54 protein-coding genes and 4 pseudogenes are annotated in these 55211 nt (G+C 61.5%); 16 read left to right on the top strand and 42 right to left on the bottom strand.

What is annotated here, in order from left to right:
* Positions 1-49 precede the first annotated feature (49 nt).
* From ACTG4X_RS35685 to ACTG4X_RS35670, 4 genes and pseudogenes are all read left to right on the top strand, one after another.
* Entirely contained in the window at positions 50-1240 is a 1191-nt protein-coding gene (locus ACTG4X_RS35685; RefSeq protein WP_097201126.1) for an LPD7 domain-containing protein, read from the top strand.
* 120 nt (positions 1241-1360) lie between these two features.
* The gene (locus ACTG4X_RS35680) at positions 1361-2053 is read left to right on the top strand and encodes a TraX family protein (protein WP_257015143.1); all 693 of its coding nucleotides are present in this window, start codon (positions 1361-1363) and stop codon (positions 2051-2053) included.
* A gap of 246 nt (positions 2054-2299) precedes the next feature.
* Positions 2300-3076, top strand: a complete 777-nt coding sequence (locus ACTG4X_RS35675) for a YihY family inner membrane protein (RefSeq protein ID WP_440534488.1) — start codon at positions 2300-2302, stop codon at positions 3074-3076.
* A 216-nt stretch (positions 3077-3292) separates the two neighbouring features.
* Positions 3293-3523, top strand: a pseudogene (locus ACTG4X_RS35670) (integrase core domain-containing protein); the annotation flags it as partial.
* A 198-nt stretch (positions 3524-3721) separates the two neighbouring features.
* On the opposite strand, the gene ACTG4X_RS35665 reads toward ACTG4X_RS35670, so the two are convergent.
* Together ACTG4X_RS35665 and ACTG4X_RS35660 are read right to left on the bottom strand one after the other, a co-directional pair.
* A complete protein-coding gene (locus ACTG4X_RS35665; RefSeq protein WP_097201244.1) occupies positions 3722-4144 on the bottom strand; it encodes a hypothetical protein in 423 nt (140 codons plus the stop codon).
* Positions 4145-5084: 940 nt separating this feature from the next.
* The gene (locus tag ACTG4X_RS35660; protein WP_143696856.1) at positions 5085-5636 is read right to left on the bottom strand and encodes a hypothetical protein; all 552 of its coding nucleotides are present in this window, start codon (positions 5634-5636) and stop codon (positions 5085-5087) included.
* 240 nt (positions 5637-5876) lie between these two features.
* On the opposite strand from ACTG4X_RS35660, the gene ACTG4X_RS35655 reads away from it, so the two are divergent.
* The gene (locus tag ACTG4X_RS35655) at positions 5877-7322 is read left to right on the top strand and encodes an IS1182 family transposase (protein WP_097201122.1); all 1446 of its coding nucleotides are present in this window, start codon (positions 5877-5879) and stop codon (positions 7320-7322) included.
* Positions 7323-8214: 892 nt separating this feature from the next.
* Here ACTG4X_RS35655 and ACTG4X_RS35650 read toward each other — a convergent pair.
* From ACTG4X_RS35650 to ACTG4X_RS35600, 11 genes and pseudogenes are all read right to left on the bottom strand, one after another.
* Positions 8215-8487, bottom strand: a complete 273-nt coding sequence (locus ACTG4X_RS35650; protein WP_097201121.1) for a hypothetical protein — start codon at positions 8485-8487, stop codon at positions 8215-8217.
* Positions 8488-8539: 52 nt separating this feature from the next.
* Complete coding sequence (locus tag ACTG4X_RS35645; RefSeq protein ID WP_097201120.1) at positions 8540-8956, bottom strand: DUF4259 domain-containing protein; 417 nt, start codon at positions 8954-8956, stop codon at positions 8540-8542.
* 193 nt (positions 8957-9149) lie between these two features.
* Positions 9150-9833 carry a hypothetical protein gene (locus tag ACTG4X_RS35640; protein ID WP_097201119.1) on the bottom strand — a complete coding sequence of 228 codons (684 nt, stop codon included), beginning with the start codon at positions 9831-9833 and terminating at the stop codon, positions 9150-9152.
* Between the two features lie 760 nt (positions 9834-10593).
* The gene (locus tag ACTG4X_RS35635; protein WP_257015140.1) at positions 10594-11505 is read right to left on the bottom strand and encodes a hypothetical protein; all 912 of its coding nucleotides are present in this window, start codon (positions 11503-11505) and stop codon (positions 10594-10596) included.
* Positions 11506-11719: 214 nt separating this feature from the next.
* Positions 11720-11818: pseudogene (locus tag ACTG4X_RS35630) on the bottom strand (hypothetical protein); the annotation flags it as partial.
* Between the two features lie 128 nt (positions 11819-11946).
* Complete coding sequence (locus ACTG4X_RS35625; RefSeq protein ID WP_179830562.1) at positions 11947-13053, bottom strand: relaxase/mobilization nuclease domain-containing protein; 1107 nt, start codon at positions 13051-13053, stop codon at positions 11947-11949.
* On the bottom strand, positions 13046-13597 hold the full coding sequence (locus ACTG4X_RS35620) for a hypothetical protein (protein ID WP_257015138.1): 552 nt from the start codon (positions 13595-13597) through the stop codon (positions 13046-13048). The genes ACTG4X_RS35625 and ACTG4X_RS35620 overlap by 8 nt, the downstream gene beginning before the upstream one ends.
* A 384-nt stretch (positions 13598-13981) precedes the next feature.
* The gene (locus tag ACTG4X_RS35615; protein WP_097201116.1) at positions 13982-15262 is read right to left on the bottom strand and encodes a type II toxin-antitoxin system HipA family toxin; all 1281 of its coding nucleotides are present in this window, start codon (positions 15260-15262) and stop codon (positions 13982-13984) included.
* A 15-nt stretch (positions 15263-15277) separates the two neighbouring features.
* Positions 15278-15598 carry a helix-turn-helix domain-containing protein gene (locus tag ACTG4X_RS35610; RefSeq protein ID WP_097201115.1) on the bottom strand — a complete coding sequence of 107 codons (321 nt, stop codon included), beginning with the start codon at positions 15596-15598 and terminating at the stop codon, positions 15278-15280.
* Between the two features lie 345 nt (positions 15599-15943).
* Positions 15944-16897: an ArdC family protein gene (locus ACTG4X_RS35605; protein WP_097201114.1), complete on the bottom strand. Its 954-nt coding sequence runs from the start codon at positions 16895-16897 to the stop codon at positions 15944-15946.
* An 832-nt stretch (positions 16898-17729) separates the two neighbouring features.
* Positions 17730-18063: pseudogene (locus tag ACTG4X_RS35600) on the bottom strand (DUF2958 domain-containing protein).
* A 434-nt stretch (positions 18064-18497) separates the two neighbouring features.
* Between ACTG4X_RS35600 and ACTG4X_RS35595 the strand changes: the two are divergent.
* Both ACTG4X_RS35595 and ACTG4X_RS35590 read left to right on the top strand, forming a co-directional pair.
* A complete protein-coding gene (locus ACTG4X_RS35595; protein WP_179830561.1) occupies positions 18498-18995 on the top strand; it encodes a DUF1016 N-terminal domain-containing protein in 498 nt (165 codons plus the stop codon).
* Positions 18992-20074: a PDDEXK nuclease domain-containing protein gene (locus ACTG4X_RS35590; RefSeq protein ID WP_097201112.1), complete on the top strand. Its 1083-nt coding sequence runs from the start codon at positions 18992-18994 to the stop codon at positions 20072-20074. Before ACTG4X_RS35595 ends, ACTG4X_RS35590 begins: the two co-directional genes overlap by 4 nt.
* 172 nt (positions 20075-20246) lie before the next feature.
* On the opposite strand, the gene ACTG4X_RS35585 is transcribed toward ACTG4X_RS35590, so the two are convergent.
* Complete coding sequence (locus ACTG4X_RS35585) at positions 20247-20768, bottom strand: helix-turn-helix domain-containing protein (RefSeq protein WP_440534687.1); 522 nt, start codon at positions 20766-20768, stop codon at positions 20247-20249.
* Positions 20769-21013: 245 nt separating this feature from the next.
* Between ACTG4X_RS35585 and ACTG4X_RS35580 the strand changes: the two genes are divergently transcribed.
* Complete coding sequence (locus ACTG4X_RS35580) at positions 21014-21250, top strand: helix-turn-helix domain-containing protein (protein WP_097201110.1); 237 nt, start codon at positions 21014-21016, stop codon at positions 21248-21250.
* 62 nt (positions 21251-21312) lie between these two features.
* Here ACTG4X_RS35580 and ACTG4X_RS35575 read toward each other — a convergent pair whose 3' ends face one another.
* On the bottom strand, positions 21313-21654 hold the full coding sequence (locus tag ACTG4X_RS35575; RefSeq protein ID WP_179830560.1) for a hypothetical protein: 342 nt from the start codon (positions 21652-21654) through the stop codon (positions 21313-21315).
* Positions 21655-21678: 24 nt separating this feature from the next.
* Here ACTG4X_RS35575 and ACTG4X_RS35570 point away from each other — a divergent pair, with 24 nt between their 5' ends.
* Positions 21679-21969 carry a hypothetical protein gene (locus ACTG4X_RS35570; RefSeq protein WP_179830559.1) on the top strand — a complete coding sequence of 97 codons (291 nt, stop codon included), beginning with the start codon at positions 21679-21681 and terminating at the stop codon, positions 21967-21969.
* A 244-nt stretch (positions 21970-22213) separates the two neighbouring features.
* On the opposite strand, the gene ACTG4X_RS35565 is transcribed toward ACTG4X_RS35570, so the two are convergent.
* Positions 22214-22624: a hypothetical protein gene (locus ACTG4X_RS35565; protein WP_257015137.1), complete on the bottom strand. Its 411-nt coding sequence runs from the start codon at positions 22622-22624 to the stop codon at positions 22214-22216.
* Between the two features lie 176 nt (positions 22625-22800).
* Between ACTG4X_RS35565 and ACTG4X_RS35560 the strand changes: the two genes are divergently transcribed.
* Positions 22801-23274, top strand: coding sequence for a MarR family winged helix-turn-helix transcriptional regulator (locus ACTG4X_RS35560; protein WP_179830577.1), 474 nt, complete (start codon positions 22801-22803; stop codon positions 23272-23274).
* 80 nt (positions 23275-23354) lie between these two features.
* Here the strand turns inward: ACTG4X_RS35560 and ACTG4X_RS35555 are convergent, their stop codons facing one another.
* The 4 genes from ACTG4X_RS35555 to ACTG4X_RS35540 form a co-directional block, all read right to left on the bottom strand.
* Positions 23355-23702, bottom strand: a complete 348-nt coding sequence (locus ACTG4X_RS35555; protein ID WP_097201108.1) for an antibiotic biosynthesis monooxygenase family protein — start codon at positions 23700-23702, stop codon at positions 23355-23357.
* A 490-nt stretch (positions 23703-24192) separates the two neighbouring features.
* Positions 24193-24522: a hypothetical protein gene (locus tag ACTG4X_RS35550; RefSeq protein ID WP_097201107.1), complete on the bottom strand. Its 330-nt coding sequence runs from the start codon at positions 24520-24522 to the stop codon at positions 24193-24195.
* A 353-nt stretch (positions 24523-24875) separates the two neighbouring features.
* Positions 24876-25196: a hypothetical protein gene (locus tag ACTG4X_RS35545; protein WP_097201106.1), complete on the bottom strand. Its 321-nt coding sequence runs from the start codon at positions 25194-25196 to the stop codon at positions 24876-24878.
* Positions 25197-25249: 53 nt separating this feature from the next.
* On the bottom strand, positions 25250-25618 hold the full coding sequence (locus tag ACTG4X_RS35540; protein ID WP_097201105.1) for an antibiotic biosynthesis monooxygenase family protein: 369 nt from the start codon (positions 25616-25618) through the stop codon (positions 25250-25252).
* Between the two features lie 92 nt (positions 25619-25710).
* On the opposite strand from ACTG4X_RS35540, the gene ACTG4X_RS35535 reads away from it, so the two are divergent.
* The gene (locus ACTG4X_RS35535) at positions 25711-26169 is read left to right on the top strand and encodes a MarR family winged helix-turn-helix transcriptional regulator (protein WP_097201104.1); all 459 of its coding nucleotides are present in this window, start codon (positions 25711-25713) and stop codon (positions 26167-26169) included.
* 373 nt (positions 26170-26542) lie between these two features.
* Here the strand turns inward: ACTG4X_RS35535 and ACTG4X_RS35530 are convergent, their stop codons facing one another.
* The 5 genes from ACTG4X_RS35530 to ACTG4X_RS35510 all read right to left on the bottom strand — a co-directional run bounded on the left by ACTG4X_RS35530 (position 26543) and on the right by ACTG4X_RS35510 (position 31933).
* Positions 26543-27268, bottom strand: a complete 726-nt coding sequence (locus tag ACTG4X_RS35530; protein WP_097201103.1) for a class II aldolase/adducin family protein — start codon at positions 27266-27268, stop codon at positions 26543-26545.
* A 157-nt stretch (positions 27269-27425) separates the two neighbouring features.
* Entirely contained in the window at positions 27426-28385 is a 960-nt protein-coding gene (locus ACTG4X_RS35525; protein WP_179830558.1) for a Bug family tripartite tricarboxylate transporter substrate binding protein, read from the bottom strand.
* 236 nt (positions 28386-28621) lie between these two features.
* Positions 28622-29647 carry a cupin domain-containing protein gene (locus ACTG4X_RS35520; RefSeq protein ID WP_373559420.1) on the bottom strand — a complete coding sequence of 342 codons (1026 nt, stop codon included), beginning with the start codon at positions 29645-29647 and terminating at the stop codon, positions 28622-28624.
* A gap of 33 nt (positions 29648-29680) precedes the next feature.
* Positions 29681-30883 carry a 3-hydroxybenzoate 6-monooxygenase gene (locus ACTG4X_RS35515; RefSeq protein ID WP_097201101.1) on the bottom strand — a complete coding sequence of 401 codons (1203 nt, stop codon included), beginning with the start codon at positions 30881-30883 and terminating at the stop codon, positions 29681-29683.
* 183 nt (positions 30884-31066) lie between these two features.
* Positions 31067-31933: a fumarylacetoacetate hydrolase family protein gene (locus ACTG4X_RS35510; protein WP_097201100.1), complete on the bottom strand. Its 867-nt coding sequence runs from the start codon at positions 31931-31933 to the stop codon at positions 31067-31069.
* Positions 31934-32045: 112 nt separating this feature from the next.
* On the opposite strand from ACTG4X_RS35510, the gene ACTG4X_RS35505 reads away from it, so the two are divergent.
* Together ACTG4X_RS35505 and ACTG4X_RS35500 are read left to right on the top strand one after the other, a co-directional pair.
* Positions 32046-32963, top strand: coding sequence for a LysR family transcriptional regulator (locus ACTG4X_RS35505; RefSeq protein ID WP_097201099.1), 918 nt, complete (start codon positions 32046-32048; stop codon positions 32961-32963).
* Positions 32964-33046: 83 nt separating this feature from the next.
* The gene (locus ACTG4X_RS35500) at positions 33047-33286 is read left to right on the top strand and encodes a hypothetical protein (RefSeq protein ID WP_440534487.1); all 240 of its coding nucleotides are present in this window, start codon (positions 33047-33049) and stop codon (positions 33284-33286) included.
* 198 nt (positions 33287-33484) lie between these two features.
* On the opposite strand, the gene ACTG4X_RS35495 is transcribed toward ACTG4X_RS35500, so the two are convergent.
* The 9 genes from ACTG4X_RS35495 to ACTG4X_RS35455 all read right to left on the bottom strand — a co-directional run bounded on the left by ACTG4X_RS35495 (position 33485) and on the right by ACTG4X_RS35455 (position 42454).
* The gene (locus ACTG4X_RS35495) at positions 33485-33958 is read right to left on the bottom strand and encodes a flavodoxin domain-containing protein (protein WP_257015135.1); all 474 of its coding nucleotides are present in this window, start codon (positions 33956-33958) and stop codon (positions 33485-33487) included.
* Positions 33959-33976: 18 nt separating this feature from the next.
* Entirely contained in the window at positions 33977-35188 is a 1212-nt protein-coding gene (locus ACTG4X_RS35490; RefSeq protein ID WP_097201097.1) for a M24 family metallopeptidase, read from the bottom strand.
* Between the two features lie 102 nt (positions 35189-35290).
* Positions 35291-35449 (bottom strand): hypothetical protein, encoded by a 159-nt coding sequence (locus ACTG4X_RS35485; RefSeq protein ID WP_179830557.1) that lies wholly within the window; start codon positions 35447-35449, stop codon positions 35291-35293.
* A gap of 69 nt (positions 35450-35518) precedes the next feature.
* Positions 35519-37972 carry an efflux RND transporter permease subunit gene (locus ACTG4X_RS35480; RefSeq protein ID WP_097201096.1) on the bottom strand — a complete coding sequence of 818 codons (2454 nt, stop codon included), beginning with the start codon at positions 37970-37972 and terminating at the stop codon, positions 35519-35521.
* A 4-nt stretch (positions 37973-37976) separates the two neighbouring features.
* Entirely contained in the window at positions 37977-38888 is a 912-nt protein-coding gene (locus tag ACTG4X_RS35475) for a WD40/YVTN/BNR-like repeat-containing protein (RefSeq protein ID WP_440534486.1), read from the bottom strand.
* 303 nt (positions 38889-39191) lie between these two features.
* Positions 39192-39746: a hypothetical protein gene (locus ACTG4X_RS35470; protein WP_440534485.1), complete on the bottom strand. Its 555-nt coding sequence runs from the start codon at positions 39744-39746 to the stop codon at positions 39192-39194.
* Positions 39743-40408, bottom strand: coding sequence for a hypothetical protein (locus tag ACTG4X_RS35465; protein WP_143696854.1), 666 nt, complete (start codon positions 40406-40408; stop codon positions 39743-39745). The genes ACTG4X_RS35470 and ACTG4X_RS35465 overlap by 4 nt, the downstream gene beginning before the upstream one ends.
* A gap of 51 nt (positions 40409-40459) precedes the next feature.
* Entirely contained in the window at positions 40460-41152 is a 693-nt protein-coding gene (locus ACTG4X_RS35460) for a dienelactone hydrolase family protein (protein WP_097201092.1), read from the bottom strand.
* 33 nt (positions 41153-41185) lie between these two features.
* Positions 41186-42454, bottom strand: a complete 1269-nt coding sequence (locus tag ACTG4X_RS35455; protein WP_440534686.1) for an NAD(P)/FAD-dependent oxidoreductase — start codon at positions 42452-42454, stop codon at positions 41186-41188.
* A 633-nt stretch (positions 42455-43087) separates the two neighbouring features.
* Here ACTG4X_RS35455 and ACTG4X_RS35450 point away from each other — a divergent pair.
* Positions 43088-43846, top strand: coding sequence for a class II aldolase/adducin family protein (locus ACTG4X_RS35450; protein WP_097201240.1), 759 nt, complete (start codon positions 43088-43090; stop codon positions 43844-43846).
* 597 nt (positions 43847-44443) lie between these two features.
* Positions 44444-44980, top strand: a complete 537-nt coding sequence (locus ACTG4X_RS35445; protein WP_440534484.1) for a MarR family winged helix-turn-helix transcriptional regulator — start codon at positions 44444-44446, stop codon at positions 44978-44980.
* Between the two features lie 6 nt (positions 44981-44986).
* On the opposite strand, the pseudogene ACTG4X_RS35440 reads toward ACTG4X_RS35445, so the two are convergent.
* The 8 genes and pseudogenes from ACTG4X_RS35440 to ACTG4X_RS35405 form a co-directional block, all read right to left on the bottom strand.
* Positions 44987-45750: pseudogene (locus tag ACTG4X_RS35440) on the bottom strand (IS5 family transposase).
* A gap of 277 nt (positions 45751-46027) precedes the next feature.
* Positions 46028-46267 (bottom strand): hypothetical protein, encoded by a 240-nt coding sequence (locus ACTG4X_RS35435; protein ID WP_143696852.1) that lies wholly within the window; start codon positions 46265-46267, stop codon positions 46028-46030.
* Between the two features lie 85 nt (positions 46268-46352).
* Entirely contained in the window at positions 46353-47714 is a 1362-nt protein-coding gene (locus ACTG4X_RS35430) for a DUF1329 domain-containing protein (RefSeq protein WP_440534483.1), read from the bottom strand.
* Between the two features lie 12 nt (positions 47715-47726).
* On the bottom strand, positions 47727-49391 hold the full coding sequence (locus tag ACTG4X_RS35425; protein ID WP_440534482.1) for a DUF1302 domain-containing protein: 1665 nt from the start codon (positions 49389-49391) through the stop codon (positions 47727-47729).
* 195 nt (positions 49392-49586) lie between these two features.
* Complete coding sequence (locus ACTG4X_RS35420) at positions 49587-49964, bottom strand: antibiotic biosynthesis monooxygenase family protein (protein WP_440534481.1); 378 nt, start codon at positions 49962-49964, stop codon at positions 49587-49589.
* Between the two features lie 429 nt (positions 49965-50393).
* Complete coding sequence (locus ACTG4X_RS35415; protein ID WP_440534480.1) at positions 50394-51323, bottom strand: VOC family protein; 930 nt, start codon at positions 51321-51323, stop codon at positions 50394-50396.
* 122 nt (positions 51324-51445) lie between these two features.
* A complete protein-coding gene (gene mhpA, locus ACTG4X_RS35410) occupies positions 51446-53056 on the bottom strand; it encodes a bifunctional 3-(3-hydroxy-phenyl)propionate/3-hydroxycinnamic acid hydroxylase MhpA (protein ID WP_440534479.1) in 1611 nt (536 codons plus the stop codon).
* Between the two features lie 248 nt (positions 53057-53304).
* Entirely contained in the window at positions 53305-54141 is an 837-nt protein-coding gene (locus tag ACTG4X_RS35405; RefSeq protein WP_097201076.1) for a fumarylacetoacetate hydrolase family protein, read from the bottom strand.
* 168 nt (positions 54142-54309) lie between these two features.
* Here ACTG4X_RS35405 and ACTG4X_RS35400 point away from each other — a divergent pair, with 168 nt between their 5' ends.
* Positions 54310-55062 carry a TetR/AcrR family transcriptional regulator gene (locus tag ACTG4X_RS35400; protein WP_097201238.1) on the top strand — a complete coding sequence of 251 codons (753 nt, stop codon included), beginning with the start codon at positions 54310-54312 and terminating at the stop codon, positions 55060-55062.
* Positions 55063-55211 lie beyond the last annotated feature (149 nt).

The following is a 55211-nucleotide window of genomic DNA, read 5'->3' as shown; positions in this document are numbered from 1 at the left end:
AGCCCCAGCGCCCAGCACGACAAACAACACGCACGAGAAAGGAGCCGCGATGTCCACAGACCGTTCCCCCGATGGCCCTCCATCGGGCACCGCCCCCCGGAACTTCGTCGGCTCCGTCCAGGGAGAGGCACCTGCTGCGGGCCGCGGCCATGCCCGAGTACCCGATGCCATCGAGCGCCGCTACCTGCGCATCGACGATCGCTACTTCTTCCCGGATCGCACGCTCGCGTTCATCGACGACGGCGACCGCATCCGCGTGCGAACCGAGAACCGCGAGGTACTGCACAGCGTCGTGGCGATCGCGCAAATGCGCGGCTGGCGGGTCATCGAGCTCAAGGGCACCGAGGCCTTCCGCCAGGGCATGTGGCGCGAAGCTGCGTTGCGCGGCATCGAGGTGCGAGGCTACGAACCGACCCCGGCTGAAACCCTCCAGATGCAGCGTGCGCCGAAGAAATGGCAGCCCTCGCACGAGACGGGCCAGGGTTTGGGGTCGGCACCACTGGACCGCGAAGCAGCGAGCACACCCGAAGGATCCATGCCTGCCGAACCCGGCCACGATTCCAGTCGTCACCCGCCCAATGCACCGCGGGACGGTCGATCGCTTCGCGACGGTCCCAGACCACCCGTCAGGGGCATGCTCGTGGCGGCGGCCGCCGCGCCATACCAGTTCGATCCGGTGCAACGCATGTCTTTCTACATGACGGTGCGCACGGAGACCGGCGATCGCACCATCTGGGGGTCGGACCTCGAGCGCGCCCTCGCCGAATCGGCCTCGCAGCCACGCATCGGCGACCAGGTGGTGCTCACGCAGCACGGGACCCGTCCGGTCAGCGTCCGCGCGGCCGTCCGCAATGCGGAAGGTGAGCTGGTCGGCGAGAAGAAGATCGTCGCGCAACGCGCCCGGTGGAGCGTCGAGACACCGGACCACCTCCACACGCTGGAGCACCGCGCCGAGCGCGTGCGCACTGGAGAACTTCTGTCCGATGCGACCCTGGGCCAGCACCCGGATCTGGTCGTGGCGGCGGCGGGCCTCAAGCTGGCCGAGCAGTACGCCCGGCGTGTGACCGGCGATCACGCCTCCCAGCAGCGCCTGGTGCAACTGATTCGCGAACGGATGGCCGATGCGCTGGCGCAGGGCCGTTCGATCCACCTGCCGGACCGCCGTCCACACCCTACGCCCATACGGACACGGCAGCGTGTTGCCCGAGGCCAGGAGGAGTTGAGCCATGAGCGCTTGTAGGCAGTGTCGGAGACCCGGGCTGAATGGCGACGGCTTGGGGGAGGAAGGCACCGCACTGTCTCCGGTGTACCGACGCACGAAGCGTCCCCCGATCCCACCCCCACGTCCCGAAGACTCCAGATGCTCGCCCGAGAGAAGCCCCGAACGTCGATGAACGCGTGGCGGGTCTCGAACGGCTCGCTCGAAGCGCTCAAATGGGTTGGCCTCCTGCTGATGACGGAAGACCACGTCAACAAGTACCTGCTGCATGAGGCAAGCCCGGCCCTCTATGCGCTGGGACGCATGGTGATGCCGCTCTTCGGCTTCGTGCTCATGATCCACCTGACGCGTCCCGGGGCGCTCGAGGCTGGCGTGCATCTGCGCGTCATGAAGCGCCTGGCGATCTTTGCCCTGCTCGCGACGCCGGCCTTCGTTCACCTGGTCGGCTGGTGGCCACTGAACATCCTGGCCACCCTCTGGCTGGCAACGCTGATCGTCTGGCTGCTCGAACGGGGCGGCAGGGCCAACCGCTGCGCGGCGCTGATCGCCTTCCTCCTCGGTGGCTCCATGGTGGAGTTCTGGTGGCCAGCACTGCTCTGCGGCCTGAGTGCCTGGGCGTTCCTGCGCAGACCCAGCGGACGACGACTGCTGCTGTTGGGCTTGGCGACGGCTTCGCTCGCCGTCATCAACGGCAACTTCGCTGCCTTGGCTGCCCTTCCCTTGATCTGGGGAGCGGGTCGGGTCGAAATTCCGATGCCGCGCAGCCGCTGGGTCTTCTACGCCTTCTATCCGGCGCACCTCTCGCTGCTTGCCCTCGTGCAGCAGTGGATGTGAACGGCCGAGATGACAAGAGCGACAGACCGCTGGCAGCCTGTTCCTTCGCAGCAGCCCTCCAGCTGACACGCTCGACATCGGATCGCCGATTCGATCTGGGGGGCGGCGTCGCCGAAAAATGCGAACATGCCAACCCGCTGGCATTGCAGCGGTCCTTGTGCCCGCGAAGCCGATCGACCCCTCCTTCCTCAGCGATACATGTTTGCCCTGACCCGCTTGACCATCGACCGTGCCAGAAAAGAGCGCTTGCCCCAAGTCGCCGGGAGCCTGACGTTCACGACCTTGCTGTCCATCGTGCCCTTGCTGGCAGTGAGTTTCGCCCTGTTCACGCGATTCCCGATCTTCAGGCGGCTCAAGGATGCACTCCAGGAGTTCTTGTTGAGCAGGCTGCTTCCCGCAGACATCGCACGCACAGTGCTGAAGTACCTGAACCAGTTCGCCGCCAACGCCAGCGGCTTGACCTGGGTCGGTTCGCTTTTTTTGCTGGGCACGGCCATTGCGATGCTGCTCACCGTGGAGAACGCGCTGAACCAGATGTGGAAGATCAGGAAGAATCGGCCGTTCCTCAGGAGGGTAGGCCTGTACCTGTTGATGTTGGCCGTTGGCCCACCCGTTCTGGGCCTGAGTCTGTGGGCAACGTCGTATCTGCTGGGCATTTCCATGGGGCTGATCGGTGCGCTGCCACCATCGCTCACATTCGTGCTCGACCTCGGGCCGCTCATGCTCGGCGTGGCTGTACTGACGAGCATGTTCTACCTCGTTCCGAACACCAAGGTACGGCTGCGCGACGCCTTCGCGGGTGGCTTGGTCGCCAGTGCGGCTTTCGAACTCGGCAAGCGCGGCTTCACGGCCTACCTCGTCAAGGTGCCAACGTACAAGGCGCTGTACGGGGCGTTCGCGGCGCTCCCCATGTTCTTGCTGTGGGTGTACTTCTCGTGGTTGGTCACACTGGTCGCGGCCATGATGACGGCCAACCTGGCGCTCACCCGACGGCGACCGGCAGGCAAGCCCGCTCGGGCCTAGCAGCCAGGCCTTGGCTGGTGGGCCGGTCGCCAGCGGGTAATCTCCGTTTCAATGAACCCACCGGGAACATGCCGCCGCACTGCCCAGGTCCTGAAGGCACCTGGCAGCCACGCGCCAGCGACGGGGCCAACGCGCACAACACCGACGCCGCCAGCGAACACGCGCCGACAGGCGATCCTGGAGTGGATCGCGCACGCCGGCATCGCCACCGTGCTCAACGATCCCGGCAAGCCCTGGCAGAACGGCACCGACGAGAGCTTCAACGGCAAGTTCCGCGACGAGTGCCTGTCCATCGAGTGGTTTCGCTCGCGCCGCGAAGCCGCTGTCCTGATCGAAGCCTGGCGCAATCTCTACAACGAGGTACGTCCCCATAGCAGCCTGCAATACTTGACCCCGGCGGAGTTCAAACAGGAACTCCGCCTAGAACTACAACCCGCCGTCTTCTAGGAAAAACTGTCTCGACTAAACCGAGCAGGTCACGGGCAAGGTCAACGGCTTCGGACGCAAAGGGAAGCATTGCTGGCGCGTCGAAAACCTCGCTCAGCTTGACTTCGGCACGCTTCGCGAGTTCTACAAGTTGGTCGGATGGTTTCAAGAAATCCTCTGAATCCTGACGTGGGCTCGAGTGTCCGCCGCCGACTACGGTCACCATTGCCCAGACTCTGGGCGCTGGAGCCTCGTCTTTAGGAACTCAAAATACTTAGGGTCGTCTTTTGAGAATATCTCCGCTCCTGCACCCATGTAAGCTCGTGACAGCTCGTCTGCCGCCCGCTCGAGAGCGCCGAGTTCGAACTGGCATTGCCCAAGTCTGAGATGCAGGAACGGATTGCCAATCGCATCGGGGTAGTGCATTGCGCTGGTCAGGTTGTCGCGACCCGCTTCGAAGTCGCCGCCTAAGAAATTGGCGTCGCCGATGGCCGCCAAGACCCAAGTACCGGCTACCCAATCCGTCTTTGGCTCGGGCAACAGATCGAACGCCCGCCAGTACAGCGTCAGTGCCGCCGCAAACTGCTTGACGTTCGCTTGCTTGTCACCTTCTGCGCAGAACCGCTTAATCTCTCCGTGCATCTCGTCGGAGAGCTCTGTGCTCGAACTCGCCGGCGCGGCTAATTTGGCCGCGGGCTTATTGCCTTTCCTGAACCAGTCGAAAACCATCCTCTCCTCCTTGTGCTGTCGCAAGGCGACCTTCTACTCAGATTTGGCACGCCCGTTGCGCGCCGCGAACGTCAGCTATCCGGCGAATTCTGCGGCGCAGCCGGCCGGCCGCTTCTGGCCGCACTCTGTCGTCGTTGGTCACACAGCATCACAACTTTCGCGGGTCGTTGCTGGGTCGCACTTGAAGCTCTTGTTCGGCCGGAATGGTTCGGAGACCGTCTTGCAAGTCTTCATAGGCGGGGCAGTCGCTTGCGCGCACGGCGCCGCGCCGGAAGTCACATGTCAATGTCGCCCCATTCCTCGGACGAGCATGCTCTTCGTATGTCAGCGGAGAGCCGCGCTGAAACCGAATCACCAGGACGCGCTCGCCCATCTCGTTCCACATCGTTTGACAGCCGGTGTATCCGGCTCTCACCTTGCGAGGGAAAACAAAGAAATAGTTTCCATGACTGGCGTTCACACCGGCAGCGCGAGGAGGCTTCTTCAACGCACAGGTTCTTTCGGCCCACGCTGAAGCCATCAGCGCCAGCGCTCCAAAGGCGACTGTAGCCAGCCGTACGAACCTTTGGGGAACGCCATTAGTCATAGGCAACGAAGTTGAAGTGTCGAAGGTCTGCTTCTCTGATCGGGCCATGTTGTCAAGCGCAGAGTATCTCGGTATTCGGTTTCGTCGAACAAAACGTCTCGGTGCAGTTCACGCCTCTTTACACAGTCGGCCCCGGCTCAAAGGCCGGCGCTGTACGCATCGGTCGGATGGAGCGGAGAGCCACGCTTTGGAACGATCGTGCCGTCTTCAACGGCCATTGGTGGTCCATCGAAATGAGCAGCGGGTCGAATCGCATGTCCGCACGAGTCAGTTGCGCGCGCGAACAAGCTGAGGATAGTCAACTCCTTCGACGGGCTGCAGCAACATCAGCTTGCCGTCGTTCATGTGCACCATGTAGGTGACGATTCCAGCGCCAACCCCTGCACCAACTCCAGCGGTAAGGGGGCCAGCAGCGGGTGAGGCGGCTTGGGAAATCCCCAGAGCGGTTGCTGTTGAATCGACCACTGCCGTTGATGTCTTGTAGTAATACAGGCGATATTTCGCCGGTCCCGGGGGCTTGGTGATGTAGATGCCACCAGGGTACGTTTCTTTTAGAAACCTGAAGCTCTTGCCAGGCCCGCGATAAAAGACGCCAGAGGAATCTTCGAGTTCCGCCTTGTACTCGCCAGCCGCCAGTACGATCTGACCTTCGTACAGCGAGATCGGGCTTACATCGAGCGTTGCGCTTTCTCTGGCCTTGGCGAGCTTGGCGGCATCCAGGGAGTCAGGGCCAGCGCAAGCGGAGAGCGCAATCGCTATAAGAACGATCGCTATGCATTTCATGTGTGGAAGCAGGTGAGTGGCGCGATTCTCGTGCATTGAGTGTCTGGTGATGGCATCAAGTACTGTATTCATCGCACCACGCGAGCGGCACGGGGCGGCAAAGGCCGATCACCGAAATCTCGCATGGTGGGCGTGGAAAAGCGTGTCAGCGACAGCTTTCGGAACTGCACCGGAACACGAGGCGAGCGGCAGCTCTTGGCCGAGGTTGTGTGAAAACACTTCGTTGAACGCTGCGCTCCAAATAAAATCTGCCAACCCGTCAGAGCGAGGTGGCGCATGAAGCGATTCATCGAAGGCGAAGACCGACGGCAGGTCGCGTTGTTGCCGGAGTGTCTTGATGACTATATCGGCGAAGACAACCCGGTGCGCGTTGTCGACGTCTTTGTCGAGGAACTGGATCTTCAGGCACTCGGCTTCAAAGGCGCAGACCCCGCTGCCACCGGTCGGCCTGCGTACCACCCGGCGGTGCTTCTGAAGCTCTACATCTACGGCTACCTGAACCGCATCCAGTCCAGCCGGCGTCTGGAGCGCGAGGCCCAGCGCAACGTCGAACTAATGTGGCTCACTGGCCGGCTTTCCCCGGACTTCAAGACCATTGCCGACTTCCGTCACGACAACGGGGCGGGCATCCGCAACGTCTGCAAGCGCTTCGTGGGCATGTGCCGGCAGCTCAAGCTGTTCACGCAGGCCATCGTGACCATCGATGGCAGCAAATTCAAGGCGGTCAACAGCCGGGACCGCAACGTCACGCCAGCCAAGATCGATGCGCGCCAGCGGCAGATCGAGCAGAGCATCCAGCGCTACCTGGACGCGCTGGAGACCGCCGACCGCACGCAGCCCACGGAGGTCGAGGCCAAGACCGAGCGGCTGCAGGACAAGATCAAGAGATTGCGCGAGCAGATGCGCCAGCTCGAAGAGACCAAGGAACAGCTGAAGCACGAACCCGATGGCCAGCGCTCCACCACCGATCCCGATTCACGCTCGATGAACTCGCAGGCCAAGGGCTCGGGCCTGGTGGGCTACAACGTGCAAGCGGCAGTTGATGCCAAGCACCATCTGATCATTGCCCACGAGGTAACGAACATCGGCAATGACCGAGCCCAGCTAAGCAAGATGGCGCAGGCCGCGCGCGAGGCGATGGGTAAAAGCAGGGTGCGCGTCTTCGCTGACCGCGGGTACTTCAACGGCACTGAGCTCAAGGCCTGTGAAGACGTTGGCATCACAACCTTCGTGCCCAAGCCGATGACCTCGGGCGCCAAGGCCCAGGGGCGCTTCGACAAGAGCGACTTCATCTATATCGCGAAAGATGACGAGTATCAGTGTCCTGCAGGACAACGACTGCGGTGGCATCAGACCACCACGGAACGGGAGATGAACCTGCGGGCTTACTGGACGTCGGTCTGCCCGCAGTGCCCCCTCAAGGCGCAATGCACCACTGGCAAAGAACGACGCGTGAAGCGTTGGGGGCACGAAGCGGTGCTGGAGCGCGTTCAGCAACGGCTTGATCGCAAGCCCGATGCCATGACGCTGCGAAGAAGTACCGTGGAGCATGTGTTCGGTACGCTGAAGCACTGGATGGGATCGACCCACTTCCTCACCAAGACATTGGCGCATGTGAGCACCGAAATGAGCCTGCACGTGCTGGCCTACAACCTCAAGCGAGTGATGAACATACTGGGGATCGCGAGAACAATGAGGGCGATGCAGTTGGCAAGGGCGTGAGCCCTTTTAGTCGCGCTCGCGGCGCAGCGCGGCCAGTGCCTGCATCACTGACTTCGCCGCCGAGTTCCGCGTCTGCAGCGCGCCAGCTTGCATCTGAGTTCGGCATACTCGCACGTCGAGTGCGTTTCCACACAACCTCGGCCGACTTTAGTCGAAGCACCGCTGGAGGCAAGGGACTCTGTATCGTGGACTTAATCTCAAGCACTTCCGGGTTCTGTTCGCATGGATTGCGAGTATGTGGTCGGAGTTACTTCCCAAGTATCCGAGTCGCGTGATCGCCACGTTAGTAAACCCATCAAGTCGCCTTCCCCGCTGTAAACGCGAACGTTCGCAGGGCTGAGAACGCCTGAAGTACGGTAGGTCTCGCCTCCAATAAAGTATTGCGATTGCGGCTCGACCACCCCAAAGTCACACTCTGTATGCTTGAGCAGCGGCTGTGCGACGTCCAGAAACTGGTAACTTGTTCCCCCACAGCAGAGCGCTCGTGCAGGATGGCGACGCTCAAGCCGCCACCGTAAATACGCCGCCAGTTTCTCCTGAGCCTGCTGTAGATCGAGATTTTCTGTCTGCAAGGGGTATTCCACCGGTCGACCCGCGCGGACTACGCCGTAAGCATCCTCGAACACTCGCGTTACTGCAATGTCTTCGACTATGCAAACCGTGGCGCAGTCCTTGCACCAACCAGGTCGTACAGGGATGGTGTACAGATCTGCGACCGGCACTTGAGCGCCAGGTGGCACGTGGTCGAAGTTGAGGTAGTAGTAGCCTTCGGTATGCGCAAACCCGAATCGCTCACGGCAACTTGTGCATTGATAGTAGCTTGGAAGCATTTTCAGTTCGGGACGGTGACTGGCGTTTGTACGTCCGATGTTGGCCGCTTGCCATCCGCTGCTCATTGCGCGCCTTCAAGGGCCGCGATGTATGGCAAGACTTGCGGATGGGCCTGAACCCACTGCTCGCCCAAAAACGTCGATACGGAGCCCGAGCCGGTGACGCTCGCGATTGACCCGAACTTCGAAGCGGCCTGCAGCAATTCGTGCGCTGCATGCATCACGTTCTCGCTTGCGGCCGACCCCGGCTCGCCAGCCTCGATGCCCCACTCCTTTTGAATCGCTGCGACGAGCTTGCCGGCGGCGGCCTCGAGAGGTGTTCGCGAACGTGTCATAGGCGTAAATCTAACCTGCCGACGAAGGTCCGGTTCTAGCCGGCTGCTATCGTTACCGTTCGAGCCTCGTCGCAAGCTGGCTGATTCCGGCAGCCCATCGGTTTGATTTGCCTGCTGACCATAGTTGAGCGAGTTCGGAAGATCTGGCGTCCGAAACCCGAGTGATGGCTTGTCGTGCACGGGGCGCCAAGGCGCGCACCTCGGGCGCGCGCGTCTTTGCGAGACATGGCGCGGCGTCTGCGCTTGTCGTGGCAGGCCCCTTTCCGTCCGCACTGGCGATAACTTCGGCGGCGGCAACGGCAACAGAACCCGCATCGGCCTCAAGATAGCCAGGACGCAATGCTGCATCGATCGCTGCGGCTATCGTGCCCGCCCCCGCAGACCTCGAGCATTCAATCAGCCAGTCTTGTGCATCGTCGTTGTCAAAGGGGCCTTCACCCCATGCTCCTGCACTGGCCGAGAAACTCATGACTAGCGCGAATGCCGCCACACTCACGTGCTTCAGGTTTTTCACTCGACTTCTCCGTGCGTTTCATTCGGCCGAGCAGCTCGTGCCATGTGGCTGCGCGCATCAGGATTCTGGTTCCGCGCCACACGCAGATGCGATGGGCCTCACACGGGATCAGACGCCGTGGCTGAAACGCGTGAACTGGCGCTGCACTTCAATAGATGATCGAACAGCAAAGCACTCTGTTCTGAAAATAGAAGCGCATCTTGGACCCGGCCACCGCCCTGGGACGCGGCGGAGGAAGGTCGGAACCCGACATCATGTAGCGGCTTCCCACCGGCAAGACCTGATTGGGCTGAATGATTCGACGACTTGCCGCAAACTGCATGAGCTCATGAGTGCCTTCATCGATCACCCCGATCTTCTGCGTGTAGGCATGGACCTCCACGGCGTACCAATCGATCTCGATCAGGCGGCTCGCGAAATTGTGGCCCGTCGAATAGCCGATGTCGTTCTCCATGACATTGCCGGGGCTTGAACCCCTTGCGGCATTGCACACGATCAGGACGAACCGCGATGGCTCATGGAGCCCGGCTGCGACCAGGATGTCGATCAGATGAGAAGTCGGCAGCAATCGATCGCCCAGCGCCACGCCTCTGCGCGTGGGCATGCCCAGGTCCAGCGCATGGTGGCCCACGATGAACACCTTGTCGTAGACCACGGAACCCAGGGCCTGGGGTTGTGGTGCCGGGCCGTTGTCGGGATGCCATCGGACACGCCCGTCGGCCGGATCGATGGCGATGCAGTGAACACCGTAGCCCTTGAAGACCAAGCGGGTTTTCAATGCAGCTGAGCTGTCGTCGCCCGAGATGTAAACGATGAGCGCAGATTTCGGCATGTTGCAACCTCCGTGATGACCGTTGACTTCCCTTGGTTCCCAGGAACGGGGCGGGCACGACCTGACGAAACCTCATCCGACGACATCAACGCCCGCGCGCGAGCAGGCGCTGAGCGGAATAATTTCCAACACACCGAGACCGCCCCTTGCTTGAATGCCCGGCTGGACAGATGCGCGGCCCGCCGCCAGCCTTGCAGAGGATGCCCAGAGCCCGCAGGCGCCCTCCTCCAACGCAAACGGTACCGGCACTGTGGCGCTTCCTCACGCGCCAATCCATTTCACCCCATTACAGACAGACAGGACCGATGCCGCCTCGGCTGGTGCTACGCCAGGAGTTCAGGCCTCGATAGCCTTCACGGAAGCTGGCAAGACCAGATCGGATTGCCACGCCGGGAGGCATTCGCCAGCGGAAAGTTGTTCCATCCGTCTGTGGAAATCTTTGCGCATAACCCAGGGACAACGTCGGCGTTGCCAGCATTCATGCGGGTCCTCGCCAGAGTGCCTGCATTCGAGGCAGACGCCCCTTGACTTTTCGTTCGACAGTCGTGCGATCGTTTCGTGACTTTGGATATCTGGATGCCGGTGGCTGACGGCCGAGCCTGCACGCGCGGTCTTCAGATCTCGGCCATTGTGCCGCGGCATCGGGCCCGAGAGAGACGTTGAGCTGATCAACCTAGAAGGAAAAAAGCAGACCTTCATGTTTGGAGCGCGCCGCTACCTGCAGCTCGTCCCGCCCAGGACGTTGCTCTCAGTTCAGGCATCAAACTAGAAAATTGGGTGATGCCAGCTTTTCAGCCATGAAAGAAGCGAGCTGCGCCTTGTAGGCCTGCTGGTCAAGTTGATCCGGGCCAGAAAAGTAGCGGTCATTGATGTTCAGAATTTCACCTGACGAACTGAAGTTTTCGAACTCTTTTGAATATCGCCTGTTTGCGAGTCTGATCAGGTAGGCCAGCTGCGTATTCTCCATCTTCGTGTTTTCATCGTAAGCTTGGCTGTGCCAGGTGAAACGAACCTCAAAAGGCATCGTTTCCACAGCAGTCAGCAATATGCGAAAAATGAGAGAACTTCTTTGCGACTTGGCAGCATTCTGATCGCCTGATTCGATTGCATTCACTAGCGTCCGAACGTGTTCAACACCGATCTCTGCTAGTTCTTCGGCGCAATGCTCTGTTGAGCGTTGGAGCTCAAGAAGACTCGTGCCTGTGATGGCTGAGTACAGGCGCTGAAGATGTGGGTGGCCTTCGAGGAGATTTTCTATATCTTCTGAATTGAGGCGTTTTCCCTCTTCTTGAAGTTCCTTGTAGCGTTTGATTGCACCAATCTCCGCTTCGTCGAGTTGAGGTTCAAGCATCAGACGATCGGCACCCCATTCATCAACTATTTGGGGCCAGATAGCGATCCTCATAAAGTCGAATAGTCCATTGAGTTTCGCCCCAGCGATACGGGGAGCTCCGGGCTCCGAATACGGTCGAAACCAAAAAATGATGCCGGCCTCAGACACCGTCACGACGTTCTCGTCCGGTGCACACTCGTGTTCCTCGATCACGCTCTTTCCAACTACGATCCGGATGGCACGAGACCTTTGTCTCGGGTGTCTCGAATTGCAGCGCTCGACAATCCACCTGAGTGCTGTCGGAATGTCCTGATGATCTGACTTGTCGTCGACGAGCATGAATTCCCCTGAACATTGAATAGACCATGCCGCCCGTTGCGACGGCGGTGGCTCTAGTGCCGGTTTCAGCAACAAGGTCGAGGACCTGCAACAGCGAAGTGACCGATGGTACTTTGATCGAAACGTCTCCCAGCCATGGATGAAAGCCTTCAAGCCATATGGCGCCCATGCCCGCGGACAGAGCACCAGCAACGTCGTTGATCGGGTGGTCGCCAACATAGACGCACTCGTCGTTGGCAATACCGAGTTCACGGGCCGCAGCTTCAAAAATGGCAGCGTCCGGTTTTCGAACACCGCCCCTTTCCGAGCTCAAAACAGATGAGATGCGATCCTGAAAGGAAAGTCGTTCAGCTGTTGCCAGGGGGGCACTTCTGGATGGTAATCAACAGGCCGGGGTCTTCTTGTCCGTGTGATCCTCTTTGGCGTCGGCGAACTCGATGGTCACCGGACATGCGGCTGGGGCGATTTCGCATCCACGCGCTCCAGCGTGCGACGTCTCTCCGCCTCCCTCCAACGATCGGCCATGCGCTGTGCGTCGGTCAGTACGTCTGGCATGCGCGCGACGAAACGATCCACCTGGGCGGCGAGATCACCTTCGCCCTGCCTTCGAAGTGCATCCGCCGTTGCACGCCAGTCCGCCGCCACCTCCTGCCGAGTACCTTGCATCACCTCTTGACCGGCATCCAAGACGCGCCGCCTCGAGTGGAGGACCTGGAGCACGCTCTCCAGCTTGGCGCGAACGAAGGTTGAAGTCTTCGGCATCTTCCGCTCGGTCCGCTCGCCGATCGGCAGTTGCCAGAACGCCCGAAGCGCACGGAGCCGATGATGGATCGCGTCCTTGTACGGCTTGCGGATCTGCCCTCGCACCTGACGCGGCGTCGCATTGGCCGCCACGCCCTGCTCGCGCATCAGCGCGGCGAACTGTTCGCGCCATTGCCGCAGCGTGTCTTTGCGGATGTAGAGGCGCTGGCCGGGCTCGAACTCGTGCTCGCACTTGACCACCAGGTGCACGTGCGGGTGCGGCTGGTCGGTGTGCAGCACCAAGGCGTAGCGATACCGCAGCGCGAAGTTCTCGCGCGCGAACAAGCGTGCCGCGGCCAGCACCTTCTGCGCCGGCGTGCCGGCCGGCATCGACAGCACGATGTTGTGCACGAGCTTCGCCCGGGTGTCCTTCTGACCCTCGGCCGGCTTGGGCTTGCAGTGGCTCCTGCAAAGGTCCAGCTGCCAGTCGGTCGTGATCTCTTTCGCAGCACCCCGGCCCTGCAGCATGAGCCCGTCGTCGGTTTCCACTGACAGTTTGCCGTGCCGGCCGATGTAGCGCAGGTGTGCCTCGACCCCGCCCACATCCCGCCCACCGCCGGAGACCTTCACGATCACCTCGGGCGTGCGACCCACCGTGCGCTGGATCTGTGCGATCTGGTCGGCGCCCAAGCGCAGGGTGCCGCTGGGTCCTCGCCGGCCATAGCTCACGATGTCCAAGGCCATGTCGCGCGATGCACCAGCCGAGCCGCGGCTGCTTCGGCCCAAGCGCACAGTCTGCTTAGGCATGGCCCGTCTCTCTGCCGGTCTCCCAGCTGATGAGGTTCCGGCGCACGACGGCCGCTGTGGCTTCGCGTGCCACCTCGACTTCCCGCCGTGCCAGCGCGATCGCATCGCCCAGGTTCGATGCCACTGGCTCCGCCAAAGTGTTCGGCATGCCGAACCTTCGAAGCTGCCGCCCGAGCGCGGCCAGCTGCGCGCAGGTCACTCGGAGCTGGTCCAGCTCTTTCGGAGGCAGCACCGCCGAGCGCCGAACATGGTTGTGGATCAACAGGGCCAGGTAGCTGCCGGTCTTCATCTCACGGGCACGGGCCCACTCTGCCGCCAACCTTCGATCGCCGCTACGAAGCCGCAGCGTGATGCGATCCGATGCAGCGCCGTCGGCCGTCGAATCACGCGCCCCCGCGCTGTTGGACTTCAGCACTTCGTTGACCATTTTGGCGAGCAGCCCCGACTCGCTCAGTTCATGGCGCGCGGCCAGCGCGGCAAACTGCGCCCTCGTTTCGGGCGGCACCCGGGTCCCAATCACGCTCGACAGAGAGGTCTTGGTCATCGCAACGCCATGGCTGTTAACAATGTCTGACGTCAGTCTATCCTGCCCTCAACACCGCACAAGGACTTGGGCATCCGCACACCGCACCGTCGACCCGCATGCCACCGTCCGATCGAGACAAGCCAGCCATCGGCGATAGTGGGCCGGTCCCGTGTCCGCGCACTGCCGCCCAGCGCGCATGCACCCCTCAAGTTCGGCATGCCGAACTTGAGGGAGCACGCAAGGCGACTACGCTTCAGCCGCTCCTCGGCACGTCGCCGCTGCGCGCGCAGCGGTGCGGGCAGCCAGCGCGAGCCTTCCAGCTTGGGCATCGCTGGTGCTGTCGACAGCAAAAAAGCTGATCTTCGCGCCGATGTGCGCGGCTTCCCGAAGCCTAGAAGAGCATCAGACGGCAAACACGTTGGCCATCATCTGTACTTCACCACCAGGGAGGTCAAGCTTTGTGGCCAGGTCCCTCCACGTGGCCACGACTGCAGAGATCTCGTCGACGATAACCTGTGCGACAGCTGCGTCGAGGCGGTAGTGCCCCGCCGTATCCACCAAGGTCTGCAGGACAGGCGCTGCAGACTTGCCGTCCCATGTCAATGAATGGTCGCTTTTCGCGGGATTGGGGTTCAGGTCAAAAGCAGGGGAAAGCCGCCAGCCCGTAGGCTGCAAGATAAACCCATGGTTGCGCAGATGGTCGTCCCTGTTCCCTACCAACAGATTGAAGACGGCGCGCCGGAAAAGCTGGTGCATGTCATCGGTCAAGCCCACACCACCGCATGATTCGAGGGCCTCGATGAGGTGCAGGTAGCTCCCTCCTTCCTGGCCATCGCGCCGCTCGAGCAGTGTCATGGCCGATGCATACATCCGGCGGGCCTGCGCGGCGCCTGCTGCAGCAGCCTGGCGATCGAATCGACTCACGCAGTAGGTGTGGTACCGGTCGCTCAGGAGGACTCGCTGGGCCTCAGGCATCACGATCCCGGCATCGCCAGCCAGGAGGTAGATCAGGTACTCCCAGCTTCCCCAGTCGTACTGGTCGTTGTGTCCCGGGAATTTGGCCAGCCAGAGCGTGCCATCCTCCATGGTGAAGGTGGCCTTGGGTCGTGCGCCGCCCAGCGATGAGCCTGGTGCGATGAGCATGGAGAGCCACTTCTCGTACTCTGGCAGTGCCTCTGGGCGCGGGCCGTCGAGCCTCCTGGCGACCTCGGCCAGTTCGCGCAAGTCGGTCGCAGGGGGCGCGGGCAGTGGGCTGTCGTCAAGAAACGGCGCGCTGGGGCCGCGTCGGAATCGAAGTGCGCCGGCTCGAGTGAAGTCGTTCACGCCGAGCATGTAGAACAGGTCGTTCGTTCGCGCCATGGGCCTCTTTTCATTTGCGGCCGCATTGGCTTCTCGTCGCTCCATGAGCACACGCCCCCACCTGTCCGGTGCGCAGTCCGAAAAGATACCGAACCCCCGACCTTCAGGGGAGTGCTGCTCGCCGGCGTACAGGGGCAGCTGCGGGTCTATCTGCACGGCCATCGGCGCATCCAGCCACGCCTTGGTGTACTCGAAGGAGGGCGCCAGGTCGACGCGTTCGGTTCCCGGGAACAGGTTCCCGATGTGCATGGCTGGGCCGAGCTCCGGCGCGTCCAGGTGGACCTCCAGCAGGGGGCGGCCCGCGCGGGCGCTCTTCGTGGCCATGGGTTTCCTTCCGGGTCAATTGTGAGGACCGTTCACGCGTCCCCGGCTGCGCAGGGAAGCAGAGTCCTGCAGCTTCCTGCCCAGCACGTCATCCTCCGCCACCGCGTCGACGTCACCCTCCAGGCCCAGCACGCGCAGCGCCTTCAGATAGGTCCCGAGCGACACCGCAGGGTCACCCGACTCCAGCCGAGCCAGTGTGTTGCGGGAGATGCCCACGCGCTCGGCAAACAGCGTCGCCGATAGGTCGCGCCGGCAACGGGCCAGTTCGATGCGATGGCCCAGACCGGCGGCGAGCTTCGTCAAGGGCATGGAAAGCGGGTATTGCGTGCGGGCCATGGCTGTTCCATATCTAGAACAAAGTGTGTTGTTTTTGCTCATTTTATAGAGCATGCCAAATGACCTACCCTACTGCGTGGGGCTATATTTTAATCAATTCTCCATTAATTTGCTCAAGATATGGCGCACACACCTCTCCCCCTACAAGCCCGCTGCAAGTAGCAAGGCGCCTGAGGGGGTCGAGGGCCGCGTCCCGACGAGTCGATGCCCTCATGCGCCAGGGGCATGGCATCTGCGCGGTGACAAATCCATGTGTGCCGAGCGCTGGGTGCGAGATTGGCAAGGCTTGGCCGCCAGCGCCGGCACGCGCCCGAGATCGTTGCGTCTGGCCGGACTGCGATGGCCTCAGTCAGAAGCGGCCGCCACAGACCCTTCAGGTCCTTCGACCTCGGGCATCTGCCGTGCCACGATGAACGCGAACGCCTCCTGCGCGAGGCGCGCTGCCGTGAAGATCGCCGTGCGGTCGCCGCGCAGCACCCGCAGCCAGGCGTCGATGTACGCCGCATGCCCTTCGACCGTGGCATCGACCAGGCCGCAGTGCCCCATGACGAACGCGCTGCCGAGCTCGGCCACCAGTTCCTCGAACGCATAGGCGGCATCTCCGAAACGCCGGCCGAACGCCCGGTTCAGCCGCTTGGGATGGCCGGTCCAGTGCACCAGCTCGTGCAGCGCCGTCGCGCATTGCGCCTGCGGACTGGTGAACTGCCGCGGCCAGGGCAACCGGATTTCGTCGAGCGCCGGCAGGTACGCTGCCTGGTCGAAGCCATGCCGGATCACCGCGTTGCACCCTCCCAGCAGCCGCATCGCCCGCTCCACGGGGCCCTGCAAGCCCGCCGGGGGAGCGATGCCCAGGTCCACGACCTCCAGCGGCAACCCGTCGATCTGCGCCGCGTTGAACAGCCAGAACGGCAGGCACAGCAGCACGCCGGCGCGGGCACCGGATGGCGCAGTGACGGCGCCCTCATCGGTCCCGCCTTCCGGGAGGACGTCATCGGCATCCTCGCGACGCTCGCGCGCCTTGCGCTCGAAGTGTGCGCACATCACTGCGCGCTCGCCCTTGCGCACCTGGGCACCGAGACTTTGCGCCTGCTTGTAGGTCAGCCACACGTTGGACGCATAGCCTTCTTCGATCGCCGCCTCCCAGAGCAGCAGCACATTCGCCCCGTGGTACGGCGCCCCGGTCTTGCCATTGCAGGGTATCCCGCGCGCCGCCGCCCGTGTCCAGCGTTCGCGCAGCACGTTGCCGCCCTTCTCCAGCATCGCGATGATCCGGTCCGTCACGACCTGCCGCACATCCATGCGGCCCGCACCCCGCGCAGCTTGGCCGGAAAAATCCGTCCCCCCACCTGCTTTGGGTGAGTCCTCGGGGGGTACGGGGGGAACGCCCGTGGCCTTTCGGGGGGCCAGACTGCCCGCATCGCGCGGGCTGGAAATCGAGTTTGCGTGCATGGCTGGGCCTTTCTGCGGTGTGTGCCGCGGTGGTTGAACATCTGCTTTCGGAGCCGCCTCGACGCATGAAAAGCGCGCGAAAAGGGCCGATGTCCAGGGACCGCCCGCAAGCCGCAGCCGAGCACGGCGAGGACCGGGTGAGGTCGGTGGCGAAGCCCGCAGCCCTGGACAGCGGTCCGTGCGCGCTATGCGTCGGCCAAGAGGCGGCTTCGAAGGCAGATGCGAAGCGGCACACCCCGCACCCCGGCGCACGCAACCGAACCCGCGCCGCACCACCGAAGGCGGCGCACCACCCATGCCGCTGCGAAGCACCCGCATCCACCTACCTGCACGTCGAGAACCGCCGAGCGCAAGGCGGGCGGCCTGGCCGGTTGCTGCCGTGCATGCACGGCCACTTGATGCACCCATCGGTCCGCGCGCTCGATCGACCCGCCCCTTCACCAACCATCGAGAGCATCGGAATCCAGGCACCGCTTTGGCCTGCGCGTCGCGAGCGGAACAACGGTCGGGGATCGACGAACGTTGGGGCGATTCGGCGACCACGCCAACTGTTCGATGCCAGAGTTGACAGCAGCCCTGGACTTCACCTTGCGTGCGCGCACGGCTGACCCGCCGCGCGAGAGCGACAGGAAGGCAAAGAGAAAGGAGAAAACGAGAACGGGGAAAAAGCAAAAACCGCCGGTCAAGCCTGAATGCGTCCCGCCATGCGCGCCTCCTTCTCGCAGACGCTCAGGCGCTTGCCGGCCCGGAAATGCAGGTCCTGCGCGATCGACAGCCCGAGCATGCCGCGCACCTCGGCCAGTCACTCAGGCTCGCGAATCCCAGCTCGGGAAACCCGAGCCCGAGATCGCACAGGCCGAAGGCGATGTCATGATCCTCGGGGTCGATCTCGCTCAGCAGCCAGGTGGCGCCAGCGTCGGGCGTGAACAGTTTGACCAGCAGCGGATCGAAGTCCGCCTGCGCCCGGGACTGCACGCCGTTAGCCAGAGCAACATGTCGAACTGCGCATCGGTGATGAAGGGAAAGCTGAAAAGCAGCCATGTCGTTCTCCTTGAACGGTTGCGGGCGGGATTGCCCGGGACCGTTGCCGGCACACCGCAGCGCAGCAGTCAGGGTTCGGAGACGACCGCAGGCCGCCAGCGCGCCACCCTGGCACGCGCAGACCTTGACGGCGAGAACGGTGTGCCACCCTCCAGACCGCAGCAAGCCAGCCTACCCCTCCCTCACCCGTTCCCCTCTCTTCCGGCCGGCACGAGGCGGGGCGGGGCCGGCGATCTTGAGGGCGCGCCCGCGACCGTCCACATGCCTGAAGGAGGATCCACCACACTCGGTGCCGGGCTTGCGCGCCCCCGCCTGCCATGCAGCGGAAGCCGCCACTTCGACGGATCAGGCAGAACTCCGGTACCTCGCATCGGCGCACCGGACACGCGCGAGGCACTATATTTCCCGAGTGTCTGTCACCGCGCCCACCCTGTTCGACGACGCTCGCTTCGTCGAGGATCTGAAATGCTGCATCGACGGTGCGCGGCGGTCGGCCGCGCGCGCCGTCAACCGCGAGCTGATGGCCCTGTACCGGGACATCGGGCAAGCCGTCCGCGAACAACGGGCACGCTGGAAATGGGGCGACGCGGCGATCGATCGGCTGGCGCGCGACCTCAAGGCGTCCTTCCCCGGGACCAGCTGCTTTTCGGCGGCGCGCCTGTGGTGCATGCGCCAGTTCGACGAGACCTGCGCCGCGCCGAAGTTTCTCTCACGGCTTGTGCGAGTAAGCGAGCGCGATGCCGGACGCACCCGACGTCCCAAGGCGCTGACGGCCTTCGACAGCGGGCGCTTCGACCGGCCCAACCCGCGGCCATCGCCTGCGGAAGCAGGCGCCGATATGCCCGCCAGCGAGAAAGAAACCGGCAGCGCGCCCGACGTCATCCGGGTGGATGGAGCCAAGGCATGAGCAAGCCCGGCCAACCGCAGCGCCGCGCGCTGACAACGACCGCAGAGGCGGCCTTCGGCGAAGTGCTCCAGCTGATCCAGGGTGCACGGCGGCGCGTGGCCAGGGCGGCCAATGCCGAAGTGATCCAGCTGTACTGGCACATTGGCCAGTACCTTCATCAGCGCATCGAAGCCGACGGCTGGGCCAAGGGAACCGTGGAGCAACTGGCCGCCTACATCGCCCTGCGCGAACCGGGCCGACGCGGCTTCTCGGCCCAGAACCTGTGGCGCATGCGGCAGTTTTTCCAGGCCTATCCGCCAGGCTCAAAACTCTCAACACTGTTGAGAGAAATTCCCTGGTCCTCGCACCTGCACATCCTCAGTCGCGCCAAGCGCGAGGAGGAGCGCGAGTTCTACCTGCGCATGACGGCGCAGCAGGGCTGGCAGGTCCGCGAGGTGGCGCGCCAGATCGACAGCGGTCTCTTCGAGCGCGCCCTGCTCCACCCACCCAAGGTCTCAACAGCGTTGAGAGAAATGCAGCCGCAGGCCGCGCAGCATTTCAAGGACGCCTACCTGCTGGACTTCCTGGCCTTGCCCGAACCGCACTCCGAGGCCGAACTGCACCGCAGCCTGCTGATGAACCTGGGCCGTTTCCTCACCGAGCTGGGACGGGACTTCTGCTACATCGGCAGCGAATATCCGGTGCAGGTGGGCAGCCAGGACTTCGCGCTGGACCTGTTGTTCTTCCACCGTGGCCTGAACTGCCTGGTGGCCATCGAGCTGAAGGTCACAGCCTTCGAGCCCGAGCACCTGGGCAAGCTGAACTTCTACCTGGAGGCGCTGGACCGGGACGTGAAGAAGTCGCATGAGAACCCGGCCATCGGTCTGCTGCTGTGCGCCAGCAAGGATAGCGAGGTGGTGGAGTACGCGCTGAGCCGCACGCTCTCGCCCGCGCTGGTAGCGCAGTACCAGATGCAGTTGCCGGACAAGCGGATGCTGGCAGCAAAACTGCATGAGTTCTACGCCCTGAACGCGCCGCAGGACGTGGCAGCAGAGCCAGCCGTGCCGCGCGTGGCCAAACGCACGAAGCGCCCATCCTGACCTGACGCCTGGACCGGAACGCTGCATCAGCGCGACCCAACAAAAGGTGCCGTCTCCGGCCAAGATCTTCGAGGTCACAAGCGGCTACCAAGATAGCTCAGTGCGCGAACGCGCAAGCGGACGGAGTCGATAAGGTGCCGCCGGCGAGCCCGCAGGTCGGCACGCACCAGCGCTATTCGCGCAGAGTGAACACCACGGACAGATACGAGACCGGCGGGGCCTGAATCGCCTCGATCCCGTGCAGCGCCGTCGCATCGAACAGCAGCGAGTCCCCTGCCCTCACCTCGACCACCTTGGCGCCGTAGCGGTAGCGGACCTCCCCGGAGAGGAAATACAGGAACTTCAGACCCGGATGCTGGAAGGTGACATAGGGATCGGCGCCTGGCAGCAGTGTGACCAGGTAGGGCTCGACGAACAGGTTGCCCGACAGCAGGTGGCCCAGTAGTTCGTAGCGGTAGTCCGCCACGGCGCCGATGCGGTCGACAAGGACACCACGGCCAGCTCGCACATGGCAGAAATCCGTGCGGCGCGCCTGGTCGCTGAAAAAGCGCGACACCGGCACGTGCAGGCCCTGCGCGAGGCGCTCCAGGGTCTCCACCGAAGGCGAGACCAGACCGCGCTCGATGCGCGAGAGCATCGAGGAGGAAATCCCCGAGGCCTGCGCCAGCGCACCGCCAGACATCTCCGCCGCCATGCGAAGCGCCCTCACCTGCGCGCCGATGCGCGCCGCGGACAGGCTGCGCACGACAAGTGCGGGCTGCCGCGGCCGGACACGCGTCACCGAGCCCGGCAGCCGCAGCGGACGGGCACTTGGGAGAGGGGATGCAATCACTCGATTGGACACGTTGAACCGCTCGCTAGGCGATGATGAGGTTTCAGTCAGATCGAGCAATCTTAGTCTGTTTACGACTATTCCGAAAGGGACTTAACGATTCATGGATGTCTGTTTCGCTCTACGACGCCAAATATGAAGAACTCCGCTCTCTGCTGCGCAGCCTGCGGTTGGAAGCGGGACTCACACAAACTCAGTTGGCAAGTTCACTCCGCGTCGGACAGTCATACGTTTCAAAAATCGAACGAGGCGAAAATTTTCTGGATGTCTTGCTCTTTGCACGATGGTGTTCTGCCTGCGGCGTGAAGGCCGGGAGTACCTTGGATAAATTTTTGGGCGCTTAGATTCGCCACATCACCACCTCAAAGCGCGCTGGGTCTCCCCGAGAGCGAAGCGCAACGCTCGCTTATCGCAGCTCAGGCGAAGCGAGCCACCTTCGTGCTTCCTTGTGCATGTTGGCCGGTGTGGCACCAAGGACACGTGTGACCATCGCCGCCAAAAAGCGGCCGGGCGCCAGTTGCTCTGGAATCTCTTCTTTGAGGACCGTCACCTTCGGGAGCTGAGCGATGTCGCGATCGATCACGGAATCGGCGGCAGGTGCCGGCGCATCCTCGTCTTCCGATTCGTGCCCAGGCTCCGGCAAAGTCGTGACTGGGGGCTCTTCCAGTCTCAGGTAGCTCTGCGCGTACGCAGCAAGCGAGGCTGCTGCGGAAAGGATCAGGACGAGCGCGGCGCGGCGGTGGTTCATGACGATTGGCAAGAAGTGAAGTGGATGAAGGGGATCAGCCACCCGGTTGGCGCCGGCGTGCAGCTTGTCGATGTCCAGCGGATAGTTGAGCACCTTCACGAGGCGAGCACCCGCGGCGTTCATCACCTCGCCGCCGCCCGTGGAAAGCCGCTGCGCGATCTTTCCCTGCGAGGCTTCATCTTCCGGGACCTATTGACGCGCCTTGTCGTACTTGCCCGCGATGTAGACCAAGATGGCCTGGGCATCTCGCAGGCGAAATTCACCATCCTCGAAGATCAGGATGTAAGCAACGCCGGCAAATGCGAATACCTCTAGATCTGCTGTCAATAAATGCGAGTCTGCTGGTGACGCTACGGCTTCACGATAGCCCGGCTCCGAGAGGCCGAGCCTCGCGCTCCGCGGCACAGGGGGATGATCCTTTCGCCGAAGCCGCCTGTGGTTCGAGGGATCAGCGTCAAGTCGCCGTGTGGAAGCAACGCACTGCTTCGCGAGATCGGTCGACCCCGTTCGATGAAGCCGCTAAAGTCTCTCACCTTCGGAAAGTGCGCGGCTCAGCTTGTCAGGCACCGGGCCTCTGCAGACGGCCCCCAAGACGCAATCCGGCGCGGAAACTTTTCCCCATTAGGGTGAGCTGGACGAGGCCGACAACCAGCTCCAGCGTCTGGACGACGTAAAACCACACGTCGAACACTCCAGACTCTGCTTTCTGATGCAGGAAGATGGCCGCTGGAATCATGATCAAGATGCCGTTGGCACCGATGAATGGCATCCGCTTCTTCTTCTCTTCGATCAGACGACCCTTGCGCCCATTGGCTAACACGAATCCCGAACCTCCCGTCATGGCCATTAAAACCACTAGGCAGGCGAGTCCGTACACCGCGATGTAGCGCTTGACGGTCGCAACGACGCTGGCGTCGAGGAAAAGCTCAGACACCACGGTGGACGTCCAGAATGTGACGATCAGCAGCATGGCCAAGGTTCCTGCTGCTGCATGAAGAGGGGCTTTGCTCATGGTTTTTTTCTAACTGAGAGGTTGAGACTCGGCTGAGTACGGAGGACGTCCTCATTGAGACAATATTATGTCAATTTGACAATCTAATGTCAATAATGCATGATTATTCAGATCATGCAAGCGAATATGGATACGTGAAAGCTCAGGAACGAACACCCGCCGGCACAGCACTAGGCACCTCGGCGCTACACCTGTTTAAGGTGGCAAGCGGCATGCTCACCGAAGGAGACCGCCTCGTGGCAAACCTGGGGCTGAGCAGTTCACGCTGGCAGGTGCTTGGCACCATCGCGGCGGCGCAGAGACCGCAGCCTGTTGCATGGCTGGCTCGAGACATGAGTGCGAACCGCCAGAATGTTCAGCGCATCGTCAACGACCTGGCCAAAGAGGGATTCGTGGAGTTCGCGCACAACCCCCATCATCGACGTGCACCGCTGGTCGTGATGACGAGCAGCGGCCAAGATGTCTATGACAAGGCCGTGAGGCTCGGAACTCCGTGGATAAACGACTTGGCCAAGGGAATTCCTCTCGCGGACCTTGAAGCCATGCAACGGGTCCTGACAGTCCTTCAAGCCAAGCTCCGCGAGGAGTTTCCGAGCTTCTCGACCTGATAGCGCACTTCGTCGGCTCCTCGTGGCCCTCTTGGGTCAACGAGGAACCAGGGGCCCCGACCTACCCCGAACGCCCCTTCTTAGTTGCGGATCACTTGATAGAGCGCAGGGTTGGACTTCACACCTTCGGGCGGCGGCTCTCTGCGCTCGCCCTGCATTGCCCTAGTGGCCATCTCGAAGGCCTCCATGCTGTCCCACTCGGCCACGTTGATGAAGGTGAAGCGCGCATTCGACAACAGCGCTCGATGCAGTCGAGTGCTGCGATAGCCGGGCTGCTTGGCCAAGAATTCCGCCGACTGCTCCCAAGCGCGCAAGGCGACTTCTTCTTGACCCGGAGACACCTCAAAGGGATTGATAAGAACAACAGGCTGTGCCCTCGCACCGCCAGCGAGCGCGAGGGTTACAGCAGCTATCAGGGGCTTGAACATGGTGACTGCTCCGTCAGTTCTCGAAAATCTCATGATACCATTTTGACAACATAGTGTCATATCGCCACGGAAGCCCTACGCCTTTGAAGGTGGTCGGATACCGCTTGATTGAATGCCGCAGCCCCCCACCCTGCGCATCCATCCCCACAGACTGCGCGTTGGCTGGACGATACGGAGCTCCCTGGGCACCCGCGCGCCGGCACGGAGGCGATAGAGCGGATCCGGAGTCTGCGCGCGTCCAGCATCCTCCAGTCCATCCGGATGGCGTCTTGAAAGCCTGCCTAGCACCAAAATTGACTAATGGCGGGGTGCCCCGTGCTCCCGATCAAAAGCGCCGGCTAGACTGATCAAGAATTTCGATGGAGCAGGCTCCTCTTGCCCCCACCGCCGGCGAACCCTATGCCTAAGAGCATGCTCGCTCCCAGCACGAAGAGGATGGACGCAGCATCCGCTCAGAGCATCGCCATCACAGTTGCCACCAATGCAGCAGCTACCCCAGGACAATCAACGCGCGGAGCGGACTCACGAAAGAAACGTCTCTCAACGAAGAGGCGGCCAGTTTTCGGCCAGTCAGCATCGGTCGCACCAAGTTGTCCTTGAAAACCAACCAATGGAGCACCACCGCAAGAAGGTGCATCACGATCAGCCCTAGCAGGAGGATGCTTCCCCACCTGCGCCAATCGTAGGATTGCGACAAAGCGGCCGCGGTGAGCAGGTGCGCCAGTGGAGCCTTGATCATCAAATCGCGCGTGGCCAACAAGCCTGAGAGGGTCTGAACCAATAGCGTGCCCAGCAGGGCAAGAGCCATCAAGCCGCTCATGGAGTGTGGCCCAGCGTGTCGGAACGATATGACTTCAAGTAGCGCAGCAGTGCGGCAGGGCCGGCCAGGAAGTCAGAGAAGCGCGCCGTCCGACTTCCTACCACTCCCCATACCAAGCGAAGAGGACGAGCGTCAGTGTGATTTTTCCAATGAGGAAATGCACATGCATCTGACCGGTGTAGCCGGTCGCGAACAGTGCTATCACCGCGAAGAACAAGATCCAGTGGAATAGTCGTGTCGGCAAGTCCCAAACACGGACCTCCCGCAGTTCAGGATCCGCGCCCAGCAGTTCCCCCTCTTGCAGGGCTCATGACACGCCATGCAAGTGGCGGTGAGTCTGTGATAGGAGCCGACTAGATGGCATCCTTGGCTCCGGAAAAGACCCCACCCTTGCTGTCAGGCAGGAACAACTCGGGAAGACGCACCGCAAACTCTGCCGTTTCCTGCGCGGAAATCGCCACGACCCGAGAGTCGCCACTTTCAATCGCGTCCTTGATCTTTGTGCTTGCCCGCTTGGATGCCAGGGACGGCTCCAGCGGTTTCGCGTGCACCAGTGCTGCGGCACCCCGGCCACAGATGATGACCCGGCTCCCGCGCCCTGCGAGTCGCCGTGCAAGCATCAGGCCGATGTCACTGGAGCCGCTCGTGATGAGGACCGCGCCATCTATCGTCATTTCTTATTCCTTGCGCGATCAGGTCTCGTGCCGGTATGCGGCGCATCTGCCTGCTATGCGACGCAAATGCCTTCCACTGCGACCTTCTGAAACAGATGGGGCGAGGCGACTGCGGAGGCGGGGTAGCTCGCGAGCTTTGCGCGAAACTCCGGATGCACGAACGCCGCCCGGAAATGCACATTCGATTCCCAGACTGCATAGTTGAGGTATGCCGGGCTATCCCCAATCGCGCGATGCAACTGGGTAGAGATGAACCCTGGCTGCCGCTTCATGAAGCCCGCGTCGTCCTGCCAAGCACGAAGAAAGGCCTCCTCGTCGGCCTTGTCCAAAAGGAAGAGATTGACCAGCACGACGGGCGAAACATCCAGTTCGACCTGGCGCTGAATGGGGAAGTCGGGGTCCATGGGGCGCATGGCTTGCATAAGTTTCTCCGAAACTGAAAAGGATGAAAGATGCGTATGATTGGATTGAACCATTATGACATCACAATGTCAATATCAAAACATGTTGACGAATGAAAACCACTAAACACACAACTGCAGGTTCTGCCCTTGGCAGCCTCGTTCTTGATCTGTTTCGACTCCACAGTCAGTTGCTCACCGCGGGCGACAGACTGGTAGGCGAGCTGGGTCTGACCAGTGCCCGCTGGCAGATTCTCGGAATCATCATCGCCGCGGGCCGACCACAGCCAGTGGCCTGGCTCGCCCGCGACATGGGAGCCAACCGTCAGAACGTTCAGCGCATCGCCAACGACTTGGAGAAAGAAGGCTTAGTCGCTTTCGAGTCGAATCCACACCACAAGCGGGCGCAGCTCGTCGTCATGACCAGTAAAGGAGAGGAAGCCTATGAGGCGGCCATGCAATTGCAGACGCCCTGGATCAATGCGCTGGCGAAAGGGCTGGCCGTCGAAGACATCAAGACGATGCATGAGGTCATATCGGCGTTGCGCTTGAGACTTGAAGGCGAAGGCTGACAGAGCTTGACCAATACCCTCGTGACGCGCCAGTGAGCGGAGGACTCTGAGGCCCCCGAAGAGGCGGGCGACTGAACCAGCCTCCGCTGCCGCTCTGTGCCTATCGCCCACGCCGCAAACGGCATGGGTGAAGGTAGGGGCACTCGTCCGCCCTACGCAAGAAGCCTAGGCATACGCGAAACGGCTGTTCGGCTTGGCAGCGATGCAGCCGGGGTCACTGCAACCACCATTCAGGCGCGCCGACGATTGCGCCTAAGCACGCCAAACGAAGAGACAGCGTGTGAATCAAAATGCAGCGCCATCACTTGGCTCGCCGCAAACTCGCGCGAGCGCTCGAGGTTGGTCGACCAATGAAGTCCCGCAGGTCAGAAGATCAGGGAATTGATTGCGCGGCTGCCTTCCACAGAGCCCAAGGCCGCTCCACCTGCTCCTCGCAGCTGACCATGGAGGCCTGAGCCTCTTCTTCGGTGAGGTACTCAGGATCGCCCAGCTGCAATGCCTGCGTCTGTAGTCGCGCATTGACCTCCGCATAGACTGCCCTGTACACGACGAGCTTCAGCGACGAAGCCACCGTCGTGGACCCGTGCCCCCGCATGAGTACAAGGGCGGCCCCGCCAAGCGAGGCGGCAAGCGCCGAGCCCAGCTTGTCATCGCGGACCAGCAGGTCCGTTGCATCGCCGGCGGTATCCCGGATTTCAAAAAGTGGTACGCCTCCTCCGAGGAATCCGCTCATGTGACAGATCGGCCGCAAGCGCGTGCGACGCGACACCGAGAAAGGCACCACGGATGGTGAATGGCTGTGCACGACAGCCATGACGTCCGGCCGCGCACGGTAGATCGCGCCATGAATGAATCGCTCCAGGTAGACCCGGCGATCGCCCGCATCGACAGGCGTACCGTCCAAGGAGAACTGCAAGATGTCCTCCGGCCCAACCTGCCCCGGAGCCATGTTGCGCGCCAGCAGAAAACGGTCTGAGCGACTGTCGTGACGCACACTGACATGGCCGAATGCGTCGAGGACGCCTTGGTGAAACAGAATACGGTTGGCGTCTGCGAGATCTTGAACCAACACCGGGGATGCTGCACGCTCTGAATACATGATGCTTTCTATAGTTGAAAAATTCGAAACGGGTACTCCCGCCTGCCTGCGCAATGTGTGCGTCCTGATCGCACCCTGAGTGCGACCGAGTCGGACCTTGGTCACTCGACCCAAGGTATTTGTCTCGCAAACGCCCTGACCCCGGTGTCGGATACCCTCAATCAAGCTTGATTTTCAGCGTGTCGGACTCACGCTTCCAAGCGGCGAGGTCTCGAGCCACCTGCGCCTCGTACTGGGCGCTGCCCAATATACGTACCGAGATGTAGCGATCGGAGAGCTCCTTCTCGATGTCCTTGTCGTGCACCACCGCCAAGATGCCCTGCTCCAGCCGCTTAGCAACAGGTGCAGGTAAACGAGCCGGACCGATGAACCCAAACCACACTTCGGCGTCGAAGCCCGAAAAACCTTTCGCTTCGGCCACGGTCGGTAAGTCGGGCTTGAACGCGAGGCGCTGCAGCGAGGCGATCGCGATGTAACGCAGCTTTCCGGCCTTCACATGCGGCTCCAGATTCGGCACCGTGTTGAACATGAGGGGAACGACACCGCCAATGCCATCCATGATCGCCGGAGCGCAGCCCTTGTACGGAACGTGCACCATCTCTACCTTCGCGATCTGAATGAAACGCACGCCGGCGAAATGCTGAGGCGAGCCGTTGCCGCAGGACGAGAAACTCAGACCGGGATGCTGGCGCGCGTAGGCGACCAGTTCTTCCACGGTTCTTGCAGGCAGGGAGGGGTGGGCGGCAATCGCAATGGGTGTCGAGGCCACTGCCGCGATGTACTTCAAGTCCTTCTGCACATTGAAGGATTGCGGCATGCCCAGGGCCGCATTCAGCACCAGCGTACTGTTATTGACCAGGATGGTGTGGCCGTCCGGCTGCGAACGCACCACGTAGCCGGTGGCGATATTGCCAGCGGCACCCGGTTTGTTGTCGATCACCACTGGCTGACCCAGTTGCTGTGACAACTTGGGTGCCATCAGGCGCACGACGACGTCACCGCCGCCGCCCGGTGGATGAGCCGAGATGATCGTCAAGGGCTTGGCTTGCGCGAACGCGGCGACACCGGTGAGCGCCGTTGCCGCCAGCATGACCACGAAGCGTGGGATGAATGCCATGGGACCTATCTCCTGATCAATGCCAAGCCTCGGCCTGGCGTGAGCTTGGTGTGGGGGCGATACAGCGTTCCTCAAAGCACACCTCGCAGTCAATATCGGCGCTTTGGACACCGTGGTGCGGGCCGTGGCACGGCGACTCGACGGAAGCCTGCCGGCAGGATCTCCAGGTACTTGTCGGGCTCGAATCACGTTGGCCACGGTTCTCGTAGACCCCGAGCTTGCGGTGCAGCGGGCTTTCATCGGCTAGGAAGATGAAACTGGGCTGGTTCCGGTCCTGGTTCTGCAACCGGACCTCCGTGTAACCCGGAGCGCAGCAGGTGTCTGCCTCCTTCAGCTCGAACAGTGTGCCGCCGATCTCGACGTCGACAACGCCTTCGATGAGATGGAAGACGCAGGCGGGCGAACGCGCAGGCAGGCGAACGCGCTGGCAGGCGCAACTCCTGGCCTGGACGCAGCATCAGGGCATGAAAGCCGAGATTGTTCTCCGGATCGTGCCCCGTCTCCGGGTTCACATACGTGACCTGCACGGGCTCATCCTGTGAACGGTCCGCCGCCAGGCTCAAGAGCGCGTAGCGCACATCTGTCCACGGATAGCGCACCAGCGGATAAGGCCGATCACTGCGTTCGAAACCGGGGCTGGGCACAACACCGCCGCGAGCGTAAGCCCGTTCCCCGTGTCCGCCTTGGACCTCCTGACTGGAGCCCTCGACAACATAGGACACTTCGGCGTAGTAGATCAGGGGCAGGTCCAGCACGTCGAGCCAGATCACGGGTACGTCGCCTTCGTGTGCGTGCTCGTGCCACATGCCGGTGGGCGTGTGAATCAGATCACCGCGCTCCATGGAGCACTTCTCACCGTTCACCGTGGTGCACGCCCCCTTCCCCTCCACAACCATGCGAACGGCATTGGGCGTGTGCCGGTGGGTCGGCGCCTTCTCGCCAGGCAGCAATAACTGCATGCCCAGATACATCGCGGGACTCACTTTCATGTTCTCCAACCTGTGACCTGGGTTGGCTAGCACCAGTACGCGACGCTCCGCCTTCTCAATCGGCGTCAACTCGCCCGCTTGCATCAGCAAAGGGCGTAGGCCTGCGTATGACCAGTGAGTCAGCTGCGTGTTGTGGCTCGGCACGCCGGGCGGCAACACAGAGCGCAAGCTCGGCCAAAATGGCATCAGGTTGCATCGCCGAAGCTCGTCCCGATACTCCTGCGGAAGGTCTTCCAAGCGCCCGAGGGCATCGAGGCGGCCATGATCTTGCATTCTTGCCTCCTGATCGCTAGCTCTAGGTATGCGTCAGCCCTGCGCCAAGGCGTTGGACTCTTTCCAGCTGTACAGCCATTCGAGCGCGTCGTAGAAGCGCTCCTGCGAACGGCCTTTCCATAGGCTGTTGCGCACCAAGCGCTCTACGCTCTCGACATGGAAAAGCCGGCCCATCTCCCGGGCTGACAGAACGATGCGCGCAGTGCGCGCTGCGCGATTCTTCTGGTACAGCACCATGGCGGCGTCCCAGTCGTTGCCACTCACTCGAAGCGCCTCGCCCAAGGTCACCGCATCCTCCATCGCCATGCAGCCGCCCTGGGCCATGTACTGCGTTGTGGGATGCGCCGCATCGCCGAGGATCGTCGCACGCCCGAACACCCAGGTTCCGATCGGATCCTTGTCCGCAGTGGCCCAGCGTCGCCAGCTCTTTGGCAAGTCGATCAGCCGGCGGGCCTTCTCCGAGATGCCCTCGAAATAACTCTCGACTTCCTCCTTGCTGCCATCGGTCACGCCCCACTGCTCATGCTGACGGCTATGGAAGGTGACAACCAGGTTGTATTGCTTGCCGGCGCGCAAGGGGTAGTGCACGAGGTGGCACCGCGGGCCCACCCAGATGCTGGCCGCGTTCCACTTGAGGTCCTGCGGGAAGTCGGCTTCATCCACGACAGCGCGATACACGACGTGTCCGGTCACCTTGACAGGGTCGTTGACGTACTGAGAGCGCACGACCGACCTAACGCCATCGGCACCGACCAAGGCTTGGCCGGTCCAGTGCCTGCCGTTCTGGTCGATGACAGTCACGGTGCGCTCGCGATCATCCTGTTGCACACGTTCCACGCGAGTGCTGGTGAAGAATTCGACACGCCCCGTCTCAGCTGCCCCTTCCATCAGTGCGCGGTGAATGTCCACCCGATGAATCACGGCGTAGGGATTGCCGAAACGCTTTAGGAAAGCATCCCCGGTTTCGATTCGAGCCACCAGGCTCTGGTCCACTGCATCATGCATGACTAGGTAGTCGGTATAAACGGCGCGGGCGCGCAGCTTTTCACCGATGCCCAACGCGTCGCAGGCAGCGAAGGCGTTGGGGCCCAGTTGGATGCCCGCACCGATCTCGCCGATTTCCGCTGCCTGTTCAAACACCTGCACACGGAAACCGCGGCGCACCAGAGCCAAGGCGGCCGCTAAGCCCCCGATGCCGCCGCCGGCAACCAGCACCGGCAAGGATTGATTGCACATCTGGAAATTCTCCGTTCACTCGAGTTGGATGTTCAAGGTAGGGACGGCACGACAAAGCGCACGGGCCCGGCATGCCACTTGGGCGGCTGCACCTGGGCTGAGGCGCCGAGCAGAAGGGAGTCGGCTGCAAGGATGATGACGCGACGTGAACGCCTGAATGCCACGCCCATGTCTTGCCTCCTTCTATGCCTTGGCGATTTCCACCTCGATGCATCCCAGCCCGGTGATCTGCGCCGTCATGTGATCGCCCGGGAAGACCTGAGACACACCTTCCGGCGTGCCTGTCATCAGCACATCGCCCGGGTACAAGGTGTAGAAGGAAGACGCAAGGGCGATCAACTGAGCCACGTCCAGCACCAGGTTGCGGGTATTCGCACGCTGGCGCACCTCGCCATTCACCTGCATCAATAGTTCCAGTTCATGAACGTTGCCGATCTCGTCAGCCGTGGTGAGCCAAGGCCCCAGGATGGTGTAACCATCCGGGGATTTGCGCAGACTGCGCTCCTCGGGGCCGCGCACCGTCATATCCAGACCAACGCAGTAGCCCGCAACGTAGTCCAAGGCGTCGTCCCTGGCGATGTGGCGTCCCATCCGGCCGATCACAGCAACCAATTCGATCTCGTGATCATTGCGACGGTTCGGACACGCGATTTCCAGGGCGACCGAGGGGCCTTCCACCGAACTGGCGGCTTTGAGGAACAGGCCCACGCGCTGAATCTCGTCGATCTGATTCTGATGGTGAATTCCCTTATCCTCCCGCACCTCCTGCAGATGCTTGGAGTAGTTCACGGGTGCGGCGATGACCTTGCCGGGGCTGGCCACCGGGCTCAGTAGCCGCACATCGACAACATCGTGACGGACCAGGCGGTTACCCTCGACTGCCAACCTTTCGACTTCGGCGCGCACGGCCGGCAGATGAGCTATCAGTGGGTCGTGCCGCGGCAGCGGGTAGGTGGAAGCCGGGAGCAGTCGCAAAGCGCTGCTCACGTCGAGGACTTCCTCGCCTTGGAGGATGCCCAGTCGGTTGTCATTGAATCGACAGAGTCGCATGGAGTGGTTCAGGAGGTGGAGCTTTCAATTTCCCACTGTGCCAATGGATGCCTCTGGCACCAATGGAAAATAGCCCATTCATCCAATCGAAAAACTTGATGAATACCTGTTGATGAGCGAACTAGACCTCCGCCATTTGCGCATCTTCCTGGCCGTGTATGCGGCCGGCAACGTCACGCGTGCGGCGGACACCGTGGGCCTGAGCCAGTCGTCAGTCAGCGTGGTGCTCGCCCAGTTGCGCGCACATTACGGCGACCCACTGTTCGTGCGTACTTCGGATGGCATGAAACCCACACCGCGCGCTGAACTGCTAGTGCCTTTGGCGCGGCAGGCTCTACAACTGCTGGAACAGAGTTTGGTGCGATCGGCGGCATTCAACCCTGCGGAGATCACTCGCACTTTCCGCATCTGCATGACCGATGTCGGCCAGATGACTCTGCTGCCCCGCCTACTACCGCGTGTGCTGGAGTTCGCGCCGAACGTTCGCATTGAGGCCGGGAACCTCAGTCGCGACACCGGCAGACAGTTGGAGTCGGGTGAAGCCGACTTGGCACTGGGCTTCACCGAGCACCTGCAGGCGGGCTTCTACCGCCAAAAGCTTTTCGACGAAGGTTTTGCGTGCATCGTCGCGCGCCGCCATCCGCGTATCACCGATCACGTCACACTGACACAACTGAAGCAAGAAAGACATGTCAAGGTGCTGCTGTCGGCCACAGCACATTCGATCGTCGACCGCATCTTGGAACGACAGCGTATCCGTCGTTCGTTTGCCGCGACCGTGCCCAGCTTCCTCGGGCTGGGAAAGATAGTTGCCAGCTCCGAGTTGATCGCTATCGTGCCGCTGCGCCTGGCCTTGATCTTTGCGGCCGAAAGCCATGTGAAGATTGTCACGCTGCCACTGAGGCTTCCTCCCTACGCTGTCCACCAGTTCTGGCATGACCGATACCACCGCGACGCAGGAAATGCTTGGCTGCGTTCTGTGACCACAGAGATCGCGATGGCGCTGCCTCTGGCGCAGGCAAACCCCTGAGCGACAAAGCGGCGGGCACGAATGTAAATACCTGCCGGATCGACAGAGGGAACTCCTGCTCAATTCATGAGCACACGAACCCGATGGGAGTCCTGCGCATAGTGCAACTCCGCGTATTCGCCTTATGGCGCAGATGCGCTGGCAACGACGATGCAGCGCTTGGCATTCGCTATGAACTGGGAAACTGGTCGGAGAACAATGCGATCAAGCTTTACCCAGAGTGGCTGGTGCCCGCATGCACGACCACGCATCTTGGCACCCACCAGATCGGGCAAGCCTGCGACCTCGGCGGCAGCTCCATCACGATGGCCCGATCAACTTGACTCCGCGCTATGGAAATTCCCTGATGCAGGGAGCTCTAGTGATCTGACTGGGCGTTCGAGGCTTTTGCGCACATACGCTAGCGATCTGCAGCGGTGGCCAGACACAGTTCATTGGCTACAGCGATAACGTGGCGCAGCAGGATGAGGTCCAGGGCCCACAAGTGCATACACTGGACTAGTAAGCCCCTCTTTTAACCGTCAGCCGCCGCGATCAAGCAGTTCGATCAGCAGTTTCGCCCAGCCGTCCGCCCATTCTGCAGCAACCTCCTCCGGCCGGAGAGCGGAGCGACTGTCATGGTCTACACGCTCCCCCAGCCGGACGGCGCCGAGTTCGCCAAGCAGTTTGTCGAATCGCTTGCCACCGAAGCAGAACGTTTCAGGATAGATGCTATCGCCCAGGCCGACCACCCCATAGACAACGCCGCCCAAGTCGGGCCGCTCCGTCTGCAAGGCCTCGTACAAGGCCTTTGCGTTGTCTGGAACCTCTCCTACGCCGTAGGTTGACGTGCAGATGACATAGGCCCCAGGCTGGATTTCGGACAACTTGATCTCATCCAGTCCAACGACGTTGGCCGAAATTCCCGCCTCCCTCAGCGTGGTTTCAACCTCATCGGCCGCCATTTCTGCCGTGCCACTCATGCTTCCTACCAGAATCTTCACTGCGTTGCTCACCGTAATACCCTCCAAGCTTCAAGCAGGTTCGCCTGTTTCGATCAACTGCGCCTTCCGCTTGCCAAGCCGTCTTGCTCCGCGACTTGTGACCGCCACTGTGTCTCCCCAATAGATCCGCTTGGACTCGTCCGGCGTCCGGATCATTGGCTTGCAGATGAACGTCGCGTTTTCTTCCAAGACCCAGTTCTTCATCAATTCGTCACGCGGAGAGTGGATGCAGATCGGAGAGTCGTCCCCCAAGCCTCTCGCATGCATGAGAAGACTGCAGTGGTAGTCGTCTCGGGACATCGCTGCAGCCGCCGCAGCGACATCGCCCACCGTATTGCCGGGTCGCAGGACGTCGTAGCAGCGCGCAACGGCTTCCTGTTGCAGCGCGAACATGTGCTTGTACTCTTCGGGTGCCTTGCCAACGAACAGCGGCTGCGTGTTCTGAGCGATATAGCCGCCCCAACGGGCCTCGGCCTCCGTAGAGATTGCATCGCCGAGCGCCAGTTTGCGACGTGACGGCATGTATTGGTTCGATGGCGGCTGTGGCCAGCCCGCTGACCAGAGGATCATGCTCGGAGTCTCCCCTCCAGACTCCAGCATGCTGTTGAGCATGTGGGCGTAGACGATGTTCTCCGGAACACCGGGGAGCGCCTCTCTGGCGAGCAACTCGATCGCGTCCTCGACGAGTTCGTCCGCCTTGGCGATGAACGCAAGTTCCTCATCGCTCTTCGAAAAGCGGACATGCTCCAAAAGAAGATTGGCATTGATGATCTCGGCATCCGGAAACGCCTCGCGCAGTCGCTGCAGCATGCCGTGGGGCGTGATACCTTCAGGGAAACGCGTGTTTCCGCTCAGCCCGGTGACGCCGATGCGCCCCTTCTCCAAGCCAAGTTCTCGCAAGCGCTCGATGCTTCGGTCGGTGTAGCCCCAGCCAAAGCCGATGTTCCGGATGTCTGAAACCCAGTCTTGCCGCGCAAGCCAGAAGTCCTTGTGCACGTCGGGACTCGTGACCGCGGTCACCTCGCCCTCCAGTGGGAACACAGCGGCCGCCTGGCAGCAGTTTCCGCCGATGCCAGTCAGGTAGCGCACATTGGCCTGGAATTGGTCCCAGAGACCCGTGTTCGGTGGCACGAAGATCGCATCAACGCCTTCGCGTCGCATCGCGTCGCGAACACGACCCCAGCGGCGTTCTCGCTCGACCAGTGAGAATCTTGGAACCTCGGCGACCAAGGTATTTTGCATGTCAGTACTCTTTAACGTTATATGAGGGAATGAAGCTCTGCAGGCATCAACTTGTGGGGAGGAGCACGCAGCGACGCAGGAGAGCGGCTGAGCACCGCGGGGTCACCACCACGGTGTCACGTACCAAGGCGTCATGCGCACGATCAGGGCCCAGATGGCAATCGCCCCGCTAAGACCCGAGATAACCAGAAGAGCCGAGCAACACCGGTCGCCGAGATCCTCCAGCCATTCACTTCGCCGCTGCGTATCCGTCTTTTCCATCTGGTTGTCTCCATCTACTTTTTTCGTTGCACGCGGCAAAGGCCAGGCCCCCGCACGTGCGTTCGCTCGTCAAGCAGGCGAAACGAACGGAACCGCGCGACGATGACCATCACCGTCGCCGGTCGTATCCGCCAAATTCGACGGCATTGCTTGCATGGCACGAGGCGCACGCAAAAGGAAACGCGCCAAGGCCGGCAGCAGGACAAGGGCGCCCACCATGTTCCACAGGAACATGAACGCCAGCAGAGCTCCCATGTCTGCCTGGAACTTGATCGGCGAAAGCAGCCATGTAGCCACACCACCGGCCAAGGTGAAGCCAGTCAAAAGGACGACCTTGCCGGTGAAATGCATCGCCATGGCATAGGCGTCAGTCAGGGATTTACCCCGCCGCATCTCGGCCAGCATGACACTCATGACATAGAGCGAGTAGTCCACCCCAATGCCCACGCCCAGTGCGACCACCGGCAATGTGGCGACCTTCAGGCCGATGTTCAGCCCCACCATCAGGGCCTCACACAGCACCGACGTCAACATCAAAGGCAGCACCGCACAGAGCACGGCTCGCCAGGAGCGGAAAGTAACCAGGCAGAGCAAAACAACGGCGCCGTACACCATGTAGAGCATCTGGCGATTGGCCACGCTGACGACGGCATTGGTGGCCGCCTCAATGCCCGAATTGCCCGCAGCCAGCACGAAGGTCGCGTCGGGTGTCTGGTTCGCATCCGCGAAGGCTTGCGCCTTGCGCGCGACGCTGTCCAGCGAGTCGGCCTTGTGATCCTTGAGATAAGCAATCACTGGCAGCAGGCTGCAGCCCTGATTGAAGTACTCTGGCGGCACCTGCATCAGTACCGAGTTGAGCATGCTTTGATTGGGAAGCAACTCGTACCACTTGCCGTTGCCCTCGTTCAGGCCGAGTAGCATGCGCCGAGAAAGGCTCGCGAGTGATGCGGTGCTGACTACCTCCGGCATCTGGCGGAACTGCCACTCGAGCGCGTCGACGCGCATCAGCGTCTCGTACTGCGCACATTGGGCATCAGCAGTCTTCACCATGACGACGAAGGCATCGCTGCTAGCACCGTAGTGGCTCCCCACGTAGCGGTTATCCGTGTTGTAGCGCGAATCCACCCGCAGCTCTGGTGCCCCTGGGTCGAGGTCACCGACCTTTAGATGAGTGGCCACCGACAGGCCACCCGCGCAGAGTACGGCGCCGCCGATGACGATGATGAGTGCGCCACGAGTCGAAGTCAGCGCGCGCGCGAAGCGGTTCACGCCCGAGCTGGCATCGTCCAGACGACGCCCAGCCTGCAGGCTGCGCTGGGCTGCGCGCCTGCCTACGCCGATGTAGCTCAACAGCACTGGCAACAGGATGAGGTTGGTAAGGATCAAGACCGCGACGCCGATGCTTGCGATCCAGGCCAGCTGACGAATCGACTCGATCTTGATGATGCCCAGTACTGCAAAGCCAACCGCATCGCACAGCAGTGCGGTCAAGCCTGCCAGGAAGAGGCGCCGAAACGTGAACCGGGCCGCGACCAGGCGATCCACTCCGCGGCCGATGTCCTGAATGATCCCGTTCATCTTCTGCGCGCCATGGCTCATGCCAATGGCCAGTACCAAAAAGGGCACTAGAACTGAGTAGGGATCGAGTTCGAAGCCGAACAACGGCAGCAGGCCCAGTTGCCAGACCACGGCCGCCGTCGAACAGATCAGGACCACCGCGGTACTTCGGATGCAGCGGGTGTACCAGTACAACAGAACCGCCGCGATGGCGAGCGCCGCGCCGAAGAACGCGATTACCTGGCTCAACCCGTCGATGAGGTCACCCACCACCTTGGCAAACCCAACGATGTGGATCTTGGTACCCGCCGTTTCGAACTTGGTACGTATCTGCTCCAGCCGCTGCGAAAGCTGGTGATAGTCCAGCGGCTGCTGCGTCTCGGTGTCGAGGGACAAGAGCGGAACCAGCACAGCGCTGGACTTGAAGTCCGAGGCGACGAGCTGGCCTATCTCGCCGGACCTCAGCACATTCGTCCGCACGGCATCCAGGCTGGTCGGCGTACCATCGTACTCATCTGGAATGACACGCCCGCCGTCAAGCCCGTCAGCCGTCACCGATACCCAGCGCGTGTTCGCTGTCCATAAGGACTTCATGCGCGGGCGATCCACTCCGGGCAACAAGAAGAGCTCGTCGTTGATTTTTTGCAGTCGGTCGAGGTACTGGGCGTCGTAGATGGTATTGGGGGCCTCGACGATGATGCGCAGCGTATTGCCAGCCCCCGTGAGTTCGCTTCGATACTTCAGGAAATTCTGGATATAGGGGTGATTCGTGGGCAGCATGTCCTCGTAGTTCGAGTTCAGCCGTAGCCGCGTCGCGGAGAACGCGAGCAACACCGTCAGCAGAACACACAATCCAACTACCCAGGCACGGCCGTTGAAGATCAGACGTTCGATGCGAGACCCGGACCTCGGATCGAATGGGGCCCCGACTGCCGAAGCGGCGACATCTTGCGGATCGGTTGTCATTTCCTCAGTTCACCTTCGTTGGCTGTGATTCCGTCTCAGAAATCGGCAAGGCAATGGCGCCGCGGAAACCAACCGTGAGCACCTGCCCTCCCGCCGATCGCGTGAATGCGTGCAGGGTCCGGGCAGGCGATACGCCCAAGGTACTGAGCCGATCGCTCTGCTCCAGATCGACCTTCATCACCTCTCCCCCCTGCCCGCCCACCAGCAACTGCCGTCCTGCACTTGATTGCAGCGAGACGATCGAGGAATCTGTTCCGGTCTTGATCTGATGCCACGACGCTGCACCATCTATCGAGTCGAGCAGCACGCCGCCCAATCCTCCGACGAAAAGTCGACCTGGAAGTGCAAGCATCGTGAAGAAGCTGGACCCGACGGGCATTGCCACTTTTCTGAAGTCGTTCCCGGCTGCATCGCTGCGCGCAAGGTAACCTTGCTCACCAGCCAAGAATGTCGATTTGCCGTCGGTCGCAATCGCATAGATCGACAGGCCCTTCGGGTTATCGACCTTTGACATCTGCGAGACCCACGTCGCGCCTCCGTTGTCGGTGCGCAGAATCAGGCCATACCCCCCCACAACCCAGCCCCGCTGCGCGTCGATGAACATCACATCGAGCAACGGCTTGTCCGGACCATCCTGCTCGAACTGGTGAGCCGTCTTGGCGACCGACGCTTGCCCGCTGGCGCTTGCTTCTGCACTCAGAAGCGCCGGGATCTGACTCCCGTCCAATTGCTTGGTCCAGGTACTGCCGCCATCGTGCGTTCTCAGCACTACACCGCTGTGTCCGACCACCCAACCCGACTTGGCATCAACGAACTGCACCGCACACAGCGTCACACTTACGGGCACCTTGGCCTGTTGCCAAGTTCGCCCTTGGTCGTCGGACAGGATCACCAGTCCGCGTTCGCCGATGGCCACCAACCGGCCGCCAACACGTGTGACACCCGTCAGAACACTCTGACTCCCCGAAGCGCTGGCAGCCGCAGGCCGGGTCCAAGGTGGCTGAACCGGCTCACAGTTCGCGCCGACGCATGAGACAACCAGCCACAACATGGCTACAGGTTTTCGATAACGCAGCATGGATAGATCGAGGAATGGATTCAATGAAAACCGCGCGCTCCCGCCCTGTGTGGCCGGTATATTGGATGGCATCGCGAACAACCGAGCCAGGGTGGCGCCAACGACTGCAGTTGCAGGCACCTCCAATGCGCGCGGCGGGAGTCAGGCCAGGGTTCCGGCGATGTCCGCCCAACGGAAGGGGGACAGATCCAGCGGTGAATGCTCATGCCCGCAGGACTTGCATATCCGGCGCTCGCTCGTGCCGTTGAAGCGCTCGGCTCCGGCCAAATAGCCCGCCTGGGGCACTTGCTTGGCGGTGTCCCACGTGTAGCGATCAATTTCGTGATCGCAGTTCCCGCAGTACCAGGCCACAGCCTCCAAGCCCGCCTCGCGCGCCTTGTAGCGTATGTGCACTCCGGGTTCGATGGCTGTAATGCGGTGCGGCATCCCTGCAGGCACGTACACGTGGTCGCCCGGCAGCAGGTCGTAATAACGAACGGAGGCATCATGGAAATGCACACGCGCCTTGCCCGTCAGCGCAGCGATCGTGCAGTCTTTCTGGCAGACCAGGAAGAAAGGCTGGTCCACGCCGTTTCGGCTGATGTGCAACTGAGGATCCACGTCCTCCTTCAACACGGGATACTCATCGAAGTTAGAGAACTTCGATTTGTCTTTGATGAGATTCAGCGCGTTCTTCCGGCGGATATCGATCTTCATACTTTGCTCACTTCTTCTAGGACTGCGCGCGCATCGTTCACGACGCCGGTGTTGAACATGTAGCGGTCCCATCCCCAGATGAACAGCGGAAATGGATCATGAAGATGGCCGCAAGACTTGCAGGTGCGGTTCTCCTCGCTCTGGTTGTACTTCTGAGCCGTCAAGAAAGAGCCCAGGATCGTCGGCAGCGGCGGATAGGGCGCCTCTGCGCCTTGCTGAGCCACGATGCCGTCGTAGTCGAGAGAAACGAGCTCCGTGCCGCACTTCTCGCACATGAAGCCCATCGTCTCGGGCTGTGGTCCTTCTTCGACCTGGCGTTGCGTGATAGTCATGACGGTGAAGAATTCGCCGTGCGATCCCCAGCCACCCACGCCATGCTTCTTTGCTCCAACGAAAACATCGCCGGTGCGCATATCGCCAGATGATCCGAAGACGACAGCGACCTCATCCACATGATTGGTATGGTGGAAATAGCCGATGCTCGGGGAACCGGGACCGCCTCGGAACGAGGATGTGCAGGGAACAATGGAGCCCGGGTCGTCATAGGGAAACATCGGATTGAGCTGGCTGCCGGCAGCACGAGCCGCAAAGAATGCGTTCGCCTTCAACGGCTCCCTTCCGGACGGCGGTGGGATAGTTAGCGGGTCAGTTGCAGTTGTCATGATCACCTCGTTGTAAAGCCGCAAGCAGCGGCGCCTAGGAATAGAGCTGGATCAACCCAAGTGCTCTTTCAGAAAATCCAGCGTCCGGCGGTCCGCGGTTACGGCTGCCGCCTCTACATAGCTGCTCGCTCCCAGACGAGCGAAAGCGTGCCCGACGCCGACATGGATGTACACCTGAGCAGACCTTGCATCTTTGAGAAACTGCACAACCTGCTGCTGCACCTCCGGCGGGTTCAGAGGATCAGAGTGCCCCAGGTGCATGAGCAGCGGGCCGGTTGGAAACGACGCCTTCGCCAGGGCCGGCACCATGTTCACGCCGTAGTAGACGACAGCCGCATCGACGTTGCCGTGCAGCCAGCACAGGAGCGACATGCGTCCACCCAGGCAATAGCCCACGACAGCGACTTTGCGATGCTCGGCGCGCAGCTTGCGGAGGATGCGCTGCAGGTCATCCATGTTTCGCTCACCATCGCGCACATAGCCATCCATCAGCGCCGTCGCCTCGACACGCGACTCGGGCAGATCAGGATTCAGGTCCGCGCCGGGACGCTGCCGCCAGAACAGGTCCGGTGCCACCGCGTGGTAGCCCTGCTCCGCAAGGCGGTCCACGGTGCGCCGGATGTTGTCGTTGACGCCGAAGATTTCCTGCAGAACGAGGACTACCGGCGCATCCGGTTCGCGTCCCTTGCGCTCGTACGCGCCAATGGTCCCATCGGGGAAGGTCATCAAGGTAGACAGATTCATATGGACTCCGAGAAACAGGTCGCTGGCGGCCGGTTAGGCGCCTGCAGGATCGAACTGAGGCCGCAATGCCGCACGCAGTGCGATGCCCGAGTCGGAAAGACGCTCTGCATCGACCAGCGCGGCGCTGGGCAGTTCGCGCTTGAGCAGCGCCATGCTCCGCCCCTCGTTCACCGTCACGGCGCCGACAAGCCGGTCTCCGCGCATCTGGAAGACAGTGAAGGCATTCGGGTCTTGGCCTACCCGAACGACGCAGCGATCAGCTAGTTCGCCGTGCCCGAGCACCTGGATGTTCCAGTCGAACATGTCGGACCAGACCCAAGGGAGGTCAACATGCGGCGGCACCTGGCCGGCCATGGCGCGGCCCACGGCGCGACCCTGCTGCAACGCGGGCTCCCACGCCTCGGTCCGGCAGAAATACTCCGGTCGCCACGGCAACCCGGCCCGTCGGCGCGCCACATCCCCAGCCGCAAAGCAGTTCGGGTCAGATGTCCGCCCTTCGACATCGCTCACGATGCCGTCTTCCACCTGCAATCCGGCTTTGAGCGCCAGCATGTCGTTCGGCACCGCACCGATGCCAACGACCACGGCGTCAGCCTCCAGGCACCGGCCATCGGTCAGCTCAACGGCGCGCACTTTCTCGTCACCACGCAAGGCTGCAACACCGCAACGAAGCAGCACGCGCACGCCTTCGGCTTCAAACTTCCTCAACACAGCCTCCGAAACCGCTTCGGGCACCGCGCGGCCGAGCAGGCGCGGCCCCATCTCGGCAACGATGACGTCGCATCCCAACCTGGACGCGGTCGCAGCCACTTCCAAGCCGATGAAGCCCCCGCCGATCACGACAACACGACGTGCCGGCACCTCGCCCGTCAAAGCGCCCGCGATGGCCACCGCATCCGCAAAGGTGCGCAGCGTGCGCACGCCATCCAGCTCAGCCCCCGCCAGGGCCAGACGCCGCGCCGAAGCGCCGGTCGCAAAGAGCAGCTTGCCGTAGCCCATTCGCTCGCCCGACGACAGGGCAATGCTGCGCGATGCGGCATCCACATGTTCAGCGCAAACCCCCAGATGCAACGCAACGGCGGCTGCCTCGAACGCCTGTCGCCCCCCAAACAACGACAGAGGGCCTTGTCGCAGGCTCGCCTGCTGGAGCACCGCCTTCGACAGAGGGGGGCGTTCGTAGGGCAAGTGCAGCTCGCTCCCAATCAACGCGACCGTAGCCCCCGAAGCCACAGATGCGAGCTCCAATGCAGCGGCCCCGCCTGCAGGGCCGCCCCCCAAAACAACAAAATCATAGGTTCGCATCATTCACCTCACTCGACTCACTCGTGCTCAAAGCCATCAGGACCGTCGGGGACGCTGCAACTACTCGCGCGGACCAAGAGCCAGCGGGAAACCAAGCGTCCAACGCACCACAACACATCAAGCGACTCCATTTCCGACTGCCCATTTCGTTCGCGTCCTCGGCAACGCCTCGTGCAAGCCCTCGACCTGTCGAGCGGCTCCTGCATTGACACAAGCCACTCAGGTACAGCAGCCACCTCGAAGGTCGCCCCCCAACTTCCGGCGATCGTCAACCGCGCTCCGGCGAGACAAAGAATTCGACCTGACCGGAAGCGCCAAAACCAGTGACTTGTCATTCATTTTTTGACAAGCACTTGTCGTTCTTGGAATGTATTCGCGAAGGCGACATGGATGGCACTGGTGATTTCCCTTATCGCTAGGTTTTCTCGTGAACTCCCAACTAGAAAATAGCCAAACAGCTCGCTCCGAAGACCGCATAGAACGCCACTTATCGCTAACCGGAACGACGCACACTCGACAAGTACTTGACATGTAAATGGGATAACACATAGCATCTACTTGCACCCACCTCCCCAACTGCCGGCGACAGGCCCGGCAATCCGTCCCACCAGCTGACAACCTCTGATGACCACAATGTCGATCACCCCCCAGTCCTTGCCGGGCTCGCGCGCCGCATTCGTCGAAGACCTGGTCACGGCCAACCACATCCTCTTTGACCAAAACGTTGTCGATGCCTTCGGCCATGTCAGCGTGCGCGATCCCGTGAATCCGCAGCAGTTCCTCCTGGCACGAAACATCGCCCCTGCGCAAGTCACCGAGGCGGATATCCTGCTGTTCGATCTCGAGGGCCACCCGGTTTCGCCCACGAGTGCGCGCCTGTACCTGGAGCGGTTCATTCACAGCGAGATCTATCGCCGCTGGCCCGAAATCAACGCAGTGGTTCACAGTCATTCGCCGACAGTGGTCTCTTTCAGCATCCTGAAGAACGTTCCGCTACGCGCGACGATGCACATGGCAGGATTCGTTGGCACGAAAGTGCCCATCTTTGACATGCGCGAGGTTCGCGGGGATGGAACGGACTTGCTCATTCGCGACGCAGAACTCGGGCGACACTTAGCCGAGCATTTCAAGCAGGACAAGCTTGTCCTGATGCGTGGTCACGGCTCCACGGTGGTCGCCGACACCTTGCATCGAGCCGTCTATCGGGCAATCTATGCCGAGACGAATGCGCGCTGCCTGAAGGAAGCGATGCTCATGGGTGAGGTTTCCGCTCTGTCCGCGGCGGAATGTTCTGGCGCGGCAGCGGTTGAAGCCGAGGTACAGCGGCCCTGGGCCTTCTGGAAGGAACAAGCGCAGCAAAGGCGCCCCCTGCCTCCTGCGCCGAGCGCATGACCGAGTTGGCACTGCGGCTGAGTTGCGCCATCCGCCGCGGCGGCGTTTCTCCAGGGTCGCGCCTTCAGCGTCGAACTGATGCGCTCAATCAGCTTGCCGCAGTCGTTTCATTCGCGCCCGTCAACCAGCGCCTTTGTCTACGCGGAGCCGCCTGACCCCGGGAATCAAACGCGTGGACTTCGAGCACGGTCTGCATGCTGGCGCGCTCTCGACGACACCCACTTCAGGTCTGCCGAAGAACACGCGTGGCCCCCACCTCAAGGAAGCAACGCACGCAAGGCCCACGGAGGCCGACCTTCGTCACCCGCGCGTCTTAGCCTCTCATTCGTGTGCGCCACGTACTCAGTGGTGGACGACCCCATTCTCCGTGGCTGCTGTGTGTGCCCACATACAATGGATCGCCGCCTTCTGGCCGAAGTATCGCCCCATCGAGGTTGCTGGTTCGTTAGCCCTTTCTCGCAATCGCCGCAGCACCGATCACTGGCATTTGCAGCTGCCGGGCCTACAAGTCACCGTCCTCTATGGCCTGCATGGCTCGTCGGCTTTCATCTGATATGCCGCAGGCACAGCCGTCTCGCCACAAAGTAGTATCAATCCATGAGAGCAAAGAGAACAAGATCTCCTCGTCGAACAGAATCCGGCGAGGCACTGACCGACCTCATCCTGACGATCTTCAAATCCAACGTCGACCTGGTCGATGCCGCACCGCTGATCGCGCGCGATCCGTCGATGACGGCCATGCGGTGGCAGATCCTGAACGCACTGAAGGCAGAGGACAAGACAGCGGCCCAGTTGGGACGCGAGATGGGCATCTCGCGACAAGGCGCGCTGCTTAGCGTACAGTCCCTTGAAGATCAGGGTTACGTCTCCTTGAACGACAACGCCGAGGACCAACGCACGAAGAATGTCGCCCTCACGTCGGCAGGCCTCGAGAAGCTCAACGAAGTAAACAGCTACCAGTCCGCATGGGTCAATCAGTTAGCGACTCACTTTGACAAGAAGCAGCTGGACATTGCCGTTGACGTGGTCGGCAAGTTGCGACTACTCACACTCACCTCCGTCAGCGTCGTGAACGAACGCGCATCCCGTAGCACACGCAACAAGGCAAGCGACTCGAGGGACCGCGACATCTAGGGCCTGTTAACACAACCGCAAGCCATCAGCGATGAGGGCGAAGCTGATGAAGGCGGTGAACATGACGTCGAGCTTCTCGAACCGGGAGAAGATGCGCCGATAGCCCTTGAGCCGACGGAACAAGCGTTCGACTTCATTGCGGCGCTTGTACATGGCGCGGTCGTATTCCCACGGCTCGACGCGGGTGCGCAGTGGCGGGACGACAGGTATAAAGCCGAGGTCAAGCGCAAGCTGTCGAGTCTCGTTGCCTTCATAGGCGCGATCCATGAGCAGATGCAGCTGCCGATTCGGCGCGCCCAAGCGCCTGAGCAACTCGCGACCTTCGGGTGCATCGTGCGCCTGGCCCGGCGACAACGAGAACGTTACGGCCGTGCGCGCGTCCGCGGCGAGAAGGTGGATCTTGGTGTTCCATCCGCTGCGGGACTTGCCGATAGCTTGCGGACCGTTTTTTTTCCAGCGCCTGTGGCATCGGGATGCACCTTGACGCTGGTGCTGTCCAACGACACGGCTTCGATCTTGATCTGCACCACTTGCGCGAGCTGTAGCTGCGCGAAGGCTCTGTCCAGGACGCCAGACTTGGCCTAGCGATTCATGCGCGTGTAGATGGTGTGCCAGTTGCCGAACCGCTTGGGCAGGCCTCGCCACTTGCACCCATGCTCGGCGACGTACAAGATGGCATTGAGTACCTGCAAGTTCGACAAGCTGACATTGCCTCGCTGAGTCGGCAAGCAGTCCTCGATCTGCTCAAACTGCGCTCGTGTGATCTCCATGCCACCAATGTCGCTCGAACACGCGATGCGCGCAATTAGTGTTAACAGGCCCTAGTCCACTTAGGTCTGACCGGCCGTATCGGCGACCTTCGCCCAGAGATTCGTGGCATCGGCGCCCGCCCCTTCGCGATGGAACTGCAGTGCCGTAGCCCAATGTCCATCGGAGCTTCGACCGCGCGAAGCTCATCCGTTCCAGCACAGACCCATCGGACACTGCGCGCATCTTCAGCGACATGCACGACATCGGCAAAACGTGACCCGGGTTGTCCGCGACTGCCTAGAGATCGACATTGGAACCCCGAGGATTCGCCTGATCGGTGCCGTGCAGCGCCTGCAGAATGCCCGAGCGTGTCGGAGTGCCGGCACGGCGACCCGGTGCCTCGGCGAGGACCAATGCCGCCAGACATCCTTTCGCTTTCAGGCGATTCGCCGGCCACGCATTTGACACCTGGACCTCTTGGAACATGGAAATCGCGGCATGCCGCCTGTCGCACGGCGACAGGACGACCCTGCTCATCGCGCAGTCGCGTATATCAACTGCAGGCCAAACCTGCCGAACTACGGCTCATGCCGTCGCTCACCGCAATCTCCCTCACGTCGTATCAACGCACGCCGTCAAGCATCAGCGCATCGCCAGTGAAATCCGAATCCGGCCATGGCTTAGCGGGGAGATCGATGGTGTAGGACGCCTGGTTCGCCATGTTGATGATCACCCAGTCACCCGTTTGCAGGTTCGTTGCGACGAACGGCCCCGTCACTACGCCGGGAAGGTCAGGAGCGACGTAGTTCATCATCACGAACGTCTTCCACAGCTTGCCGCTGGCATCCCACCCGTCAGACAGTTGCGCCGTCCATGTGTCCTCGTCCAGATAGAAGCGCCGCTTGGGCATCACATGCCGCTTGCCCGCCCCCACGCTGGCGTCCACAACCCAGACACGGTGCAGTTCCCAGCGCACGTTGTTCGGATTGGCAAAGTTGGACATCAAGACATCCTCATCCTTTGCTGGCAGGCTGAACCCGTTGTTGTTGTAAGGGATAAAGACTTCCTTCTTTCCGGCGAGTGTCCAGTCGTAGCGGTCCAGAGCACCCCGGAACACATAGAACTCGTCGTTGTTCGAGACTCCGGAAACGATCGGTGCGGGCGTGTCGTACGATGAAACGGGGAGTTTGCGGACCCGGCGCTGGCCGGTCAGGTACAGCCACAGGCTCGAGGGCGTCTTGAGGTCCAGCGAATCGCGCGAAGCGATGGCCTGGCCGGCCATCTGCGGTGGCCCCAGCGCCTTCATGTGAAGGATGTCGTACTCGTCGCGGTAGTCGCTCTTCGGGCCGTCTTTCATGTAGTACGGCGACTGCGCTCTGAGGATCGCGTCCGTGACCAAGTAGCGCTTGCCGTCCGAGGACGTCACATATGCTCGATTCGGGAACTGGGCCGAAGTGCCCCGCCACCGCAGGAGGTGGTTCCACATGGCCTCCGCCCCGCTCTTGGCGATGGGGAACGGGATGCCCCCGTAAGCGCCCTTGACGCTGCTGCCCTCCTCCGTCAGCGTGGCATTTTTCGCGTTCTTCAGCGTATTGTCGTAAACCCACTGCGGCGCCGCAGCCGTGCGGTGCGTCGGATACACGTCCATGCGGTAGTCGGGAAACTTCTTGAACAGCGCGATCTGGCCATCGGTGAGCTTGTCTTCGTACTTGGCGTAGTTCTGCACCGTGATCGAAAAGAGCGGCTTCTCCGACGCGAAGATATCGGCGCGCTTGGCGTTGCCCTTTAGGCCAGCGGGTACTTTCGTCTCGCCACCAGTCCATGCCGGAATCGTGCCTTCCTTGTTCCCGGACTTTTCGGCACCAAACGGTGTCAGCGTCGTGCCGAGCTTGGCGACCTCGTCCGCCGATGCCGCTGCCAATGCCGTATTCGCGCCGGCGCTGACTGCAACCAGCGCCGCGATCAGTGCATATCTCTTAATCATGCCGATATCTCCTTAGAAGGTGCGTGACACGGACAGCGCCACGAAATTCCGGTCCTTCAGCGATTGCTTGAAGGTGTATGTACTCGAAGCCTGCCCCTGAGTGGCGGGCGCCGCCTTCCCCAGGTAATGGGTGTAGGTGAGCGAGAAATTCCAGAGCTGCTGGTAGGTTCCGGAGATGCCAATGCTCAGGTCACCGCCATGCGTCGCGCCACCATTGAAGGTATTGATGACAGATGATCGACCGTACGGGTTGTAGCCAATCCCGATCGGAACATTCAGATCCAGCCCCGGCAGGACCTGGTAGTACGACGGGGAGAAGACCGCTCGCATTGCGAACGCGTTCTTTGTCGCGCCCGGGTCAATCTTGTTTGCGTTCTTCTGAGCTGCCAACAGTGAGTTGAATGCGATCTCACCGGTGAAGGTCCCGCCATCCCAGAAAGACGTCCTTGGCAATGTCCCGATCGCCGAGGCATTCCAGTGCAACGTATTGCCCAGCGGATACTGGGGGTTCTTGCCGTTGTCCGAGAGTTGCCCCGGGAACACCGCCACTGCGCCCGCCGCTGCGACCAGCGGCTGGTTATGACGGAACGACAGTTCCGTCGCGATGTTCAGATCCCCGACATTGACGGAGTAACTTGTGCCGAGTGTCTGAACGCGGTTCGGATACAACAGGTTGTATGTGCCGCCCAGGGGGTAGAGCATCACGTATGGCGTCTTCGCGTTGAACTGTGCCGCATAGAAGCCAATCTCGCCCTCGGTCCACCCTGGTCGCCAGCGCAGTTGAACACCACCTTGCCCGCTGTTCTTCGCCTTCTGATCCGAGGTGCGAGCGTAGGGATCATGGCCGGGCCCCGTCTGAATCTGCTCAGCCCCCTTTTGCAGCATGTCCGCATTGGAGAAGTAACTGCCAGCAGGAGGAAGACGGTCCGCTTCCCAATGAAACTGATAGTAGGCGCCTAGACTGAGGCGAGAATTCAGTTGCGCTTGCAACGAGATCTGCGGTTGCGGCAGCACAATCTCCTTGAATTGAGTATTGGGCACGCTCAGCAGTTTGTAGACATCGATCGGAGATTGCGCGCCAGCAATGCCGTTCCCGCCGAAGTACAAGGTCTCGCCGTAGAGCACTGAGTGCTGGCCCAGACGAACGGTGTAGCGCATGTCATCGACGGTGCCCTTGATGTAGCCGAAGGCATCAAGCAACTGGACATCTCGGCCGGCCTGGTTCCTCGTGTCTCTGACGAACTGGTTGTACGGAACCGAGACATGGTTCACCGTGTGCGGCGAATCGTTGTCATTCCTTCGGTTGTAGATCGAGTCGTACCATCCCGCCCCGCTCAAGCGAAACCCCACCCCCCGATACGCGACGTCCAGTTCGGAAAGAATGTCCACTCGACTCGAGATCAACCCTCTGCCAAAGTTGCGATCGCCGTCGTCGAGATTCGGGTTCCCGATCAGCACGGCGGAGGGTTTCTTCACCCGAAACGCACTGCTGTATTTGAGCGTATTGTCCCAGCGGACCGAGAGGTCCGGGTCGTCGGTGTCGAATTGAACGGCCTGCGCAGTGCCGCCGCTCATCACGACGAAGACTGCTCCGGCGATGCGGGCACGACGGCCTCTAAAGTCCTTGCGGCGGACAGGCGGATGGCCTCTCCGTGCTTCCACCATGTCGATACTCATGCTGTCTCCTTCAGATTTTTGTACTTGCTGCTAGTTGCGCCCCCGCTCACCGGCGCCGACCCCGGCTCGGGTAGATCGGTTCTCAGTGCGCAGTTCTGAGAACCATTACCCAGATCGGCTGGCTGGTCGCGGACTCCTGTCGGCCGGACATATCAGTCGCGTGCGCTCGAGCACTTGCGTAGAGCGCACGGCCGCTTAAGACGCGGCGCAGACACCCTTTACTGCCAGCTTCTGGAACACGTGCGGAGACGCGATCGCGCTGCTGGGGTAATTCGCCAGCTTTTGCTGGAACACGGGATTGGAGAAGGCCTCCCGGAAAGCCTCGAGGCTCTCCCAAACCGCGTAGTTCAAGAAGGTGCAGCTCCCGCTGATGCCACGATGCAGCTGGGCGGAAAGCAAACCGGAATGAGTGCGGAAATAGTCGGCATCGTCCTTCCATGCCGACATGAACGCATCGACTTCATCAGGATCGACATTGAAGACGTTGACCAACGTTATCGACCCGTTCGCATGGGAGAAGAGTTGATCTTTCAATGTCACCTTCTTGTCCATTTCCTTGAAATTCGCAGACATATGAATCTCCATCTAAAAGTTGCTGTTTCGTTCTCTTGCCTCATCGATCCACCCTTAGAAAAGAAGGAACCTTTTCGCCTTTAGAAGACAGGGGATCGCTGCTCTTATCGTCATCCACTTTGACAAGTTATTGTCATTTTTTCGATGGTGGTTTACCCGATGAAATCCTCCTTTTTGGATGCACCAGCACGGCCGCCCCATCCCTCGACATGCAAGGCGCTGCAGACGACCCGATCCTCACGGGACGGCAAGAGAGCGGTTGCGGGGTTTCAGCGCAACTGAAGTCCTGTTCCATCCACAGTCCATGCCGTGGGCCGCAAGGCAGCACCGGGCTCTTGCGGCGCGTCGCACAAGCCGTCTCCGAGAAGGCCACTCTTATGCGCTCAGCCGCGCCCCTCGCTCGCGGCCAGAAGGTAGAGGCTCCCTGTGTCAGACCTCGATCTCGGTATTGCGGATGAAGTCTGCAGGTACAGCGGGGCCCCAGACGTACAGCGAGTCCGCTCCCGGATGATCGGCCGCAGGCCATTGCGCTCCGGCGGGGATGTAGTCAATGTCATACGAGTACTCGGCGAAGCTGCCCCAGGGATCTTTGACATAGCGGAAATAGTTGGACCCGAGGACATGTCGCCCAACCCCCCAACCTTCGCCGTACCCGGCGTCCGACATCTGCTCCATGCCGAGACCAACTGCATCGATCGACGGAACGCACCAGCTCGTGTGATGCAGCCCGGGCCCCGACGACTTGGCCAGGGCGATCAGGTGATGGTCACTGCCATGCGGGGAATGCAGGAACGCGATCGAGGAGCCCGATCGGTCGGACAGTCGCAACCCCAGTCCACTGCAGAAGAAATCCATCGCCTGATCCACGTCGGCAGTGAACAGAAGAAGGTGCGACAGATAGAGCGGATTCACCTTCTGCACCTTGCTACGAGCAGGTGATCGGCCGACCAGCGCATGCCCCATGCCAGCGGCTGGCGTGAACTCGCGCGGAGCGGGACTAGATGGTGAACACTTTTGGGCCGGACGAACTTGCATGGGCACGCCGTCCGGCGACCTGATCCAAAAGCCGCCCGCATCCGCCTGCGGAGGCGGGACCGACTCCGAGGCCCCTACGCTCTTCACCTGGCGGCGAATCTCGGCCAGTTCCTCCTCGTAGGCCCCGAGCGTCAGCCACATCAGCTTCTTGCACGGCAAGCCCCCGTAGACGCGCCCCCACCGGTGAGGATGCCCAACGGTGTAGAGACCTAGTGCGTCGCCCTCCCGCCTCACCTGCAGTCCGAAGGCGCCATAGAAGCGTTCCGCATCCATGAGATCTGGGACGCCGATCGCGAACTCGTCGACTGAATGAATGCTGGCCATCGAGAGTCTCCTTAGGTCATCGTTGGAAGATCGACATGCCATCGACTCGTGGTCGGCGCACAGACAATGCCCATGTTGTGCTCCTGTGTGTCTTGCTACAACGCAGTTTTCGGCTCGCGAAGTCAGGCGGCGACAAGCGTGCGCGAAGCCTGCGAGCCGATGCCGTATGCCGCCATGCTGTCGGCGAACTCATCGATCAGCGGCGCAACCTCGGCGGCAGTCCGAGCCCCTCCATAGACATAGAAGTCGGGGCGGACAAGCATGGCGACGACCCCGTGCTTGCGCATCCATGGCACAAACTTGCCGTCCTCGTCACTCCACGCATCGGAAATCGTCTCGGTTGCGTCTGCAACCAGCACACTGCAGGCATCGAGTGCTTGCAGCACCTGATGCTGGCGCTCACCGATGGCTTGAAGCGCTCCTCGTTCGATGGCGATCAGGCGCCAGCCGACACCGATCGCATCGTCGAAGCGCTCACGCACCCCGTCGCGACGAACTCGCCCATGTGGCGACAGCAAGCCCGCCACGGCCCGTCCCTCGATATTGGCCCGCGAGATGAAGCCATCGCGCAAGTGCGGGAACGGTGGGGGGGGCGGAATGTTGCCGCTGAAGAAGGACGCATCGCGTTCCGCGGCCTTCGCTGGATCCGACACACAAATGACTCGGCCCAAGTAAGCGGAGATGTCGATCACGTCACTGACATGCGGGCGTCGCTCGATCTGGTAGGTGTCGAGCAGGCGCTCGTCCGCGCGCCCATCCAGCACCAGACCCAATTTCCACACCAGATTGGCAATGTCGCGAAGGCCGGCGCACATGCCCTGGCCCATGAAGGGTGGCATCAAATGGGCAGCATCCCCCGCGATCAGGGCGCGACCGCTGCGCCACTGGTTGGCCAGCAGCGATCGGAAGGTATAGACCTTGTGCCGCACGATGGTGCACTGGTCTGGCCCTACCCAGTTGGCGAGCAACTTCCAAGCAACGGCTTCGTCTTCCAACTCCTCACGGGTCTCGTGCGGCAGGCGCATGAACTCCCAACGACGGTAGTAGCGGCCATCTCGTATGCCGGCTGGGACAATGGTCGTGGGCCGCGTGGGGTTGCAGTACTGTGCCGCGGGAGGGATGTCGAGCGTCACCCCTTCGTGAGGAAGAACGTCGATGACCAGCCAGTCCGCCTCGAAACCGCGATCCTCACGCGATGCGCCGATCGTCTCGCGCACCCTACTGTTCGCGCCGTCCGCCCCCACCAGGTAGCGCGCCTTGACCGTGCGAACCTCGGAGCCGGAGGTACGCCGCACGCGCAGCATCACGGATTCCTCGTTCTGCTCGAAGCTCTCGGCCTCCCAGCCCAAGTTCACCCGGACCATGGGTTGCGCACGCACGGCTTCGTCGAACATCGTCTCGAGCGTAGGTTGGTGCACGAAATGCACTTCGGGGCCACCAGAGATCGACTCCGCCGACCAGTCGATGGCCAGCAGTTCCTTCCACTCTGCGTTGTACCAGCGGTACCACGGACCGGCATGCGAAACCGTCGGCAGTTGTTCGCGCAAGCCCAGGCTGCTGAGCAGACGGAACATCTCGTGGTCGATGCAGACTGCACGAGGCAGCGGGTAACGCTCCTCCCATCGCTCGAACACCGCAACACTGCGGCCCTGTCGCGCCAAAGCGAGGGCCAGGATTTCGCTTACCGGGCCATAGCCGACAATGGCGACGTCAACAACATCTTCAGAATGCATGGAATGAGTTCCGTGTAGAGTTTGAAAAAAACCGCATGACGGCATCCGCCGGATTGCGGTAGCAGCACGCATCCTGGAGGTACGCCGCCGTCATACACACGGCGCACACCCCGCCCGCCTTCGAGGCCGCCGGCAAGATGAACGCTGCTGGCAGATCGACACCACGCATTTACAGATCCGCGAGTACGCAATGACTCAGGCACATTTGTCGTCGTGGATGCGGCGCAGCCCTTGGGGCCAAGGACGACTCAAACGAAGTGCTGCCGCTGCGTTCCCAGCACTCCCCCGTCCAGCGTGACGATGTCGCCTCGCCCAAGAAACCGGGGCGGCTTCATACCGAGGCCGACACCTTCAGGCGTTCCCGTGATCACCACGTCGCCCGGCAGCAGCGTCATGAACTGACTCAGATACGAGACGATCTCCGCGACCGAGAAGATCATGTCGGCAGTGTTGCTGCGCTGACGAACCTGGTCATTCACCTTCAACTCAAGCGGGATGGACTGCGGGTCCGGAATCTCGTCGCTGGTCACCAGCCATGGGCCGATCGGACCGAACCCGTCGAAGCTCTTCCCCTTCCCCCACTGGCCATTGCGCTTGATCTGCCAGTCGCGCTCCGAGACGTCATTGGCCAGGCAATAACCCGCGACATGCCCCAGGGCCGAATCGCGTGTCACCCGTCGTGCCTGCGTCCCGATCACGACACCGAGCTCGATCTCCCAGTCGGTAGACTCGGATCCGTCGGGAATCGTCACGTCATCGTTCGGGCCTGCGAGCGACGTCAGTGCCTTCGTGAAGACGACCGGTTCCTTGGGTACCTCTAACCCAGACTCTGCGGCGTGCTTGCGGTAGTTCAGGCCCACTGCAACGAACTGACGCGTACCGGCAACCGGAGTACCCAGGCGCGCGCCTTTGAGCACAAGCGGCAACTGTTCGAGCTGCACGGCACGCAGTGCCCCCAACTTTTCAGGCGACATCCACTCCGGCGTGAGATCAGGAACCAACAGGGACAAGTCGCGCAGATTGCCCGCAGCATCCACTGCGCCTGGCCGCTCCAGGCCCTCGGGGCCATGTCTGAATAACTTCATTCGAATCCTCTTCGTTACGTCACAGATGATTGACAAGGTCTTGTCATAATTTGGAACTCTAACCGAATAGGACATATCGTCAATACGACAAAACGATCAAATAGACCCGGGAAAACCAGAATGGACAATTTGTCAGTTGGAAGCGGAGGTCATGTAACCTCCGGAGTGATGAGCAAGCAATCGACCGAAGACCATCGCGTTCGCGTCGGCGCACAGCGCCGGGGAAAGACGCGCCTGCGCCTGCTTCAGAGCGCTTTTGCCGTCGTCGCCAGAAAAGGCCCCGAGGCCACTGTGATCGACGACGTGATCTCCGAGGCCGGGGTAGCGCGAGGAACTTTTTACAATCACTTCGGCACGACGGGCGAACTGCTGCTCGCATTGGCCGTCCAACTCAGCGACGAAGCACTGGCGTTCATCGATCCCGCAGTACTAGAGTTGCTCGATCCCGTCGAGCGTTTCAGCACAGGCACCAGGCTGTACATGCAGACCGCTCTGCGTTATCCCACATGGGGCAGATTCATCACGAGTGTTGGCACCCGCATTGCGGCACGCGGGCAACTGATCGACCGGAACCTCACTCGGGACGTGAGCGATGCCATCGCACGCAGAAGGCTGACAGTTCCAAACGCGCAGGTCGCACGTGACATCGTTCTCGGGTCGATCTTCTACGGTATCGAGACGATGCTCACCGAATCGACGCATGACAACCATGCCGACGAGCTTGTTGCGACGTTCCTTCGGGGCATGGGCATCGATGCCCAGGAAGCCGATCAGATTGCGTACATGGCGCTGCCGGAAATCGGACCCATTGCAGGCCCCGTTTTTTCAACGCTTCCTCCACCGGTCAGGAGGGTGGCGCGCCGGACGAAGAAAACAGCGGCACCAGAGAAATCCGCGCTCAAGGCGCAGACCGCCCTCTGAACGACGAGATGGTCTCGCTTTGGAGCGCTCGCTGCGAATCGCTCAGCCTTGCTCACGGACGGACGAGACATCCATATGCATCTTTGCCACTTCGGCGCGAACAGATTAAGCGTGGTGTTCGGCGAGATGGTCAAGGACGTGATGCCGGC

It is taken from the genome of Variovorax sp. YR566, assembly GCF_051992195.1.
In the GTDB taxonomy this organism is placed as follows: domain Bacteria; phylum Pseudomonadota; class Gammaproteobacteria; order Burkholderiales; family Burkholderiaceae_C; genus Variovorax.
Note: the sequence above shows the minus strand (reverse complement) of the source record. Positions and strands in the feature narration are given on the sequence as shown.

What these genes read in the sequence shown, in the direction of transcription:
- ACTG4X_RS35685 (WP_097201126.1), top strand. Translation starts at nt 50, where the DNA reads ATGTCCACAGACCGTTCCCCCGATGGCCCTCCATCGGGCACCGCCCCC.
- ACTG4X_RS35680 (WP_257015143.1), top strand. Translation starts at nt 1,361, where the DNA reads ATGCTCGCCCGAGAGAAGCCCCGAACGTCGATGAACGCGTGGCGGGTC.
- ACTG4X_RS35665 (WP_097201244.1), bottom strand. Translation starts at nt 4,144, where the DNA reads ATGCACGGAGAGATTAAGCGGTTCTGCGCAGAAGGTGACAAGCAAGCG.
- ACTG4X_RS35660 (WP_143696856.1), bottom strand. Translation starts at nt 5,636, where the DNA reads ATGCACGAGAATCGCGCCACTCACCTGCTTCCACACATGAAATGCATA.
- ACTG4X_RS35655 (WP_097201122.1), top strand. Translation starts at nt 5,877, where the DNA reads ATGAAGCGATTCATCGAAGGCGAAGACCGACGGCAGGTCGCGTTGTTG.
- ACTG4X_RS35650 (WP_097201121.1), bottom strand. Translation starts at nt 8,487, where the DNA reads ATGACACGTTCGCGAACACCTCTCGAGGCCGCCGCCGGCAAGCTCGTC.
- ACTG4X_RS35645 (WP_097201120.1), bottom strand. Translation starts at nt 8,956, where the DNA reads ATGAGTTTCTCGGCCAGTGCAGGAGCATGGGGTGAAGGCCCCTTTGAC.
- ACTG4X_RS35640 (WP_097201119.1), bottom strand. Translation starts at nt 9,833, where the DNA reads ATGCCGAAATCTGCGCTCATCGTTTACATCTCGGGCGACGACAGCTCA.
- ACTG4X_RS35635 (WP_257015140.1), bottom strand. Translation starts at nt 11,505, where the DNA reads ATGCTCGTCGACGACAAGTCAGATCATCAGGACATTCCGACAGCACTC.
- ACTG4X_RS35625 (WP_179830562.1), bottom strand. Translation starts at nt 13,053, where the DNA reads ATGCCTAAGCAGACTGTGCGCTTGGGCCGAAGCAGCCGCGGCTCGGCT.
- ACTG4X_RS35620 (WP_257015138.1), bottom strand. Translation starts at nt 13,597, where the DNA reads ATGACCAAGACCTCTCTGTCGAGCGTGATTGGGACCCGGGTGCCGCCC.
- ACTG4X_RS35615 (WP_097201116.1), bottom strand. Translation starts at nt 15,262, where the DNA reads ATGGCCACGAAGAGCGCCCGCGCGGGCCGCCCCCTGCTGGAGGTCCAC.
- ACTG4X_RS35610 (WP_097201115.1), bottom strand. Translation starts at nt 15,598, where the DNA reads ATGGCCCGCACGCAATACCCGCTTTCCATGCCCTTGACGAAGCTCGCC.
- ACTG4X_RS35605 (WP_097201114.1), bottom strand. Translation starts at nt 16,897, where the DNA reads ATGGATGTGCGGCAGGTCGTGACGGACCGGATCATCGCGATGCTGGAG.
- ACTG4X_RS35590 (WP_097201112.1), top strand. Translation starts at nt 18,992, where the DNA reads ATGAGCAAGCCCGGCCAACCGCAGCGCCGCGCGCTGACAACGACCGCA.
- ACTG4X_RS35585 (WP_440534687.1), bottom strand. Translation starts at nt 20,768, where the DNA reads ATGGCGGCGGAGATGTCTGGCGGTGCGCTGGCGCAGGCCTCGGGGATT.
- ACTG4X_RS35580 (WP_097201110.1), top strand. Translation starts at nt 21,014, where the DNA reads ATGTCTGTTTCGCTCTACGACGCCAAATATGAAGAACTCCGCTCTCTG.
- ACTG4X_RS35575 (WP_179830560.1), bottom strand. Translation starts at nt 21,654, where the DNA reads ATGAACCACCGCCGCGCCGCGCTCGTCCTGATCCTTTCCGCAGCAGCC.
- ACTG4X_RS35570 (WP_179830559.1), top strand. Translation starts at nt 21,679, where the DNA reads ATGAAGGGGATCAGCCACCCGGTTGGCGCCGGCGTGCAGCTTGTCGAT.
- ACTG4X_RS35565 (WP_257015137.1), bottom strand. Translation starts at nt 22,624, where the DNA reads ATGCTGCTGATCGTCACATTCTGGACGTCCACCGTGGTGTCTGAGCTT.
- ACTG4X_RS35555 (WP_097201108.1), bottom strand. Translation starts at nt 23,702, where the DNA reads ATGTTCAAGCCCCTGATAGCTGCTGTAACCCTCGCGCTCGCTGGCGGT.
- ACTG4X_RS35550 (WP_097201107.1), bottom strand. Translation starts at nt 24,522, where the DNA reads ATGAGCGGCTTGATGGCTCTTGCCCTGCTGGGCACGCTATTGGTTCAG.
- ACTG4X_RS35545 (WP_097201106.1), bottom strand. Translation starts at nt 25,196, where the DNA reads ATGACGATAGATGGCGCGGTCCTCATCACGAGCGGCTCCAGTGACATC.
- ACTG4X_RS35540 (WP_097201105.1), bottom strand. Translation starts at nt 25,618, where the DNA reads ATGCAAGCCATGCGCCCCATGGACCCCGACTTCCCCATTCAGCGCCAG.
- ACTG4X_RS35535 (WP_097201104.1), top strand. Translation starts at nt 25,711, where the DNA reads ATGAAAACCACTAAACACACAACTGCAGGTTCTGCCCTTGGCAGCCTC.
- ACTG4X_RS35530 (WP_097201103.1), bottom strand. Translation starts at nt 27,268, where the DNA reads ATGTATTCAGAGCGTGCAGCATCCCCGGTGTTGGTTCAAGATCTCGCA.
- ACTG4X_RS35525 (WP_179830558.1), bottom strand. Translation starts at nt 28,385, where the DNA reads ATGGCATTCATCCCACGCTTCGTGGTCATGCTGGCGGCAACGGCGCTC.
- ACTG4X_RS35520 (WP_373559420.1), bottom strand. Translation starts at nt 29,647, where the DNA reads ATGCAAGATCATGGCCGCCTCGATGCCCTCGGGCGCTTGGAAGACCTT.
- ACTG4X_RS35515 (WP_097201101.1), bottom strand. Translation starts at nt 30,883, where the DNA reads ATGTGCAATCAATCCTTGCCGGTGCTGGTTGCCGGCGGCGGCATCGGG.
- ACTG4X_RS35510 (WP_097201100.1), bottom strand. Translation starts at nt 31,933, where the DNA reads ATGCGACTCTGTCGATTCAATGACAACCGACTGGGCATCCTCCAAGGC.
- ACTG4X_RS35505 (WP_097201099.1), top strand. Translation starts at nt 32,046, where the DNA reads ATGAGCGAACTAGACCTCCGCCATTTGCGCATCTTCCTGGCCGTGTAT.
- ACTG4X_RS35500 (WP_440534487.1), top strand. Translation starts at nt 33,047, where the DNA reads ATGGGAGTCCTGCGCATAGTGCAACTCCGCGTATTCGCCTTATGGCGC.
- ACTG4X_RS35490 (WP_097201097.1), bottom strand. Translation starts at nt 35,188, where the DNA reads ATGCAAAATACCTTGGTCGCCGAGGTTCCAAGATTCTCACTGGTCGAG.
- ACTG4X_RS35485 (WP_179830557.1), bottom strand. Translation starts at nt 35,449, where the DNA reads ATGGAAAAGACGGATACGCAGCGGCGAAGTGAATGGCTGGAGGATCTC.
- ACTG4X_RS35480 (WP_097201096.1), bottom strand. Translation starts at nt 37,972, where the DNA reads ATGACAACCGATCCGCAAGATGTCGCCGCTTCGGCAGTCGGGGCCCCA.
- ACTG4X_RS35470 (WP_440534485.1), bottom strand. Translation starts at nt 39,746, where the DNA reads ATGAAGATCGATATCCGCCGGAAGAACGCGCTGAATCTCATCAAAGAC.
- ACTG4X_RS35465 (WP_143696854.1), bottom strand. Translation starts at nt 40,408, where the DNA reads ATGACAACTGCAACTGACCCGCTAACTATCCCACCGCCGTCCGGAAGG.
- ACTG4X_RS35460 (WP_097201092.1), bottom strand. Translation starts at nt 41,152, where the DNA reads ATGAATCTGTCTACCTTGATGACCTTCCCCGATGGGACCATTGGCGCG.
- ACTG4X_RS35455 (WP_440534686.1), bottom strand. Translation starts at nt 42,454, where the DNA reads ATGCGAACCTATGATTTTGTTGTTTTGGGGGGCGGCCCTGCAGGCGGG.
- ACTG4X_RS35450 (WP_097201240.1), top strand. Translation starts at nt 43,088, where the DNA reads ATGTCGATCACCCCCCAGTCCTTGCCGGGCTCGCGCGCCGCATTCGTC.
- ACTG4X_RS35445 (WP_440534484.1), top strand. Translation starts at nt 44,444, where the DNA reads ATGAGAGCAAAGAGAACAAGATCTCCTCGTCGAACAGAATCCGGCGAG.
- ACTG4X_RS35435 (WP_143696852.1), bottom strand. Translation starts at nt 46,267, where the DNA reads ATGAGCAGGGTCGTCCTGTCGCCGTGCGACAGGCGGCATGCCGCGATT.
- ACTG4X_RS35430 (WP_440534483.1), bottom strand. Translation starts at nt 47,714, where the DNA reads ATGATTAAGAGATATGCACTGATCGCGGCGCTGGTTGCAGTCAGCGCC.
- ACTG4X_RS35425 (WP_440534482.1), bottom strand. Translation starts at nt 49,391, where the DNA reads ATGAGTATCGACATGGTGGAAGCACGGAGAGGCCATCCGCCTGTCCGC.
- ACTG4X_RS35420 (WP_440534481.1), bottom strand. Translation starts at nt 49,964, where the DNA reads ATGTCTGCGAATTTCAAGGAAATGGACAAGAAGGTGACATTGAAAGAT.
- ACTG4X_RS35415 (WP_440534480.1), bottom strand. Translation starts at nt 51,323, where the DNA reads ATGGCCAGCATTCATTCAGTCGACGAGTTCGCGATCGGCGTCCCAGAT.
- mhpA (WP_440534479.1), bottom strand. Translation starts at nt 53,056, where the DNA reads ATGCATTCTGAAGATGTTGTTGACGTCGCCATTGTCGGCTATGGCCCG.
- ACTG4X_RS35405 (WP_097201076.1), bottom strand. Translation starts at nt 54,141, where the DNA reads ATGAAGTTATTCAGACATGGCCCCGAGGGCCTGGAGCGGCCAGGCGCA.
- ACTG4X_RS35400 (WP_097201238.1), top strand. Translation starts at nt 54,310, where the DNA reads ATGAGCAAGCAATCGACCGAAGACCATCGCGTTCGCGTCGGCGCACAG.